Origin of the sequence: Pseudomonas sp. BF-R-24 (assembly GCF_019947335.1) — a bacterium.
Classification (GTDB): Bacteria; Pseudomonadota; Gammaproteobacteria; order Pseudomonadales; family Pseudomonadaceae; genus Aquipseudomonas; species Aquipseudomonas jessenii.
The window spans coordinates 1-55204 of sequence record NZ_JAGYGG010000028.1 but is presented as its reverse complement, the minus strand read 5'-3'; the positions used below and the strand labels follow the sequence as shown (position 1 = coordinate 55204).

At 60.0% G+C, this 55204-nt stretch carries 56 protein-coding genes and 1 pseudogene (1 of these 57 cut by a window edge); 37 read left to right on the top strand and 20 right to left on the bottom strand.

The features are described from left to right. The 7 genes from KGA98_RS20755 to KGA98_RS20725 form a co-directional block, all read left to right on the top strand. A protein-coding gene (locus tag KGA98_RS20755; RefSeq protein WP_223503511.1) for an AGE family epimerase/isomerase crosses the window boundary here: on the top strand, nt 1-1034 show its 3' portion. The gene continues 226 nt to the left of window position 1, outside the view; only the last 1034 of its 1260 coding nucleotides appear in the window; the start codon falls outside the window, past its left edge; it ends in the stop codon at nt 1032-1034. 117 nt (nt 1035-1151) lie between these two features. Next, the gene (locus KGA98_RS20750) at nt 1152-2450 is read left to right on the top strand and encodes an ABC transporter substrate-binding protein (RefSeq protein ID WP_223503509.1); all 1299 of its coding nucleotides are present in this window, start codon (nt 1152-1154) and stop codon (nt 2448-2450) included. Between the two features lie 199 nt (nt 2451-2649). Beyond that, on the top strand, nt 2650-3558 hold the full coding sequence (locus tag KGA98_RS20745) for a carbohydrate ABC transporter permease (RefSeq protein ID WP_007974433.1): 909 nt from the start codon (nt 2650-2652) through the stop codon (nt 3556-3558). Next, entirely contained in the window at nt 3551-4396 is an 846-nt protein-coding gene (locus KGA98_RS20740) for a carbohydrate ABC transporter permease (RefSeq protein ID WP_007974434.1), read from the top strand. Before KGA98_RS20745 ends, KGA98_RS20740 begins: the two co-directional genes overlap by 8 nt. 3 nt (nt 4397-4399) lie before the next feature. Next, a complete protein-coding gene (locus tag KGA98_RS20735) occupies nt 4400-5560 on the top strand; it encodes an ABC transporter ATP-binding protein (protein ID WP_057713551.1) in 1161 nt (386 codons plus the stop codon). 206 nt (nt 5561-5766) lie between these two features. Further along, nucleotides 5767-7113 (top strand): carbohydrate porin, encoded by a 1347-nt coding sequence (locus KGA98_RS20730; protein WP_090457408.1) that lies wholly within the window; start codon nt 5767-5769, stop codon nt 7111-7113. A 114-nt stretch (nt 7114-7227) separates the two neighbouring features. Continuing rightward, complete coding sequence (locus tag KGA98_RS20725; RefSeq protein ID WP_223503507.1) at nt 7228-8082, top strand: D-hexose-6-phosphate mutarotase; 855 nt, start codon at nt 7228-7230, stop codon at nt 8080-8082. A gap of 167 nt (nt 8083-8249) precedes the next feature. On the opposite strand, the gene KGA98_RS20720 is transcribed toward KGA98_RS20725, so the two are convergent. Further along, nucleotides 8250-9110 (bottom strand): MurR/RpiR family transcriptional regulator, encoded by an 861-nt coding sequence (locus KGA98_RS20720; RefSeq protein ID WP_170948639.1) that lies wholly within the window; start codon nt 9108-9110, stop codon nt 8250-8252. 226 nt (nt 9111-9336) lie between these two features. Here KGA98_RS20720 and zwf point away from each other — a divergent pair, with 226 nt between their 5' ends. The 4 genes from zwf (at nt 9337) to KGA98_RS20700 (ending at nt 13190) form a co-directional block, all read left to right on the top strand. Next, entirely contained in the window at nt 9337-10806 is a 1470-nt protein-coding gene (zwf, locus tag KGA98_RS20715; protein ID WP_057713554.1) for a glucose-6-phosphate dehydrogenase, read from the top strand. After that, nucleotides 10793-11506 (top strand): 6-phosphogluconolactonase, encoded by a 714-nt coding sequence (gene pgl / locus KGA98_RS20710; protein ID WP_090457404.1) that lies wholly within the window; start codon nt 10793-10795, stop codon nt 11504-11506. The genes zwf and pgl overlap by 14 nt, the downstream gene beginning before the upstream one ends. Nucleotides 11507-11523: 17 nt before the next feature. After that, nucleotides 11524-12189 (top strand): bifunctional 4-hydroxy-2-oxoglutarate aldolase/2-dehydro-3-deoxy-phosphogluconate aldolase, encoded by a 666-nt coding sequence (locus KGA98_RS20705; RefSeq protein WP_008050561.1) that lies wholly within the window; start codon nt 11524-11526, stop codon nt 12187-12189. 275 nt (nt 12190-12464) lie between these two features. Next, nucleotides 12465-13190, top strand: coding sequence for an intradiol ring-cleavage dioxygenase (locus tag KGA98_RS20700; RefSeq protein ID WP_223503504.1), 726 nt, complete (start codon nt 12465-12467; stop codon nt 13188-13190). 2 nt (nt 13191-13192) lie between these two features. On the opposite strand, the gene KGA98_RS20695 is transcribed toward KGA98_RS20700, so the two are convergent. Then, a complete protein-coding gene (locus KGA98_RS20695) occupies nt 13193-14374 on the bottom strand; it encodes an aminotransferase class V-fold PLP-dependent enzyme (protein WP_223503501.1) in 1182 nt (393 codons plus the stop codon). Nucleotides 14375-14393: 19 nt separating this feature from the next. Beyond that, complete coding sequence (locus KGA98_RS20690; protein WP_003227425.1) at nt 14394-14630, bottom strand: DUF3820 family protein; 237 nt, start codon at nt 14628-14630, stop codon at nt 14394-14396. Nucleotides 14631-14833: 203 nt separating this feature from the next. Between KGA98_RS20690 and KGA98_RS20685 the strand changes: the two genes are divergently transcribed. Then, nucleotides 14834-15301: a ferritin-like domain-containing protein gene (locus tag KGA98_RS20685; protein ID WP_057713558.1), complete on the top strand. Its 468-nt coding sequence runs from the start codon at nt 14834-14836 to the stop codon at nt 15299-15301. Between the two features lie 123 nt (nt 15302-15424). Here KGA98_RS20685 and KGA98_RS20680 read toward each other — a convergent pair whose 3' ends face one another. Both KGA98_RS20680 and KGA98_RS20675 read right to left on the bottom strand, forming a co-directional pair. Next, a complete protein-coding gene (locus KGA98_RS20680; protein WP_007974451.1) occupies nt 15425-15895 on the bottom strand; it encodes a MaoC family dehydratase in 471 nt (156 codons plus the stop codon). A gap of 44 nt (nt 15896-15939) precedes the next feature. Beyond that, nucleotides 15940-16884: an alpha/beta hydrolase gene (locus KGA98_RS20675; protein WP_090457399.1), complete on the bottom strand. Its 945-nt coding sequence runs from the start codon at nt 16882-16884 to the stop codon at nt 15940-15942. Nucleotides 16885-17130: 246 nt separating this feature from the next. Here KGA98_RS20675 and fadD2 point away from each other — a divergent pair, with 246 nt between their 5' ends. Both fadD2 and fadD1 read left to right on the top strand, forming a co-directional pair. Further along, on the top strand, nt 17131-18819 hold the full coding sequence (gene fadD2 / locus KGA98_RS20670) for a long-chain-fatty-acid--CoA ligase FadD2 (protein ID WP_223503498.1): 1689 nt from the start codon (nt 17131-17133) through the stop codon (nt 18817-18819). A gap of 379 nt (nt 18820-19198) precedes the next feature. Then, nucleotides 19199-20899, top strand: coding sequence for a long-chain-fatty-acid--CoA ligase FadD1 (gene fadD1 / locus KGA98_RS20665; RefSeq protein ID WP_090457395.1), 1701 nt, complete (start codon nt 19199-19201; stop codon nt 20897-20899). Nucleotides 20900-20991: 92 nt separating this feature from the next. Here fadD1 and KGA98_RS20660 read toward each other — a convergent pair whose 3' ends face one another. Then, nucleotides 20992-21369 (bottom strand): hypothetical protein, encoded by a 378-nt coding sequence (locus KGA98_RS20660; RefSeq protein ID WP_057713562.1) that lies wholly within the window; start codon nt 21367-21369, stop codon nt 20992-20994. A gap of 354 nt (nt 21370-21723) precedes the next feature. Between KGA98_RS20660 and KGA98_RS20655 the strand changes: the two genes are divergently transcribed. Then, nucleotides 21724-22683 (top strand): YihY/virulence factor BrkB family protein, encoded by a 960-nt coding sequence (locus KGA98_RS20655; protein WP_057713563.1) that lies wholly within the window; start codon nt 21724-21726, stop codon nt 22681-22683. 2 nt (nt 22684-22685) lie between these two features. Then, nucleotides 22686-23225 carry a peptide deformylase gene (gene def / locus KGA98_RS20650; protein WP_150813272.1) on the top strand — a complete coding sequence of 180 codons (540 nt, stop codon included), beginning with the start codon at nt 22686-22688 and terminating at the stop codon, nt 23223-23225. Nucleotides 23226-23343: 118 nt separating this feature from the next. Here the strand turns inward: def and KGA98_RS20645 are convergent, their stop codons facing one another. Continuing rightward, the gene (locus tag KGA98_RS20645) at nt 23344-23757 is read right to left on the bottom strand and encodes a GNAT family N-acetyltransferase (RefSeq protein ID WP_223503496.1); all 414 of its coding nucleotides are present in this window, start codon (nt 23755-23757) and stop codon (nt 23344-23346) included. Nucleotides 23758-24085: 328 nt separating this feature from the next. Here KGA98_RS20645 and KGA98_RS20640 point away from each other — a divergent pair, with 328 nt between their 5' ends. The 6 genes and pseudogenes from KGA98_RS20640 (at nt 24086) to KGA98_RS28740 (ending at nt 29607) form a co-directional block, all read left to right on the top strand. Further along, nucleotides 24086-25027, top strand: coding sequence for a fatty acid desaturase (locus KGA98_RS20640; protein WP_223503493.1), 942 nt, complete (start codon nt 24086-24088; stop codon nt 25025-25027). Between the two features lie 144 nt (nt 25028-25171). Beyond that, nucleotides 25172-25963: a phosphate/phosphite/phosphonate ABC transporter substrate-binding protein gene (locus KGA98_RS20635; RefSeq protein ID WP_223503491.1), complete on the top strand. Its 792-nt coding sequence runs from the start codon at nt 25172-25174 to the stop codon at nt 25961-25963. Nucleotides 25964-26100: 137 nt separating this feature from the next. Further along, entirely contained in the window at nt 26101-26649 is a 549-nt protein-coding gene (locus tag KGA98_RS20630; RefSeq protein ID WP_223503489.1) for a sigma-70 family RNA polymerase sigma factor, read from the top strand. Further along, a complete protein-coding gene (locus KGA98_RS20625; protein WP_154860405.1) occupies nt 26646-27659 on the top strand; it encodes an ABC transporter substrate-binding protein in 1014 nt (337 codons plus the stop codon). The genes KGA98_RS20630 and KGA98_RS20625 overlap by 4 nt, the downstream gene beginning before the upstream one ends. A gap of 628 nt (nt 27660-28287) precedes the next feature. Next, nucleotides 28288-29061 (top strand): annotated as a pseudogene (locus KGA98_RS28745) (PAS domain-containing protein); the annotation flags it as partial. 6 nt (nt 29062-29067) lie between these two features. Beyond that, the gene (locus tag KGA98_RS28740) at nt 29068-29607 is read left to right on the top strand and encodes a methyl-accepting chemotaxis protein (protein ID WP_227698141.1); all 540 of its coding nucleotides are present in this window, start codon (nt 29068-29070) and stop codon (nt 29605-29607) included. Between the two features lie 229 nt (nt 29608-29836). On the opposite strand, the gene KGA98_RS20615 is transcribed toward KGA98_RS28740, so the two are convergent. After that, a complete protein-coding gene (locus tag KGA98_RS20615) occupies nt 29837-30475 on the bottom strand; it encodes a glutathione S-transferase family protein (RefSeq protein ID WP_223503485.1) in 639 nt (212 codons plus the stop codon). Nucleotides 30476-30915: 440 nt separating this feature from the next. Between KGA98_RS20615 and KGA98_RS20610 the strand changes: the two genes are divergently transcribed. Beyond that, a complete protein-coding gene (locus tag KGA98_RS20610) occupies nt 30916-31164 on the top strand; it encodes a DUF6124 family protein (protein WP_090457380.1) in 249 nt (82 codons plus the stop codon). 189 nt (nt 31165-31353) lie between these two features. Here the strand turns inward: KGA98_RS20610 and KGA98_RS20605 are convergent, their stop codons facing one another. Next, complete coding sequence (locus KGA98_RS20605; RefSeq protein WP_057713572.1) at nt 31354-32385, bottom strand: LacI family DNA-binding transcriptional regulator; 1032 nt, start codon at nt 32383-32385, stop codon at nt 31354-31356. Between the two features lie 215 nt (nt 32386-32600). On the opposite strand from KGA98_RS20605, the gene KGA98_RS20600 reads away from it, so the two are divergent. Together KGA98_RS20600 and KGA98_RS20595 are read left to right on the top strand one after the other, a co-directional pair. Continuing rightward, entirely contained in the window at nt 32601-33134 is a 534-nt protein-coding gene (locus KGA98_RS20600) for a gluconokinase (protein ID WP_090457379.1), read from the top strand. 81 nt (nt 33135-33215) lie between these two features. After that, nucleotides 33216-34568, top strand: coding sequence for a GntP family permease (locus KGA98_RS20595; RefSeq protein WP_223503483.1), 1353 nt, complete (start codon nt 33216-33218; stop codon nt 34566-34568). A gap of 181 nt (nt 34569-34749) precedes the next feature. Here KGA98_RS20595 and alaC read toward each other — a convergent pair whose 3' ends face one another. Beyond that, nucleotides 34750-35967: an alanine transaminase gene (alaC, locus tag KGA98_RS20590; RefSeq protein WP_223503481.1), complete on the bottom strand. Its 1218-nt coding sequence runs from the start codon at nt 35965-35967 to the stop codon at nt 34750-34752. 139 nt (nt 35968-36106) lie between these two features. Between alaC and KGA98_RS20585 the strand changes: the two genes are divergently transcribed. The 3 genes from KGA98_RS20585 (at nt 36107) to KGA98_RS20575 (ending at nt 37908) form a co-directional block, all read left to right on the top strand. Beyond that, nucleotides 36107-36769: a LysE family translocator gene (locus KGA98_RS20585; RefSeq protein WP_223503479.1), complete on the top strand. Its 663-nt coding sequence runs from the start codon at nt 36107-36109 to the stop codon at nt 36767-36769. Between the two features lie 67 nt (nt 36770-36836). After that, nucleotides 36837-37322, top strand: a complete 486-nt coding sequence (locus tag KGA98_RS20580) for a GyrI-like domain-containing protein (protein ID WP_223503477.1) — start codon at nt 36837-36839, stop codon at nt 37320-37322. A gap of 97 nt (nt 37323-37419) precedes the next feature. Continuing rightward, entirely contained in the window at nt 37420-37908 is a 489-nt protein-coding gene (locus KGA98_RS20575) for a GNAT family N-acetyltransferase (protein ID WP_223503475.1), read from the top strand. A gap of 152 nt (nt 37909-38060) precedes the next feature. Here KGA98_RS20575 and KGA98_RS20570 read toward each other — a convergent pair whose 3' ends face one another. After that, nucleotides 38061-38546, bottom strand: a complete 486-nt coding sequence (locus KGA98_RS20570) for a GNAT family N-acetyltransferase (protein WP_090457375.1) — start codon at nt 38544-38546, stop codon at nt 38061-38063. A gap of 141 nt (nt 38547-38687) precedes the next feature. On the opposite strand from KGA98_RS20570, the gene KGA98_RS20565 reads away from it, so the two are divergent. The 3 genes from KGA98_RS20565 (at nt 38688) to KGA98_RS20555 (ending at nt 40761) form a co-directional block, all read left to right on the top strand. Further along, nucleotides 38688-39113 carry a YybH family protein gene (locus KGA98_RS20565; RefSeq protein ID WP_223503473.1) on the top strand — a complete coding sequence of 142 codons (426 nt, stop codon included), beginning with the start codon at nt 38688-38690 and terminating at the stop codon, nt 39111-39113. 66 nt (nt 39114-39179) lie between these two features. Beyond that, nucleotides 39180-39524 carry a YciI family protein gene (locus tag KGA98_RS20560; RefSeq protein ID WP_102670306.1) on the top strand — a complete coding sequence of 115 codons (345 nt, stop codon included), beginning with the start codon at nt 39180-39182 and terminating at the stop codon, nt 39522-39524. Between the two features lies 1 nt (nt 39525). Continuing rightward, nucleotides 39526-40761 carry an RNA polymerase sigma factor gene (locus KGA98_RS20555; protein WP_223503471.1) on the top strand — a complete coding sequence of 412 codons (1236 nt, stop codon included), beginning with the start codon at nt 39526-39528 and terminating at the stop codon, nt 40759-40761. A 111-nt stretch (nt 40762-40872) separates the two neighbouring features. On the opposite strand, the gene KGA98_RS20550 is transcribed toward KGA98_RS20555, so the two are convergent. Further along, nucleotides 40873-41727 carry a LysR family transcriptional regulator gene (locus tag KGA98_RS20550; RefSeq protein WP_057713582.1) on the bottom strand — a complete coding sequence of 285 codons (855 nt, stop codon included), beginning with the start codon at nt 41725-41727 and terminating at the stop codon, nt 40873-40875. 90 nt (nt 41728-41817) lie between these two features. Between KGA98_RS20550 and KGA98_RS20545 the strand changes: the two genes are divergently transcribed. Further along, nucleotides 41818-42252 carry a multidrug/biocide efflux PACE transporter gene (locus KGA98_RS20545; protein WP_057713583.1) on the top strand — a complete coding sequence of 145 codons (435 nt, stop codon included), beginning with the start codon at nt 41818-41820 and terminating at the stop codon, nt 42250-42252. A 174-nt stretch (nt 42253-42426) separates the two neighbouring features. Here the strand turns inward: KGA98_RS20545 and KGA98_RS20540 are convergent, their stop codons facing one another. Further along, complete coding sequence (locus tag KGA98_RS20540) at nt 42427-43449, bottom strand: transporter (protein WP_223503469.1); 1023 nt, start codon at nt 43447-43449, stop codon at nt 42427-42429. A 271-nt stretch (nt 43450-43720) separates the two neighbouring features. Here KGA98_RS20540 and KGA98_RS20535 point away from each other — a divergent pair, with 271 nt between their 5' ends. Continuing rightward, nucleotides 43721-45346, top strand: coding sequence for a methyl-accepting chemotaxis protein (locus KGA98_RS20535; protein WP_223503467.1), 1626 nt, complete (start codon nt 43721-43723; stop codon nt 45344-45346). 60 nt (nt 45347-45406) lie between these two features. Here the strand turns inward: KGA98_RS20535 and KGA98_RS20530 are convergent, their stop codons facing one another. Continuing rightward, the gene (locus KGA98_RS20530) at nt 45407-45712 is read right to left on the bottom strand and encodes a PepSY domain-containing protein (RefSeq protein ID WP_057713587.1); all 306 of its coding nucleotides are present in this window, start codon (nt 45710-45712) and stop codon (nt 45407-45409) included. Between the two features lie 253 nt (nt 45713-45965). Next, on the bottom strand, nt 45966-47090 hold the full coding sequence (locus tag KGA98_RS20525; RefSeq protein ID WP_223503465.1) for a glycerophosphodiester phosphodiesterase: 1125 nt from the start codon (nt 47088-47090) through the stop codon (nt 45966-45968). A gap of 211 nt (nt 47091-47301) precedes the next feature. Here KGA98_RS20525 and KGA98_RS20520 point away from each other — a divergent pair, with 211 nt between their 5' ends. Next, on the top strand, nt 47302-47628 hold the full coding sequence (locus tag KGA98_RS20520; RefSeq protein WP_102670370.1) for a DUF2025 family protein: 327 nt from the start codon (nt 47302-47304) through the stop codon (nt 47626-47628). Between the two features lie 145 nt (nt 47629-47773). Here KGA98_RS20520 and KGA98_RS20515 read toward each other — a convergent pair whose 3' ends face one another. Both KGA98_RS20515 and KGA98_RS20510 read right to left on the bottom strand, forming a co-directional pair. Further along, complete coding sequence (locus KGA98_RS20515; RefSeq protein ID WP_223503463.1) at nt 47774-48097, bottom strand: antibiotic biosynthesis monooxygenase family protein; 324 nt, start codon at nt 48095-48097, stop codon at nt 47774-47776. After that, on the bottom strand, nt 48094-48801 hold the full coding sequence (locus tag KGA98_RS20510) for a CTP synthase (RefSeq protein ID WP_223503461.1): 708 nt from the start codon (nt 48799-48801) through the stop codon (nt 48094-48096). The genes KGA98_RS20515 and KGA98_RS20510 overlap by 4 nt, the downstream gene beginning before the upstream one ends. 15 nt (nt 48802-48816) lie before the next feature. Here KGA98_RS20510 and KGA98_RS20505 point away from each other — a divergent pair, with 15 nt between their 5' ends. Beyond that, a complete protein-coding gene (locus KGA98_RS20505; RefSeq protein ID WP_223503459.1) occupies nt 48817-49758 on the top strand; it encodes a LysR family transcriptional regulator in 942 nt (313 codons plus the stop codon). Between the two features lie 119 nt (nt 49759-49877). On the opposite strand, the gene KGA98_RS20500 is transcribed toward KGA98_RS20505, so the two are convergent. Continuing rightward, nucleotides 49878-50489: a TetR/AcrR family transcriptional regulator gene (locus KGA98_RS20500; RefSeq protein WP_090457358.1), complete on the bottom strand. Its 612-nt coding sequence runs from the start codon at nt 50487-50489 to the stop codon at nt 49878-49880. 215 nt (nt 50490-50704) lie between these two features. Here KGA98_RS20500 and KGA98_RS20495 point away from each other — a divergent pair, with 215 nt between their 5' ends. Continuing rightward, nucleotides 50705-51763 carry an MBL fold metallo-hydrolase gene (locus KGA98_RS20495; RefSeq protein ID WP_154860386.1) on the top strand — a complete coding sequence of 353 codons (1059 nt, stop codon included), beginning with the start codon at nt 50705-50707 and terminating at the stop codon, nt 51761-51763. A gap of 144 nt (nt 51764-51907) precedes the next feature. Here the strand turns inward: KGA98_RS20495 and KGA98_RS20490 are convergent, their stop codons facing one another. Together KGA98_RS20490 and KGA98_RS20485 are read right to left on the bottom strand one after the other, a co-directional pair. Beyond that, nucleotides 51908-52225, bottom strand: coding sequence for a hypothetical protein (locus KGA98_RS20490; RefSeq protein WP_007978167.1), 318 nt, complete (start codon nt 52223-52225; stop codon nt 51908-51910). Nucleotides 52226-52345: 120 nt separating this feature from the next. Then, on the bottom strand, nt 52346-53311 hold the full coding sequence (locus tag KGA98_RS20485) for a hypothetical protein (RefSeq protein WP_223503457.1): 966 nt from the start codon (nt 53309-53311) through the stop codon (nt 52346-52348). Between the two features lie 118 nt (nt 53312-53429). Here KGA98_RS20485 and KGA98_RS20480 point away from each other — a divergent pair. Next, nucleotides 53430-55204, top strand: a 1775-nt coding sequence (locus KGA98_RS20480; RefSeq protein ID WP_223503455.1) for a SulP family inorganic anion transporter, incomplete at its 3' end; no start/stop codon positions are given.

Genomic DNA, 55204 nt, shown 5'->3' with positions numbered 1-55204 from the left:
TACCGGGCTTTGCCGAGCTGGTGGATCACGGTGTCGCGGCACTTCGCGGGCCACTGCGGGATGCGCTGCACGGCGGCTGGTTCGCGACTGCCGAACATCGCGACGGCAATACCGGCAAGAACGCCTATCTGCATGCCTTCGTCGCGCTGGCCGCCAGTTCAGCGGTAGTCGCGCAGCGCCCCGGTGCGCAAGCCTTGCTCGATGACGCGATCGATATCATCGACACTTATTTCTGGAGCGAAGAAGAAGGCGCGATGCGCGAGTCTTTCAATCGCGACTGGAGCGAAGAGGAGGCGTACCGGGGCGCCAACAGCAATATGCACGCCACCGAGGCCTTCCTCGCCCTGGCCGATGTCACCGATGACAACCGTTGGCTCAGCCGTGCCCATCGGATTGTCGAGCGCGTAATTCATGGCCACGCCGCCGCCAACGATTACCTGGTGATCGAGCATTTCGACCGCGCCTGGCAGCCACTGCGGGACTACAATCGCGACAATCCGGCCGACGGCTTCCGCCCCTACGGCACCACCCCGGGCCATGGTTTTGAGTGGGCGCGGCTGTTGCTGCACCTCGAAGCTTCGCGGGTGAAGGCCGGGATGCTCACGCCGGGCTGGCTGGTCACCGACGCGCAAAAACTGTTCGAGCACAATTGCCTCCATGGCTGGGATGTCGATGGCGCGCCGGGCATTGTCTACACCCTGGACTGGGACAACAAAGCGGTGGTCCGCCATCGCCTGCACTGGACCCATTGTGAAGCCAGTGCAGCCGCCAGTGCGCTGCTCAAACGCACCGGTGAAGAGCAATACGAACACTGGTACCGACTTTTCTGGGAGTTCTGTGACAGTCATTTCATCGACCGCGAAGACGGCAGCTGGCATCACGAACTCGACCCGCAAAACCGCCCGAGTGCCGATATCTGGCCCGGCAAGCCGGACCTTTACCACGCCTGGCAAGCCGTGCTGATTCCGCGCCTGGCGCTGGCGCCGAGCATGGCCACGGCGCTGGCGCAGCCGTCCCAGAGCGGTTCTATGTAACCATGCGGTGACATTCGCGCATCCCTTCGTTACCTGCGAGGGGATATCCCCTGTTTAGAATCTTATGCAGCGCAAGCAACAGACTTGCATGCATAACAACAAGAAAGGTGCTCCTAGATGAATGCGATTTCTCGCCTCGCTACTGTCATTTCTCTCGCTTCCCTGTCTGCGCTCCCCCTCAGTGTCGTGGCTGCCGAATCCAAAGGTTCCGTTGAAGTCGTTCACTGGTGGACTTCCGGTGGTGAAAAAGCAGCGGTCGATGTCCTGAAGGCTCAAGTCGAAAAAGACGGCTTCACCTGGAAGGACGGTGCAGTCGCCGGCGGTGGCGGTTCCACGGCCATGACCGTACTCAAAAGTCGCGCCGTAGCCGGCAACCCGCCGGGCGTTGCCCAGATCAAAGGCCCGGACATCCAGGAGTGGGGCAGCACTGGCCTGCTCAGCACCGACGCGTTGAAAGACGTTTCCAAGGCGGAAAACTGGGATGGCCTGCTGTCGAAGAAAGTCTCCGACACTGTGAAGTACGAAGGTGACTACGTCGCCGTGCCGGTGAACATCCACCGAGTCAACTGGCTGTGGATCAACCCTGAAGTGTTCAAGAAAGCCGGGATCGAAAAAGCCCCGACGACCCTCGAAGAATTCTATGCCGCCGGCGACAAGCTCAAGGCCGCCGGCTTCATTGCGCTCGCCCACGGCGGTCAGCCTTGGCAGGACAGCACCGTGTTCGAAGACGTGGTGCTCTCGGTCATGGGCGCCGACGGTTACAAGAAAGCCCTGGTCGACCTGGACCAGAAAACCCTGTCCGGCCCGGAGATGACCAAGTCGTTCGCCGAGCTGAAAAAAATCACCGGCTACATGGACCCGAACCGCGCCGGTCGTGACTGGAACATCGCCGCCGCCGACGTCATCAATGGCAAGGCCGGCATGCAGATGATGGGCGACTGGGCGAAAAGCGAGTGGACCGCCGCGAAGAAAATCGCTGGCAAGGACTACCAGTGCGTAGCGTTCCCGGGCACCGAAAAAGCCTTCACCTACAACATCGATTCGATGGCGGTGTTCAAGCTCAAGGCCGATCGCAAGGGCGACATCGCTGCCCAGCAAGACCTGGCCAAGGTCGCGTTGGGTACCGACTTCCAGAAAGTCTTCAGCATGAACAAGGGTTCGATCCCGGTGCGTAACGACATGCTGAACGAAATGGACAAGCTCGGCTTCGACGAGTGTGCCCAGAAGTCGGCCAAGGACTTCATCGCGGACGACAAGACCGGCGGCCTGCAACCGAGCATGGCGCACAACATGGCCACCTCCCTGGCCGTGCAGGGCGCGATCTTCGACGTGGTCACCAACTTCATGAACGACAAGGACGCTGACCCGGCCAAGGCCAGCGCCCAACTGGCCTCGGCTGTCAAAGCTGCCCAGTAACTCGTAATCGCCGCAGGTGATCCTGCGGCAAACCCCAGAGAGAGCTCTGCCCCATTGTAGGAGCGAGCTTGCTCGCGATGGACTACCAGACACCGCGCTCATCCAGACAGAACCCGGTGTTGTTGATTCCATCGCGAGCAAGCTCGCTCCTGCAGGGGGAACTCTGTCCGGATTTCACTTCTCCACCAGGATTATCCCGATGAGCTCTGTGGCGGTTTTCAGCAAAGCCTCACCGTTCGATGCGCTGCAACGCTGGCTACCCAAGTTGGTACTCGCGCCGAGCATGCTGATCGTGTTGGTTGGCTTCTACGGTTACATCATCTGGACGTTCATTCTGTCCTTCACCAACTCCAGCTTCATGCCGAGCTACAAGTGGGTCGGCCTGCAGCAATACATGCGTCTGATGGACAACGACCGCTGGTGGGTCGCGAGCAAGAACCTCGCGGTGTTCGGCGGCATGTTCATCGGCATCAGCCTGGTGCTGGGCGTGTTCCTCGCGGTGCTGCTGGACCAGCGCATTCGCAAGGAAGGCTTCATCCGCACCGTCTACCTGTACCCGATGGCGCTGTCGATGATCGTCACCGGTACCGCGTGGAAATGGCTGCTCAACCCGGGCCTGGGCCTGGACAAGATGCTGCGCGACTGGGGCTGGGAAGGCTTCCGTCTCGACTGGCTGGTGGATCAGGATCGCGTGGTGTACTGCCTGGTGATCGCCGCCGTGTGGCAAGCCTCCGGGTTTGTCATGGCGATGTTCCTCGCCGGCCTGCGCGGTGTCGATCAATCGATCATCCGTGCCGCGCAAGTCGATGGCGCGAGCCTGCCGACCATCTACCTGAAGATCGTCCTGCCGAGCCTGCGTCCGGTGTTTTTCAGCGCCTTCATGATCCTGGCGCACATCGCGATCAAGAGCTTCGACCTGGTCGCGGCGATGACCGCGGGCGGTCCGGGCTACTCCTCCGACCTGCCGGCGATGTTCATGTATTCCTTCACCTTCAGCCGTGGCCAGATGGGCATCGGTTCGGCCAGCGCCATGCTGATGCTCGGCGCCGTGCTGACCATCCTCGTGCCGTACCTGTACTCCGAGCTGCGAGGCAAACGCCATGACTAATCAACTCGGAAAATCGGGTATCAGTTTCAGCCGCATCGCGATCTACGCAACTCTGTTGCTGGCGGCAGCGGTGTACTTGATCCCGTTGGTGGTAATGCTGCTGACCAGCTTCAAATCCCCGGAAGACATCCGTACCGGCAACCTGCTGAGCTGGCCGACCGTGATCGACGGCATTGGCTGGATCAAGGCCTGGGACGTGGTCGGCGGCTACTTCTGGAACTCGGTGAAGATCACCGTGCCGGCGGTGCTGATCTCCACGTTCATCGGGGCCATGAACGGCTACGTGCTGTCGATGTGGCGCTTCCGTGGTTCGCAACTGTTCTTCGGCCTGTTGTTGTTCGGCTGCTTCCTGCCGTTCCAGACCGTGCTGCTGCCAGCCTCGTTCACCCTCGGCAAGTTCGGCCTGGCCAACACCACCACTGGCCTGGTGCTGGTGCACGTGGTCTACGGCCTGGCGTTCACCACGCTGTTCTTCCGCAACTACTACGTGAGCATTCCGGATGCGCTGGTCAAGGCCGCAAGGCTCGATGGCGCGGGCTTCTTCACGATCTTCCTGAAGATCCTGCTGCCGATGTCGATCCCGATCGTGATGGTCTGCCTGATCTGGCAGTTCACCCAGATCTGGAACGACTTCCTGTTCGGCGTGGTGTTCGCCAGTGGCGACGCCCAGCCAATTACCGTGGCCCTGAACAACCTGGTCAACACCAGCACCGGGGCCAAGGAATACAACGTTGATATGGCCGCCGCGATGATCGCCGGGCTGCCGACACTGCTGGTCTACATATTCGCTGGCAAGTATTTCCTGCGCGGGCTGACGTCCGGCGCGGTCAAGGGGTAGAACATGGCAACTCTCGAATTACGCAACGTCAACAAGACCTACGGCCCCGGTTTGCCGGACACCCTGAAGAACATCGAACTGAAGATCGATGACGGTGAGTTCCTGATCCTGGTCGGCCCGTCGGGCTGCGGCAAGTCGACCTTGATGAACTGCATCGCCGGCCTTGAAACCATCAGCGGTGGCGCGATCCTGGTGGACGACGCCGACATCAGCGGCATGAGTCCCAAGGATCGCGACATCGCCATGGTGTTCCAGTCCTACGCGCTGTACCCGACCATGAGCGTGCGCGACAACATCGCCTTCGGCCTGAAAATCCGCAAAATGCCGACTGCCGAAATCGACGAAGAAGTCGCTCGGGTTTCCAAGCTGTTGCAGATCGAACACCTGCTCAGCCGCAAGCCCGGCCAGCTCTCCGGCGGCCAGCAACAGCGCGTGGCGATGGGCCGTGCCCTGGCGCGGCGGCCGAAGATTTATCTGTTCGACGAACCGCTGTCCAACCTCGACGCCAAGCTGCGGGTCGAGATGCGCACCGAAATGAAACTGATGCACCAGCGCCTGAAAACCACCACGGTCTACGTGACCCACGACCAGATCGAAGCCATGACCCTGGGCGACAAAGTGGCGGTGATGAAGGACGGGATCATCCAGCAGTTCGGTACGCCTAAGGACATCTACAACAACCCGGCCAACCTGTTCGTGGCGAGCTTCATCGGTTCGCCGCCGATGAACTTCATCCCGCTGCGCTTGCAGCGCAAGGACGGTCGTCTGCTGGCGCTGCTCGACAGCGGCCAGGCCCGTTGCGAATTGCCGCTGGGCATGCAGGACGCCGGTCTTGAAGATCGCGAAGTGATCCTCGGCATCCGCCCTGAGCAGATCATCCTGGCCAACGGCGAAGCAAACGGGTTGCCGACCATTCGTGCCGAAGTCCAGGTCACCGAACCGACCGGGCCCGACACCCTGGTCTTCGTCAATCTCAATGACACCAAGGTCTGCTGCCGCCTGGCGCCGGACGTGGCGCCGGCGGTGGGCGAGACCCTGACCCTGCAATTCGATCCGGCGAAAGTGCTGCTGTTCGATGCCAAGACCGGGGAGCGTTTGGGCGTTGCCGGCGTGCCGAAAGCCGAGGCGCATGCTGACAACGTGGCCCAATTCAAAGGTCGCTGAAATGCAAATCTGTAGGAGCGAGCCTGCTCGCGATGGACGTCAACGATGACACTGGAAACCTGACACCCCGCGGTGTTCTCAAGTTTCTCGCGAGCAAGCTCGCTCCTACAGGGGGGGATTGGCAATGCGCGGCCTGTCGCGCGTTGCACCGGATGTAACCGCGTTAAAAAAAGAAAAGTTAATAACAATAAAACGAGGAAGTAGGGATGAAGATGAAGAACAAGGCCCGGTTGATCTGCCAGGTTTCAGCAGCGGCAGCACTGGTTCTGGCCGGCAATGCGATGGCCGATGAAGCGTTCAGCTCCGACTCCAGGTGGATGACGGGCGACTGGGGTGGCGAGCGTACCAAGCTGATCGAGCAAGGCATCGACATCAAGATGGACTACGTCGGTGAAGTCGGCGGCAACCTCCATGGCGGCTTCAACGATGACAAGACCGCGCGCTACGCCGACCAGTTCGGCCTGGGTGCGGCGCTGGACCTGGAGAAACTGTTCGGCTGGGATAACACCCAGGCCAAGATCCAGCTCACCAACCGTAACGGTGAGAACATCTCCAACGACCGTATCGGCGATCCGCGTGCTGGCACCTTGAGTTCCTCCCAGGAAGTCTATGGTCGCGGCCACATGGTCCGTCTGACCCAGTTGTGGATTCAGCACCAGTTCTTCGACAACAAGCTGGACGTCAAGGCCGGTTACTTCGGTGAAGGTGAAGACTTCAACACCTTCCCGTGCGAGTTCCAGAACCTGGCGTTCTGCGGGTCCCAGGTGGGTAACTGGGCCACCAACATCTGGTACAACTGGCCGGTCAGCCAGGCGGCGATCCGTGTGAAGTACAACATCAATGACGAGCTCTACGCCCAGATTGGCGCGTACAACCAGAACACGTCGCAACTGGAGCACGGTAACGGCTTCAAGCTCAGCGGCAGTGGCACCAATGGCACCGTCCTGCCGGTCGAGCTGGTCTGGTCGCCGAAGGTCAACAACCTGCCGGGTGAATACCGTGTCGGTTACTACAAAAGTACTTCTGATGCCGACGACGTTCTCAAGGACGACAACGGCCAGAACGCAGCGACCACCGGCAACCCTTATCGCGTCCACGATAGCAAGCATGGCTACTGGTTCGTCGCGCAGCAGCAACTGACCAGCCACAATGGCGATGCTTCCCGTGGTCTGAACATCGCGGCCAACGCAACGTTCCACGACAAAGACACCAACTTCATCGACAACTACCAGTCGCTGATGTTCGTGTACAAGGGCCCGTTCGACGCGCGTCCGAAGGATGACGTGGGCATCGGTTTCGCCCGTATCCATGTCAACGATGACGTGAAGAAAAACGCTGAACTGACCAACGCGGCCAACGGTGTTTCGGAATACGACAATCCGCTGTTCTCGCCCATTCGTGAAACCGAATACAACTACGAGATCAACTACGGCTTCCACGTGACCAACTGGCTGACCGTACGTCCCAACCTGCAATACGTCACTCATCCGGGTGGTGTGGATGAAGTCGACAACGCGCTGGTGGCCGGCCTGAAAATTCAGTCGGTGTTCTAACGCTGTTGCGATAAGCTCTCCTCAATGTGCGCATTTTTGCGGACAGCCTTGGCTGTCCGCTTTTTTTTGCGGGCCGCGCACCCCGGTGACAGATGATTTTCAGGACCGTGGCACATGCTTGAGCATCCGCTACAACGCTTCTTCAAATCCTTGCGCGAACGTCCGGTGTTCGCGTGGGAGCGCTATCAGACGCGCGATGTGCTGGTGATCGATCATCCGCTGTGTCAGGCGGTGTTCAGTCGTCAGGGCGCGCAGTTGTTGCACTTCCAGCCCAAGGGCCAGAAACCCTGGCTGTGGTGCGCGGCAAAGTGGCCGCAGGTCGGCGCCATTCGCGGCGGCGTGCCGGTGTGTTGGCCGTGGTATGGCCGGCATCCGAGCGAAAACGCCTGGCCGTCCCATGGCTGGGCGCGGTTGCTCGACTGGAAGCTGCTCGACAGCGACAGTGACGACGATGGCGTGCGATTGCACTGGCAACTGAAGTTGTGCGACTGGCAGGTGGACCTGCACGCGCACCTGGGTGAGCGCATGGAACTGCGTCTGAGCACCGAGCATCAGGACGACATGCCGTGCCAGTTGAGCCAGGCTTTGCACGCTTACTGGCGTATTGGCGATGTCAGTGAGATAGCGCTGTCTGGACTCGAAGGCGCGCAGGGTTACGATCAGTTGAGCCGACAGGTTTGTCAGCAGGAAGGCGAGTTACGCGTTGATGGCGGGTGTCAGCGGGTGTTCCAGCACGACGGCGAATTGCAGTTGAACGACCATGCCTGGCAGCGGGCGTTGTGCATTGATACCGGGGATACGGCAGACACGGTGGTGTGGCATCCCGGTTCACGCCCGTTGCTCGGCGTGACCTGGAACGAGATATCCGAATTCGTTTGTGTAGAGGCAGCAAGCGGCGGCACCGACAGCCTGTGCCTTGCACCTGGGGAGCGGGCGCATTTGAGTTTGCAGGCGCGGGTGGGGGCTTAGCTCTGGATTTGCGGTGCTGCGTCTGCCGCCATCGTCGGAACGCCGCCCGGAGCAAGCTCGCTCCCACAGGGGATTGGTGTTGAACACAAAAACTGTGTTCACCGAAGATCCAGTGTGGGAGCGAGCTTGCTCGCGATGAGGTCAGGACGATCAGCGCAAATGTTGGATCAGTTGAACTCATCTCCCACCGGATACCGGCTGGCATTCAAGCTTTCCTTGATCTTGCGCAAATGCGGCTGGAAGTCCACGCCACGGCGCAAGGTCATGCCGGTGGCGAGTACGTCCAGCACGGTCAGTTGGATGATCCGCGACGTCATCGGCATGTAGATGTCGGTGTCTTCCGGCAGCGGAATGTTCAGGCTCAGGGTGCTGGCCTTGGCCAGTGGCGAGTTCTCGGCGGTCAGGCCAAGCACCGAGGCGCCGTTTTCCCGGGCGATGCGCGCCACCTCCACCAGTTCGCGGGTGCGACCGGTGTAGGAAATGATCACGAACAGCTCGCCGGTATGGGCCACCGAGGCAATCATGCGCTGCATCAGCACATCCGCATGGGCCGTGACGGCGAGGTTGAAGCGGAAGAACTTGTGCTGCGCATCCAGTGCCACCGGGGCCGAGGCGCCGAGGCCGAAGAAGTGGATCTGCCGGGCCTGGATCAGCAGGTCGACGGCGCGGCTGATCAGGTTCGGGTCCAGTGCCTGGCAGGCGCTGTCCAGCGAGGCGATGGCGCTGCCGAAGATCTTCTGGGTGTAGGCCTCCGGATTGTCATCGGCCTCCACCGCACGGCTGACATAGGCGGCGCCACTGGCCAGACTCTGGGCCAGTTGCAGTTTGAGCTCGGGGTAGCCGCTGACACCGAACGAACGGCAGAAACGGTTGACCGTCGGCTCGCTGACCGAGGCGGCCTGGGCGAGGGCGGCGATGCTGAAGCGGGTGGCCTGCTGCGGGTTGAGCAGGATCACCTCGGCGACTTTGCGTTCGGCCTTGTTCAGCTCTTCAAGGCGATTCTGGATTTGCTCCAGTAAATTTCGCACGCGGTCCATATAAGTATCCTTTACACCTGCGCCAACAAGCGCGCGGCTAATGCAAAAAGGGCCTTTGGTGAGGCCCGTAACGGTGGCCTATCCTACTGATGGCTCCGACCGACCACCACTCGGAATCTGTATTTTGCGAAAATGTTGTGGTTATTACTACATTTTCCCTTGAGTGATGCCTTGAAAAAAGGTATTTGTAGCTTAACTTGATAAAAGAACAAACATCATGCTCTCGATTACGGTTGAACCGTGCACCTTTGCCTTGTTCGGCGCCCTTGGCGACCTGGCCTTGCGCAAGCTGTTTCCTGCCCTCTATCAACTCGACGGCGCCGGCCTGCTGCACGAGGACACGCGTATTATCGCGCTGGCCCGTGAGCCGGGCAGCGAGCAGGAGCACCTGGCGTTCATCACCTCCGAGCTGCGCCGCTATGTCGGTGCCAAAGAGCTGGACGAAGCCGTGGTCGAGCGTTTTCTGGCGCGCCTGAACTACCTGCACGTCGACTTCCTCAACCCCGATGATTATGTGGCCCTGGCCGAATCCGCCGGCAGTTCGCAGCGGGTCATCGCCTACTTTGCGACTCCTGCCGCCGTGTATGGCGCGATTTGCGAGAACCTGGCCAAGGTCGGCCTGGCGCAAAACACCCGTGTGGTGCTGGAAAAACCCATCGGTTCGGATCTGGAGTCCTCGCGCAAGGTCAACGACGCCGTGGCGCAGTTCTTCCCGGAGAACCGCACCTACCGCATCGACCACTATCTGGGTAAAGAGACCGTCCAGAACCTGATCGCCCTGCGTTTCGCCAACAGCCTGTTCGAAACCCAGTGGAACCAGAATTACATTTCCCACGTGGAAATCACCGTGGCCGAGAAGGTCGGTATCGAAGGCCGCTGGGGTTACTTCGACAAGGCCGGCCAGCTGCGGGACATGATCCAGAACCACCTGCTGCAACTGCTCTGCCTGATCGCCATGGACCCGCCGGCCGACCTGTCCGCCGACAGCATCCGCGACGAGAAGGTCAAAGTGCTCAAGGCCCTGGCGCCGATCAGCCCGGAAGGCCTGACCACTCAAGTGGTGCGCGGCCAGTACATCGCCGGCTACAGCGAAGGCAAGGCAGTACCGGGGTACCTGGAAGAACCCAATTCCAACACCCAGAGCGACACCGAAACCTTCGTCGCCCTGCGTGCCGACATCCGCAACTGGCGCTGGGCCGGCGTGCCGTTCTACCTGCGTACCGGCAAGCGCATGCCGCAGAAGCTGTCGCAGATCGTCATCCACTTCAAGGAACCGTCGCACTACATCTTCGCTCCCGAGCAGCGCCTGCAAATCAGCAACAAGCTGATTATCCGCCTGCAACCGGACGAAGGCATTTCCTTGCGTGTCATGACCAAAGATCAAGGCCTGGACAAGGGCATGCAGCTGCGCAGCGGTCCGTTGCAGCTGAATTTTTCCGACACCTGGAGCAGCGCACGGATTCCCGATGCCTACGAGCGGTTGTTGCTGGAAGTGATGCGTGGCAATCAGAACCTGTTTGTCCGTAAAGATGAAATCGAAGCCGCGTGGAAGTGGTGTGACCAGTTGATCGCCGGGTGGAAAAAATCCGGTGATGCGCCCAAGCCGTACGCGGCCGGGTCCTGGGGGCCGATGAGCTCCATTGCTCTGATCACGCGGGACGGGAGGTCGTGGTATGGCGATATCTGATTTGAAACTGCCGCAGGGCGTCAGCGCCCATGCATACAAGAGCCCGGTGCTGCTGGCTGAAAGCCTGGCACTGAACGTGGCGAAACAACTGAGCGACGCGATCGACGCCCAGGGCACTGCGACCCTGGTGGTTTCCGGTGGCCGCAGCCCGGTGGCGTTTTTCCAGCACCTGGCCAAGCAGACGCTGGACTGGTCGAACGTGGTGATCAGCCTGGCCGACGAGCGCTGGGTGCCGGTCGAACACGCCGACAGCAACGCCGGTCTGATCAAGCGTTACCTGCTGCAAGGCCAAGCGGCCAAGGCGCAGTTCCTGAGCCTGTACAGCGCCAGTGCCAACCTGGAACAGGCGGCCGAGCAGGCCGACCGCTTGCTGTCGGAGTTGCCGGTGATCGACGTGCTGATCCTCGGCATGGGCGATGACGGCCACACCGCATCGCTGTTTCCCAACAGCCCGAACCTTGCCGAGGCATTACAGGTCGATGGCGTTCGTCGCTGCTGGCCGATGCTGGCGCCGACCGTGCCGCATCAGCGCCTGACCATGAGCCGCGCGCTGCTGGCTTCGGCCAAACATAAAATTCTGTCGATCTCCGGTCAGTCCAAGCTGACCACCCTGAGTTTCGCGCTGGCCGGTGACGATGTCGCCGAAATGCCGGTGCGCGCGTTTCTGCAACCCACGTTAGAGATTTACTGGTGCCCATGAGCCAAGGAACAGCCGCTATGACAAACCCATCCCCGACCGTTTCCATGGCGGACAAAGTTGCCCTGATCGACAGTATTTGCGCGAAAGCGCGGATTTTGCCGGTGATCACCATTGCCCGCGAGCAGGACGTTCTGCCGTTGGCCGATGCCCTCGCGGCCGGTGGCCTGACGGCCCTGGAAGTGACCCTGCGTTCGCAATTCGGCCTCAAGGCCATCCAGATTCTGCGTGAGCAGCGTCCGGAGCTGGTGACCGGTGCCGGCACCGTGCTGGATCGCCACATGCTGGCGGCGGCGGAAGCGGCCGGCTCGCAATTCATCGTCACGCCGGGTATCACCCGCGACCTGCTGGAAGCCAGCGTCGCCAGCCCGATTCCACTGTTGCCAGGCATCAGCAATGCCTCGGGCATCATGGAAGGCTACGGCCTGGGTTATCGCCGCTTCAAGCTATTCCCGGCCGAAGTCAGCGGCGGCGTCGCGGCCATCAAGGCTCTGGGCGGCCCGTTCGGCGAAGTGAAATTCTGCCCGACCGGCGGCGTGGGACCTGCCAATATCAAGAGCTACATGGCATTGAAAAACGTCATGTGCGTGGGCGGTAGCTGGATGCTTGATCCGGAGTGGATCAAGAACGGCGACTGGGCCCGCATTCAGGAATGCACCGCCGAGGCATTGGCGCTGCTGGACTGATCGCTTCACCCTACACCTCGTTGTGTGTTCTACGGCTTTACGGTGCGCTTGGTCGGTGCACCGTTTTTTTTTGCCTGAAGAAAGTTGTCGTACCCCTGTGGGAGCGAGCTTGCTCGCGATAGCGGTGTGACAGATTGCATGGATGTTGACTGACACGACGCCATCTCGAGCAAGCCCGCTCCCACAGGGACAAGGACATCATGCGATACATAGTTACCGCATAACGAAAATCGACCGGTGCTAGCCTGCGTTCATCTTATGGAAGAGAGAACGTCATGGACGCCAATACCCCAGATGTACCCGCAGCACCGGTCTACCTGCTGTCTCCCGAACAGATTGCCGGCCCGTATTTCCGCAACCCCAAACTGATCCGCAGAAACATCAGCGAAGGCGCCGAAGGCGTTCCGTTGGTGCTGCGGCTGACCATTGTCGATGCCATGACCGGCGAGCCGGTCCCCGATGCGCTGGTGGATATCTGGCACTGCAATGCCCGCGGTGCCTATTCGGGCTGGAGCAAGATCAACCCGGACGTCGAGGTCGATACCGGTGACATCGGCGCCGTCCCGCGCACCGATGACGATACCTATCTGCGCGGCGGGCAGTTCACCGACAAGTCGGGCATCGTGCGCTTCACCACGATCTATCCCGGTTTTTACGCCGGTCGCGCATTGCACATTCACGTCGCCGTGCGCATCACGGCCGGCAACAACTATCTGCAAGAACGGCATGTCGCCTGGGTCGGGCAGCTTTATCTGCCTGAGGTGGCCTCTCGTTCGGTGCTCGGTAGCCGACCGTACAGCGGCCGAACCGTGCCGGTACTGACCAACGCCCAGGACTATTTTTATTCAACCATGGGCGGTGAAAAATCGACCTTGAGTGTGCACACCCTGGGGCGGGATTCGGCTGAAGACGGCTACTTCGGGCAGATGACCATCGGCATCGACACGTTCGCCGTGTCGACACAGATCAAGCCCGAGGACTTTGACAAGTACACCGTCTGAGGTCAGCCCAGCTCGGTCAGCGCCCTGACCAGCACATCCATGTCGGCCGCGGTGGTGGTAAGCCCCGGTGTAATGCGGATGCACGGACCGCATGCCGCGCCACTGCGGGTCACGGTGAACAGGTTGTATTCATTGAGCAGGCGCTCGACCATGGTTTGCTGGTCGGCATGCCGGGTAAAGCGCATCGAGGTGATGCCGCAATACAGGCGTGGGTCATCCGGGGTCAGGACTTCGACGCCCGGCAATTGCCGCGCCGCAGCGACCCAGCGGTTGCGCAGATAATTGAGCCGCGCGCCCTTGGCCGCGGCACCGCCCATCGCCCAATGTTCTTCGAGCACCAGCGGCAGGGTCATCAGCGCCGGGATGTTGGGGGTGCTGTACGAGGTACGGGCGCGAATGTCAGTGGGCGGAAAATGCATCTCGCCCATGTCCGGGTCGATGTCGGCCAGGAGTTCGGGTGCGATGTAGATAAAGCCGAGCGTCAGCGGTGCGCCGATCCACTTGTGCAGATTGAAGCCGGCGAAGGCGATACCGAGCTCGGTCAGGTCGAATTCAAACTGGCCGAGGGCATGGGCGCCGTCGAGGATGACGTCGATGCCCTGTTCCTTTGCAGCGGCTGCAATCGCCTGCACCGGCATCACCAGGCCCGTGCGATGGGTGACGTGGGTCAGGGCCATCAGCTTCAGCCGCGGATAGCGCGCGAAGGCTTCCCGATAGGTATTGAGCAAGCTGTCGAAGGTTGCCGGGTGTGCGTGTTCGATCTCGATCACTTCGACACCGCGATTACGAGCCAGCCAACGCATGGCGCCTTTGACCGTGTCGTATTCCAGATCGCAAACCAGTACCTGGTCGCCGGGCTGCAGCCGGTTGTAGTTGCGGATCAGCGACTGCAAACCTTCCGAGGCGTTACGGGTCAGGGCGATGCTGTCGGCGGGTACGCCAATCAACCTGGCCAGTTGCGCGCGGATCTTCAGGCTGTCGCCCTGTTCGAAACGCTGGCGCACGTACACCGAATTGCTGCGGTTGATCAGTTCGATGTTGCGCTGGTATTCCTCGACCACCGTGCGTGACATGCGTGCGAAGTAACCGTTCTCCAGGTTGAGCGGGCCGGGTTCGATATCGTAGCGGTCGGCAAAGGTTCGCCAGAAGGCTTCATCACGGGCGCGGCGGGTGTTGTCGGGCATGGGGTACTCGGTAGGTGATTCAATGGCGCGGGGCCGGCTTGCCGTGTTTGGCGCGTAGCGGTTCGAGCAAGTCCGACAAACCGTTGTGATCGATCTCCTGCATCAGGGCCAGCAGGCCGCCCAACTCGCCATGGGGGAAACCCTCCCGGGCGAACCAGTTCAGGTAAGGGCCGGGCAGGTCGGCAATGATTCGACCCTTGTATTTGCCGAAGGGCATTTCACGGGTGATCAGCAGTTCGAGCTTTTCAGGGTTCATCGATCGGTCGTCTTGATTCAGTCAGTCTGGAAAATACAGGCATTCTGCATGCAGGCCAAATGACAGATCATGCAAATAAAACGGATACAGATTTTTTGATAATGGATAACTATTTGAAAAGTAAAGAATAGTTAGACGATTCCGAGCTGGCACGCAGAGTGCAGCGTTCCTTACACCGTTCATCCGTCGTAAGGAATTGAAAAATGACCGACATCAAAAAAGAAGCGATTTCTGTACTCAACGACCTGATTGAAACCAGCAAGGACGGTCAGGCCGGGTTCAAGACATGCGCTGAAGACATCAAGCACCCTGAACTCAAAACCCTGTTCATCAATCGGGCGAGCGATTGTGGTACGGCCGCTGCGGAGTTGCAGTCTGCCGTGCGTTCACTGGGTGGCGATCCGGAAACTTCCACCAGTGTCAGCGGCGACTTGCACCGTCGCTGGGTCGACGTGAAGTCGATGTTCACCGGCAAGGGCGAGGAGGCCGTGCTCAATGAAGCCGAGCGCGGTGAAGACCATGCGTTGAAGGCTTACCGCGACGCCATGGAGAAAATCAACAAGCACAACCTGGTGGGCATTCGCGACCTGGTTGAGCGCCAGTACCACGGCGTGCAGCGTAACCACGATCAGGTCAAGGCCCTGCGTAACCAGGCGCGTGCGCGTTCGTAACGACTGGTTGAAATAACTGTGGGAGCGAGCTTGCTCGCGATAGCGCCAGATCAGTCAACATCAATGTTGAATGTCAGGCCCTCATCGCGAGCAAGCTCGCTCCCACAGTTTTTGCCCCGTCAATCAGCCAATGCTGATCGCCGGCAGCTCCGTCAACGTCACACTCTGTTGCTTGCGTGGCGCGAGGATTTCCGCCTCGCCATCCACCACCAGTTCATCGCGCTGGTTGAACACGCGAGTGGCGATGCGCACGCGAAACTTCGGCAGTTTTTCCAGGATTTCCAGGCGCACGGTCAGGGTGTCGCCGATCTTCACCGGTTTCTGAAAGCTCATTTGCTGGCCGATGTAGATGGTCCCCGGGCCAGGCAACTCGCAGGCGACCGCCGCGCTGATCAACGCGCCGCTGAACATGCCGTGGGCGATGCGCTCCTTGAACATGGTGCTGGCGGCGTATTCGGCATCCAGGTGTACCGGGTTGTGGTCGCCGGACATCGCAGCGAACAGCTGGATGTCGCGCTCTTCGACCGTCTTGCTGAAACTGGCGGTCTGCCCGACTTCGAGGGCTTCGTAAGGGGTGTTGGTAACCTGGGTCATCTGTCTCAATTCCTGTGACGAATTAAAAAATTCACAAAAAAAATCTATTCGGACCGGTGCGGCCGAGGAGCGCTCAAGGCCTGTGCGATCCAGTTCAGCACATCGGCGATGATTTCATCGCGGTTGCTCTCGTTGAACAGTTCGTGCCGCGCCTGTGGGTAAACGGTCAGTTGCAGGTGCTGGCTGCCGGCCGCTCGCAGCGCGTCGGCCAGATCCTTGAGACGTTTGCCTTCGCTCACCGGATCACATTCGCCGCCAATCACCAGCAGCGGCAGGCCCGGGTCGATCTGCGCGAGATTGGACGCTTTGCTGATTTGCTGCAAGCCGCCGAGCAAGTCGATCCACAGTTGATTGGTGCAACGGAAACCGCAGAGCGGGTCGTTGACGTACAGATCGACCTGCGCCGGATCACGGCTGAGCCAGTCGAACGGTGTGCGTGCCGGTTTGAATTTGTTGTTGAACGAGCCGAACGACAGCCATTCGATCAATGCGCTGCGTCCTGTGCGGCCCTGGCGCAGGCGTTCGAGACGGGCGATTTGCCGTGCCGCGCGATAAAGCGCCACAGGCTGGAAGTTCGAGCCGCTGAGGATTGCCCCGTGCAGGCTGGCACTGTGGTGCAGCAGATAGGCCTGGGCGATGTAACTGCCCATGCTGTGACCGAGCAGCACGATCGGGACGCCAGGGTGCTGCTGGCCGATGTGCTGGTTGAGGCTGGCCAGGTCGCTCACGACCTTGCACCAGCCATCGTCATCGGCGAAATGCCCGAGTGTCCCGTTTTCGGCAGTTTTGCCATGTCCACGCAGGTCCGGCGCGCACACGCCATAGCCCTGGTCACAGAGCTTTTGCGCAAGGGGGCCATAGCGACCGCTGTGTTCGGCCATGCCGTGGGCCAGCAGAATCATTGCCTTGAGGCTGCCGTCGGGAAGCCACTGGTTGACGAAGAGGCGGCTGTGGTCGCTCGTGGTCAGCCAGAAAGTGTCATGGATCATGGCGGTTCCTTTGCATGAGGCTGCCTGGTCGCAAACAGCTCGTTGCAGTTTATAGCGCATCCTTGGCCGGGCGTCTGATCAGCCTACGCCACGGCAAGAAGATTCATACGGTCAATGACGGCCGTGGGCATATTTGCCTGCTACGTCATAACTGCTAGTGTCCGTGAAGCTCCGCTTTTTGCATTTTTTTTGAAAAATGACAGAAAAGTGGCCCCGGATAGATTCAGGTCAAAGAGGACAAGAACAATGCAACCTGATTTCTGGAATGACAAACGCCCGGCCGGTGTACCCCTGGATATCGATCTGGGAGCCTACAAGTCGGTGATCGAGGTGTTCGAGCGTTCCTGCAAGAAGTTTGCTGACCGCCCGGCGTTCAGCAACATGGGCGTGACCCTGACCTACGCCGAGCTGGAGCGCCAGAGCGCTGCCTTCGCCGGCTACCTGCAAGCCCACACCGACCTGGTGGCGGGGGACCGCATCGCGGTGCAGATGCCCAACGTCCTGCATTACCCGATCGCCGTGTTCGGGGCCTTGCGCGCCGGGTTGATCGTGGTCAACACCAATCCGCTGTATACCGCTCGGGAAATGCGCCATCAGTTCAAGGACTCCGGTGCCCGGGCGCTGGTGTACCTGAACATGTTCGGCCAGAAAGTCCAGGAAGTACTCCCCGACACCGATATACAGTACCTGATCGAAGCGAAGATGGGCGACCTGATGCCCGCCGCCAAGGGGTGGCTGGTCAACACGGTGGTGAGCAAGGTCAAGAAGATGGTCCCGGACTATTCCTTGCCCCAGGCCGTTTCCTTCAAGAGTGCGCTGCGCATGGGCCGTGGCCTGGGTATCAAGCCACTGAAGGTCGGCCTCGACGACATCGCCGTGCTGCAATACACCGGCGGCACCACGGGCCTGGCCAAGGGCGCGATGCTGACCCACGGCAACCTGGTGGCGAACATGCAGCAGGCACGGGCCTGCCTCAGCCAGTCGGCCAGCGACGGGCAACCGCTGCTGCGCGAAGGCCAGGAGGTGATGATCGCGCCGCTGCCGCTGTACCACATCTATGCCTTCACAGCGAACTGCATGTGCATGATGGTGACGGGCAACCACAACGTGCTGATCACCAATCCGCGGGACATCGCCGGCTTCATCAAGGAACTGAAGAACTGGCGGTTCTCGGCGTTGCTGGGGCTGAACACATTGTTCGTTGCGCTGATGGATCATCCGGACTTCAAGACCCTGGACTTCTCCAGCCTCAAGCTCACCAACTCTGGCGGCACTGCGCTGGTCAAGGCCACCGCCGAGCGTTGGGAACAACTGACCGGTTGCCGCATCACCGAAGGTTACGGCCTGACCGAAACTTCGCCGGTGGCCTGCACCAACCCCTATGGCGACCAGTCGCGGATCGGCACGGTCGGCCTGCCGGTGCCGGGCACCACGCTGAAAGTCATCAATGATGACGGTGTCGAACAACCGTTGGGCGAACGCGGCGAGCTGTGCATCAAGGGCCCGCAGATCATGAAGGGCTACTGGCAGAAACCTGATGCCACGGCCGAGGTGCTGGATGCCGAGGGCTGGTTCAAGTCCGGTGACATTGCGGTGATCGACCCGGATGGTTTCGTGCGCATCGTTGACCGCAAGAAGGACATGATCATTGTCTCGGGCTTCAACGTGTACCCGAACGAAATCGAAGACGTCGTGATGGCTCACCCGAATGTCGCCAACTGTGCGGTCATCGGTGTGCCCGACGAGCGGTCGGGGGAGGCGGTGAAGCTGTTCGTGGTGGCCCGTGAAGCAGGGGTCAGCCTTGAAGAGCTGAAGGCTTACTGCAAGGAGAACTTCACGGCGTACAAGGTACCCAAGCACATCGTGCTGCGGGAGTCCCTGCCGATGACGCCGGTGGGCAAGATCCTGCGGCGGGAGTTGCGTGATATCGCCTGATCGGTGAATGGCCGATCCCTGTAGGAGCGAGCTCGCTCGCGATGGACGTCAAGATAACGCGCGCTGTCTGAATAATCGCGTTGCCCGGACGTTTTTCGCGAGCAAGCTCGCTCCTACAGGTTTAAGCGAAAGCCCCGGATTTCGGGGCTTTCAGGGGTGTATAGAATTTTTGCTCTAAAATGACCAATCGCTAGTCTTGAGTCACAAATGTGACCGTAGAGGCCGCTTTTGGCTCTAGTCGACCCTTGGCAAAGCTGCTACTCTCGGCGCGCTTTGTGACTTCTCGGCCTTCTATCAGCCAGATTCACCAATGACCAAACACCAATAATAATCGCATCAAATGCGGTGCTGAATTCGCGTTGCTGAGGAGTGGGCTTCCATGATCGAAGACTTTTGGAAGGATAAGTACCCAGCTGGGATTGCTGCCGACATCAATCCCGACGAGTATCCGAATATTCAGGCAGTGTTGAAGCAATCCTGCCAACGCTTCGCCAACAAGCCGGCATTCAGCAACCTGGGCAAGACACTCACCTACGGTGAACTGTACGAATTGTCCGGTGCGTTTGCCGCTTACCTGCAACAGCATACCGATTTGCAACCCGGCGATCGAATCGCCGTGCAACTGCCCAACGTGTTGCAGTACCCGGTAGCCGTCTTCGGTGCAATCCGCGCCGGGCTGATCGTGGTCAACACCAACCCGCTCTACACTGCGCGGGAAATGGAACACCAATTCAACGACTCCGGTGCCAAGGCCCTGGTCTGCCTGGCCAACATGGCGCACCTGGCGGAAACCGTGGTGCCGAAAACCGGCGTCAAGCACGTGATCGTCACCGAAGTCGCCGACCTGCTGCCGCCACTCAAGCGTCTGCTGATCAACAGCGTCATCAAGTACGTGAAGAAGATGGTGCCGGCCTATCACTTGCCCAAGGCCGTCAAGTTCAACGACGTGCTGAGCAAAGGCCTGGGCCAGCCAGTAGCGGAAGCCAACCCGGCCAGTGGTGACGTCGCGGTACTGCAATACACCGGCGGCACCACCGGCGTGGCCAAGGGCGCGATGCTGACCCACCGCAACCTGGTGGCGAACATGCTGCAGTGCAAGGCGCTGATGGGCTCCAACCTCAATGAAGGTTGCGAGATCCTGATCACGCCGCTGCCGCTGTACCACATCTATGCGTTCACCTTTCACTGCATGGCGATGATGTTGGCGGGCAACCACAACATCCTGATCAGCAACCCGCGCGATCTGCCGGCGATGGTCAAGGAACTGTCGAAGTGGAAGTTCAGCGGCTTCGTTGGCCTGAACACGCTGTTCGTGGCCCTGTGCAACAACGAAGGCTTCCGCAAGCTGGACTTCTCCGCGCTGAAAGTCACCTTGTCGGGCGGCATGGCCCTGCAACTGGCCGCGGCCGAACGCTGGAAAGCGGTGACCGGTTGCGCCATCTGCGAAGGCTACGGCATGACCGAAACCAGCCCGGTGGCGACGGTGAACCCGATCCAGCACATCCAGGTCGGCACCATTGGCATTCCGGTACCGTCGACCCTGTGCAAAATCATCAATGATGCCGGTGTCGAGCAGCCGCTGGGCGAAATCGGCGAGCTGTGCGTGAAGGGGCCGCAGGTCATGAAGGGCTACTGGCAGCGCCAGGAAGCCACGGATGAAATCCTCGACAGCGAAGGCTGGTTGAAGACCGGCGACATCGCGCTGATCCAGCCCGATGGCTTCATGCGCATTGTCGATCGCAAGAAAGACATGATCCTGGTTTCCGGTTTCAACGTGTACCCGAACGAGCTCGAAGACGTGCTGGCCACTCTGCCGGGCGTGCTGCAATGCGCGGCCATCGGTGTGCCGGACGAAAAGTCGGGCGAGGCGATCAAGATTTTCATCGTTGCCAAGCCGGGCGTGACCCTGACCAAGGAACAGGTGATGGAGCACATGCGCGCCAACGTCACCGGCTACAAGGTCCCGCGCTCCGTGGAGTTCCGCGATGCACTGCCGACCACCAACGTCGGCAAGATCCTGCGTCGTGAATTGCGCGATGAAGAGCTGAAGAAGATCAACGCGAAGAAAGCCACCGCGTAATCAACAAAAAGCCCCGCGAATGCGGGGCTTTTTTGTTATTGGCAGGTAAATCTTCTTTGGCTGTCAGGGCGTCTTCGCGAGCAGGCTCGCTCCTACAAGCGAAACGGTGCGAAGTTGACGTTGGTGCCCGCCGGGCGCATGTCCTGCAGGAAGGAGTCCTTGTCGGCGCTCAGTTCCAGGCTCAATGCCGCCTTGCGCTTGCCTTCATTGCGCACCACCAGGCCTTCGAGCTTCTCACGCAGGAACACGGTCGGCACTTTCAGGTGCAGCAGTTCGTCGGTGTCCGGCGTGTGCATCAGCAGGTGAATCCACTCGTACTGACCCACGGCCAGGCGCGATACCGGGATGTCGAACCACCAGATATTGCGGTTGCGGTTCAATTCGGTGAAGTGGCAGTTGTTGACGCCAAGCACAGCACCGCCGAGTTCCTGGTTTCTGCGGGCAATGGCCTGCTTTTTATCGAGTTTCATAACGTTCCTACGGGATTGGATCTTCAGCGCCAAGGCCTGAATGTGTTGCGCATTCTCAGGGGTTGGCCCGCAAACATAAAGCGTAACCTGCACTGAACGATGAAATGTCGTGATGAAATAAATGAAACTCCCTGCAAAAGCCCCCGGTCAACCTTGTGTAACGACTTTCCTGCATTGAAATGTCTTTAATGAAAAGAAGACGCGGCCATCTTCAGATGGCCGTTTTTGTGTCAGCCTGAACTTGCACGCTGAATTTGTTTCAAAGTCGCCAACTGGGCTACCTTGATGAAAGAAAACAGCCCCTGAGTCGCCACGACTTCACCCCAAATCCGTATGCGGCGAATGGAGACGCTAATGATTTTTCCGGACATGAGAGGCTTGCCCCTGCACCGTGTGATGATGCGCACGGTCACCGAGTTCATCGCCGACGAGATGTCGACCTATGCCTCGGCGTTGGCCTATCAAATGCTCTTTTCGCTGTTTCCGTTCATTCTGTTTCTGATCGCCCTGATCGGCTTCCTGCATCTGCCAGACTTTTTCTCCTGGCTGCGCCTGCAATCGGAACTCGTATTGCCGCCCCAGGCGCTGGAGCAGGTCAACCCGGTGATCGACCAGCTTCAGCAGTCCAAGGGGGGGCTGCTGTCAGTGGGTATCGTGATTGCGCTGTATACCGCCTCCGCCGGTGTGCGGCTGATGATGAGCGCGATGAACGCAGCCTACGACGTGGTTGAAGGGCGCCCGCTGTGGAAACGCTTTCCGTTGTCGATCATCTACACCGTCGGCATTGCCGGCATGCTGCTGATCGCCGCAGCGCTGATGGTGCTCGGACCGCAGGTGATGAGCTGGATCGCTGCGCAAGTCGGCCTTGAGTACTTCATCGTCACCCTCTGGACCATCGCGCGCTGGCCGGTGATCGTGATTCTGCTGATGGTCGCGGTGGCGTTGATCTACTACGTCATGCCCGACGTCAAACAGGAATTCCGCTTCATCACCCCAGGCTCGGTGCTGGCGGTGGTGGTATGGATCATCGCGTCCCTGGGATTCGGTTTGTACGTCAAGGAGTTCGCCAACTACAACGCCATGTATGGCAGTATCGGTGCGATTATCGTGCTGTTGCTGTACTTCTACATTTCCGCCGCGGTGCTGCTGCTGGGCGCGGAGATGAATGCCGTGATCGAGCACATGTCACGAGAGGGCAAGGACCCTGGCGAAAAAGTGGCTGGCGAGCATGGTCCCGTCCATGAGGAAAAGCACCACGTGTCGGGGCTGGGCCGCGATCACTCACAACCGAAACCGACCATTGACGAAACCTGATCATGATTCGTGAAATTCTGAAAATGGGCGATGAGCGCCTACTGCGCATTGCCCCGCCAGTGCCGGCCGAAATGTTTGACAGCCCCGAGCTGTGGCAGCTGATCGATGACATGTTCCAGACCATGGAAAGCGTGGGGGGCGTTGGCCTGGCTGCTCCGCAGATCGGCGTCGACCTGCAACTGGTGATCTTCGGTTTCGAGCACAGCGAGCGTTATCCGGATGCCGAGGCTGTGCCGCAGACGATCCTGATCAACCCGTTGATCACACCGCTGAGCCCGATCCTGGAAGAGGGCTTCGAAGGCTGTTTGTCCGTGCCTGGCCTGCGTGGCGCGGTGCAGCGTTACCAGCAGATTCGCTACGAAGGCGTAGACCCCAAGGGTGAGCCCATCGTGCGTTTTGCCTCGGGGTTTCATGCGCGGGTGGTGCAACATGAGTGTGATCACCTGATCGGCCGCCTGTACCCGTCGCGTATTACCGACTTCAGCAAGTTTGGCTTCACTGAGGTGATGTTCCCGGACCTGGACCCCAACGCGGACGACTAAGCACACCAAAAACCAATGTGGGAGCGAGCCTGCTCGCGAAAGCGGCTAACCGTCAGCATTAACAGTGACTGACACGCCGCCTTCGCGAGCAGGCTCGCTCCCACATTTTTGATCTCGCTTACTTCGGCGCCAACCCCATCGCAATCATCGGTTTGCTGCGGGCATAACGGCTCAACCGTTCAACCATCGCGTAAGGCATCGGCGGATCGAAAGTAAACCCGCGCCGCTCATAAAACCCCCGCAAATCCGGATGACAGAACAACCACACCGGCTGTTCGCAATCCTTCACCGCTGCCGCAATCAACCCGGCGGCAAGCCCTTGTTCGCGACAGGCCGGATCGACAAACAACCCGGTCAGCCAATGCCCGCCGGACACCGGACGCAAACACAGCGCGGCAACTATCTGGTCACGTCGGGCCACCCACAACTGCGCGTCGCGCACGGCTTTCATCGACGATTGGTGAGCGCGGTAGAACTTGTTCATCAATGGCCATAAAGGCTCGTCGAGCAGGGTGTATCGGGTCTCGGGCATGGTTTTGGACTGTCGGTATGCAAAGCGGGCGATTATAAAAGAACGCGCGCGCCGGGATAGGTGTATACCTGATCTCACATCCCCATGAGTGGAGTACGCATCATGTCCAAAGGTATGGATTCAAAGAAATCGACGAAAAAGAAACCGGTGAAAACCGCCATTGAAAAGCGCGCGGACAAGAAGGCCAAAAAAGTTGGCGTATTCGGTCACTGATCCGCGTTGATTGATCGCTCCCATGCAACATGGGAGCGATCCTCCTGAAAATAATCTGCAAGATTTCCCAAGGCCATTGCACAGAAGGGGACTGGTCCCCGATCTGAGCAACGCCATGCCCCATTACTTTGATAGCGCCCACCAAGAAGAAATCGAAACCCTGCGCCGACGTTTCACCGCGCGCACCGAATGGCCGACCTGGTTGCTGTTGATCGGTGTGTATGGCGGCTGGTTTGGCATCGTGTTGAACAGCCATCGATTGGGTTTATGGTGGAGCACGCTGTTGCTGACTCCATTGCTGGTGCTGTGGTTATCCGTGCAACACGAACTGCTGCACGGTCATCCCACGCGCTGGTCAACCCTGAACAAAATCCTTGGCTACGCGCCGTTTGCCGTCTGGTATCCGTACACCCTGTATCGCGACAGCCATTTGCAGCATCACCGCGACGAGGACCTGACGATCCCCGGTCGCGATCCGGAAAGCCGTTACTTGAGCGCCGGGCAGTGGCAGGGCAGTTCACCGCTGGTGCGCAGCCTGCATTGGCTGAACAAAACCGTACTCGGTCGTTTTTCCCTGGGGGCACCGCTGGCCTTGCTGGCATTGGCCCGTGAAGAGCTGCAACGCCTCGGGGCAGGCGAGCGCCAGGCTTGGCTGATGTGGTTGAGTCACGGCTTGATGACCGGGTTGATGCTGCTGTTCATCGCGAACTTCAGCCTGTTGCCGGTTTGGCATTACCTGTTTTTGATCAGTGTGCCGGCGCTGTCGATCGCCATGATTCGCTCCTACTATGAACATCGACCTCATGCCGCGCCAGAGCAACGCACGGTGCTCAATGAAGCGGCGTGGCCGTGGCGCTGGCTGTTCCTGAACCTCAATTTTCATCTGGTGCACCACGAGTTGCCGGGGTTGCCCTGGTACGACTTGCCCCGCGCCTACGGGGCCCGCCGCGAGCAATGGCTGGCGCGTAGCGGCGGGTTTCTGGTGCGGGGTTATGGGCAGTTGTGGCGTGAACATGGAGTCAATGCCATCGACAGCCCGAGGCATCCGTTTTACTGATTTGCTGCTACCAACTGAGTTCCCTTGTGGGAGCGAGCCTGCTCGCGAAAGCGGTGTGACAGAGTGCATGGATGTTGACTGACACGACGCCATCGCGAGCAGGCTCGCTCCCACAGGGGATTTTCGTTGCATGGGACCATATCGATGACCCAACACTTCGCCGAACTGCTGATGTACACCGCCCCCGAACCCATCCACCAGGCCAACGAACGCTGGCTGGCGCGAATCCTCGAGCACCTGGGCGACACCCGCCGGGATGCCGAAGGCCTGTCACTGCTGGACTTGTGGTTGTCGCCGCAATTGTTGCTCACCCAAACCTGCGGCTATCCGCTGATGACAGCATTGCGCGGCAAGGTCCGGGTGTTGGGGCGGCCTCGTTATGAGCTGCCGGACAGCAGTGGCGGCAATCATTGCAGTCTGCTGTTGTGCCGCGTCGATGATCGGCGACAGACCTTGGCGGATTTTCGCCACAGCCGAGGGGTGATCAACAGCCAGGACTCCAACAGCGGCATGAATTTGCTGCGCCACCGTTTGGCATCCTTGCAACGTGACGGGCGGTTTTTTGCCCAGGTCGGAATCAGCGGCAGCCATCGTGAAAGCCTGCGCTGGTTACGCGAAAACCTTGCCGATCTGGCGGCCATCGACAGCGTGACCTTTGCCTATCTGGCACGCCACGCCGCAGAGGAAGTGGCCGGTTTGCGGGTGATTGCCCGCAGTGCGCTCAGTCCTGCCTTACCGTTCATTACTGCCGCGACGGTCAGCGATGAGCAGGCTGAAGAGCTCCTGCGGGTGATGAACCTGGCGTTGCGCGAGCTGCCGGAGGTTGCCGAAACCCTCGGTTTGCCAGAGGTACTGCCCACCAACGAAAGCGACTATCAGATTGTGCTCGACTACCAGCGTGAGGCCGAGGTGCTGGGGTATGGGGATTTGCGATAGCGGCCTGTCAGGTATTTTTTAAGTCCATAAATGAATATAAAAATAAGTTTTAAATATTATTAATGAATAAGGCTCCTTGTTAGGATTCGCCTCACCGGACCACCGGACATTCAGCGACCCCTAACCCAGGAGCCCCTATGTCCGGCGCAGATATTCTTCATCGCAAACAGGTGGACGGATTGTTCCGCGCCCACTACCTCTGGCTCTGCACGCGCCTGCGTCAGTCCCTGAACGATGCCGCCGCTGTCGAAGACATTGCCTGCGAAACCTTCGTGCAACTGCTGCAGGCCCCTGGCCTGACGGCAATCCGTGAACCCCGTGCGTTGCTCACCACCATCGCCCAGCGCCTGCTCTATCAGCGTTGGCGTCGAGGTGACCTGGAGCGCCAGTACCTTCAACAACTGCAACAGGCCGAGTCGATCCACGCCCAATCGCCGGAAGAACTGGCTCAGGTGTCCCAGACCCTGACCCGTGTGGATCGCAGTCTTCAGCGGCTGCCAGGCAAAGTCCGCTCGACCTTCCTGCTGTCACGGATCGACGGCCTGACCTATCCACAAATTGCCGCTGCGCTGGGCATTTCCCTGCGTTCAGTCAGCGACTACATGACCCGTTCCCAGGCCCTGTGCGACCGACACAGCGCCAACCAATCCCTGAACCGTCACCTCCAGAACAAGAGGTCCGCATGAGATCGATCAAAACCCTGCTCGGCAGTTCGTTGCTGGTCCTGAGCCTGTTGTCCCACCCGGCATCGGCCACGGAAAAAGCGGCACCTATTCACTTTGGTGACATCACTTGGGAAAGCGGCAGCCTCATCACCGAAATCCTGCGCCTGATCGTTGAAAAAGGTTACGGCTACCCGACCGACACGCTGCCGGGCAGCACCGTCAGCCTTGAAGCGGCGCTGGCCAAAAACGACATCCAGGTCATCGGTGAAGAGTGGGCCGGACGCAGCCCTGCCTGGGTCAAGGCGGCGGCGGAGGGCAAGGTGTTCGGCCTTGGCGATACGGTCAAGGGCGCCACCGAAGGCTGGTGGGTGCCGGAGTACGTGATCAAGGGCGATCCGGAGCGCGGCATCAAGCCCTTGGCCCCGGAGTTGAAATCCGTTGCCGACCTGGCGAAGTACAAGGACGTGTTCCGTGACCCCGAAGACCCGAGCCGCGGACGCTTCCTCAACAGCCCGACCGGCTGGACTTCGGAAATCGTCAACAGCCAGAAACTCAAGGCCTATGACCTGACCGCCAGCTACGTCAACTTCCGCACGGGGTCCGGTGCCGCACTGGATGCCGAGGTGGCGTCGTCGATCCGCCGTGGCAAACCGGTGCTGTTCTACTACTGGTCGCCGACACCGCTGTTGGGGCGTTTTAAACTGGTCAAACTCGATGAACCACCATTCGATGCCGAAGCCTGGAAAACCCTGGCCGATGCCAACAACCCGAACCCCAAAGGCACGCGCTCGATGCCGGCCAGCCTGGCCATCGGCGTATCGGCACCGTTCAAGGCGCAATACCCGGACCTGGTGACGTTCTTTGAAAAGGTCGATTTGCCGATTGATCTGTTGAACCAGACCTTGGGTCAGATGAGTGAAAAACGGCAGAAACCCCGAGAAGTCGCCGAAGCGTTTTTGCGTGAGCAGCCGCAGGTATGGAAGGGTTGGGTGCCGGGAGAGGTGGCCACCAAGGTGAGTGCCAGCTTGTAGTTTGTTCTGAGAGTTCTGCAGTGTTTGAGCTGCAACCATTCGCGAGCAAGCCCGCTCCCACATTGAATCTGTGATTTCCACAAAACCTGTGGTCACCGCCGATCCCCTGTGGGAGCGGGCTTGCTCGCGAATGGTCTACAGCCTTAAGCCAATTCGGCAGCCAGCGCCGCTCTCACTACCGACCGCTGATCTGTCTTGTTCTCCGAGTATTTCCCCCCTCGACAAGCTGCTGAACCGATTTTGTCCTCAGTAGTGGCAGACTAGTGGCCTTGCAAGCCCGAGGTTGCTGTCTATGATCAGGTGTAACTAACTGTATCGACCCTCATGAGGTGGTCGATCTCTGGTCGCAGAGTGCGCAATCGAAGGCACCAACACTTGATGGCAAGGAGCTGTCCGCTAAATGGAATTTGTTGTGAATCTGTTAGGGCTGGCCCGCATGCGGGCTATCAAGAGAAGGATGTCTTGATGAGCGTGTCGCTGTAAGGACCCTCCGATTGAACATCATTTATCACCTGACTAGTCCTTCTTTTTGGAGGGATGCGTGTGCCTGTTCCACGGAGCGTAGTGGTGGATTTGAAAGACCTGCAACGTTCATCAATCAAAAAACCGCGCGGAAGGTGATACGACAATGTTCAACCTACATCACAAGGCCGACCTGCTGGAAATTGAACGGTTCAGTTGCGCGCTGACTGAGGCTAATGCCAAGTTGGCGGCGATCAGTCATTCGATGGCGATGATTGAATTCACTCCGGACGGCATCGTCATCGATGCCAACGAAAACTTTTGCAATGCCATGGGCTACAGCGCTGACGAGGTGCGCGGCAAACATCACCGGGTCTTTTGTGAGGAGCAGTATTACCGCAGCGATGAGTACACCAAGTTATGGCGTGACCTGGCGCGGGGCGAGCCGCTGGGGGGGACCTTTTTGCGCTTGCACAAGAGTGGCCGCGAGATCTGGCTCGAAGCCAGTTACATGCCGGTGCTGGGCCCCGACCGGCAGGTGAAAAGTGTGATCAAGGTAGCCACCGACATCACCGCACGGATCAACAAGGAACACGAAAACGAAAGCAGGCTCGCCGCGATCGGCCGTTCGATGGCCGTGATCGAATTCACGCCCGAAGGCAAGGTCATCACCGCCAACGAGAACTTCCTGAAAACCATGCAGTACTCGCTCAACGAAGTGGTGGGGCAGCATCACAGCCTGTTCTGCCACCGTGCCGAAGCCGAGTCCCAGGGCTACCGGAATTTCTGGGCTTCGCTCAACCGCGGCGAATATCACTCACATCGTTTCGAACGCAGGAACAAGCAAGGTCAGACGGTATTCCTGGAAGCCTCCTACAACCCGTTGTTCGACGCCAAGGGGCGGTTGTACAAGGTGGTCAAGTTCGCCAGCGATATCACCCACCAGATGACCACCCTGCAAACCGCCGCAGAGTCGGCCCACAGCACTTCGGTACAAAACGACGTCTGCGCGCGCAAGGGCTCCGAGGTGGTGCAGCAGACGGTGCAGATCATCCAGGACATTTCCCGGGACTTGAACGAGGCGGCTCTGAGCATCGACGCCGTGAGCAAACAGTCCGACATCATCGGCACCATCGTGCAGACCATTCGCGGCATTGCCGATCAGACCAACCTGCTGGCGCTCAACGCGGCGATCGAAGCGGCCCGTGCCGGAGAGCACGGGCGCGGGTTTGCGGTGGTAGCCGATGAAGTGCGCAGCCTTGCGGCGCGCACCAGTCAGGCGACGCTGGAGATTGTCGAGGTGGTGCGCAAGAACCACGATTTGTCGCTCAGCGCGGTGTCGAGCATGCAATCGAGTCTGAGTCGAACCGGCCTCGGAGTTGAATTGGCGAACGAGGCAGGGGAGGTGATTCTGGAAATCCAGCAGGGCTCGCGGCATGTGGTGGATGCGATCAGTCAGTTCAACTCGACGTTGCAACTGAACTAGTCGCGGTAACTGCGATGGTCGATAACGCGTGTTTTCTGGATATACGCGGCGCTCTTGCATCCATCGCGAGCGAGCTCGCTCCTACAAAAAACGCCGACCCATTGTAGGAGCGAGCTTGCTCGCGATGGACGATAACGATAACGCGTGTTTTCTGGTTATACGCGGTGCTCTTGCATCCATCGCGAGCAAGCTCGCTCCTACAAGAAACAGCGCGGCATTTTGCGGCTCCTCAAGGCAAGCCGTTGCAGCCGTGCTTGAGGAACCCCGGACGCTGCGCCAGACGCTGGAAGTATTCATCGACGGAGGGGTAATCCGGACGCTCGATCGGCGTCATCAGCCAGCGATTGACCGACAAACCGATGACAACGTCGGCCAGGGTAAAGTGTGGTCCGGCGACATACGCCTTGGTGGTCGCGAGTTGATGTTCGAGGATGCCCATTTTCTGGTTCCAGCCACGGATGCCGATTTCAAGGCTATGCGGGTCCTGGAACTCCGGGTCCTTGCGCACCAGTGACATGAACGGGTATCTCCAGGACGGATTGAGCTCGGTGGCTTGCCAGTCCATCCACTGCTCCACCCGGGCGCGGGCGGCCGGTTCGGTGGGCAGCAACTCGCTGTGATGGTGGTGGTGTTTGCCAGCCAGATAGCGGCAGATGGTATTGGATTCCCACAATACGCCAGCTTCATCGATGATCACCGGCACCTGTGCGTTGGGATTGAAGCGCAGGAACTCGGGGCTGTGGGTGGACGCGAAACCACTGCCCCAGTCCTCGCGTTCGTAGGCAATACCCAGCTCCTCGCAAGTCCACAGGACTTTTCGGACGTTGATGGACGAGGCTTTGCCGAGAATCTTCAGTGCATGTTCCATTTTGCTACTCCGTCAGCGAATCATGGCGTCGGGAATTCATAGTGTGCCTGCCGACGGCTGACATCAAGTCTGCAGGATCCGCAGGACCAGACGTAAACCTGTAGGAATGGTCCGTAGGCAAGGGGTATCAGAGGATTTCCGCAGGTAGTGATTTCTTGCGGAATTACCTACGACTACGCCAGAATCCGCCGACTTGTGCGCCTGGTATCCGGACTCGTATTGTTCCGTGTCGCTGCAAATTCAGCGATCGGGTTTCGCAGCCCGGGTATCTCTAGACGCATAGCGTCCACCGTTCGTGATCGAATCACGTTATGGCGGCTGTGCGTGGGAGACCTTCGGGTCTACCGGGTTCTAGAGTCCCGGTCTGCGACCCGCGTACAGCTGCCACCCCTTCGTATCGCAGCGAATCGTGGCAGCTCCATCACTCTAGGAGCATTGCCATGTTCAAACCCACGCCCAACCCCCCACGCAATCCCAGCCCCATGTTCACCATCTCTCCCGGCATCAATAACGAAACGCTGTTGGCGCACGCCTGCGAATCACTGGCCTCGGCGAGTGTCATGACCAATGACTTCGCTGCTTTTCTGGAAGGCAGCCATCGCAACACGGCACTGGCGATTGCACAGATCATCATGCTGGCCGAGTTGGCGGTGAACCGGGTGCTGGATAACCTCGATCCGCAGGATTGAACACTGAGCGGGGCGAGAGGCTTTCCCTGTGGCGAGGGGGCTTGCCCCCGTTCGGCTGCGGAGCAGTCGTAATCCAGTTCACGGGTTTGACCTGTATGACTGCGGCGTCTGTTTTTGGGGCTGCTTCGCAACCCAACGGGGGCAAGCCCCCTCGCCACAAAATCTCACTTCACTGCGGGTGTGTCGTGCTTACGTGCTTTCGCGCACCTTCAACTCAAACCCCATGTCCTGCACCGGTTTGGCCACGGTGTTGCCGGCCATCAGCGTCAGCATCTGCTCCGCCGCGCGACGGCCGATGGCTTCACGCGGGGTGTTGATGCTGCTCAGGCGCGGGACCATGTGTTCGGACATGGGCAAGTCGTTGAAGCCGAGGATCGCCACCTGTTCGGGGATCTTGATCCCGTTGCGCATGGCTTCGAGCAGGGCGCCCTGGGCCAGGTCGTCGTTGCCGAAGAAGATCGCATCGACATCCGGATGACTGGCCAGCAGTTGCAGGAACAACTCGCCGCCGAGGCCGACGGAGGAGGAGCGGGGCGTCAGCACTTCCAGGTCCGGGTCATACCGACCGGCCTTTTGCAGGGCTTTGCGGAAGCCTTCGCCGCGCAATAAAGTGCGCTGGTCCAGCTGCGCGCCGATGTAGGCCAGGCGCTTGCGGCCGCGGGACAGCAAGTGTTCGGCAGCCGTTTCGCCGGCCGCCAGTTGCGAAAAGCCAACGCAATTGAGCCCGGCGGCGCTGTCCAGTTCCATCATGTACACGCAAGGAATATTGCTGGCTTCGATCATCCGCCGCGAACTTTCGGTGCGGTCGAAACCCGTCAGCAATAAGCCGCGCGGTTGATAGGCCATGTAGTTGCGCAGCAGGTTTTCTTCTTCATCGCGCGAATAATGGAAGTTGCCGATCAGCACTTCGAAGCCCTTGGGGCGCAAAACCCGATGAATGGCTTCCAGGGTGTCGATGAACAGCAGGTTGGACAGCGACGGCACCAGCACCACGACTGACTGGCTCTGGGCCGAGGCCAAGGCGCGGGCAGCAGGGTTGACCACATAGTTGAGTTCCAGCGCCGCTTTCTGCACCTTTTCCACAAGTTCAGTGGCCACGGTGCTGACGCCACGCAAGGCGCGGGAGGCGGTGATCGGGCTGACGCCGGCCAGTCGGGCAACTTCGTTCAGGGTGGGGCGGCCAGTGGTGCGAGTATTTTTATCGTTCTTGGTTGTGTTCATCGACGGCTTGCCAAACAAAATTCAAGGCACTAAGGTAGCGCTGTCTCGATGCAGCTGCAAATGCGTGAGCGAGGGTTCGCCTGATCCTTGCTTTTTGGTGTTGGGACCTAACCTGCTGCAACCCATAAAATGACAAGAAAGGCGTCGGCAACTTCTGCTTTTGATCTAGTGTCATAACTGGCAAAGGTAGCGCTGTCTGCGCGCTGAGGTGTTACATGAATCATCCCATCACCGCCCTGGTCATCATGGGCGTTGCCGGTTGCGGCAAGACGTGCGTCAGCGAGGCCTTGTGCCATTTGAGCGGCGCCACTGCCATTGAAGGCGACTCTTTTCACCCTGCCGCCAATATCGAAAAGATGAGCGCGGGGATTCCCCTGAACGATGAAGACCGTGCCGGCTGGCTCGACAGCCTGTGCGATGAACTGCGCCGTGTCGACGCCAAGGGCCAGCGCCCGGTGCTGACCTGTTCGGCTCTCAAGCACGTCTATCGCGAACGTCTGCGCAGTGCCTTGCCGGGCCTGGGCTTCGTGTTCCTTGAGTTGACCCCCGAAGTCGCCGCCGACCGTGTCTCCCATCGGCCAGGCCACTTCATGCCGTCGACCCTGATCGACAGCCAGTTCGCCACCCTCGAATCGCCCGTCGGCGAGCCGTTGACCCTGGCGCTGGATGCTTCGACCTATAGCGTCGAGCAACTGGCGGCGCAGGCTCATGCCTGGTGGCAGGCGAACGGCCTGAAACAGGCGGTATGACTGTGCTCGCAAAGACAGCGCTGTCCTCACGACTTCTGATCAACCCGCTTTAATAACAACAACAACCAGGAGACACCCCTAATGTTTGGCATGTCCCACGAGACGTTCCTGCTGCTCGATGCAGTGGTCACGGTGATCGGGCTTATCGTCCTGATCACCAAGTTCAAGTTGCACCCATTCCTCGCACTGATCATCGCCGCAGCCTTCCTCGGGCTGACCTCCGGCATGCCGATCGGCACCATCATCAAGGCGTTCCAGGACGGCTTCGGTGGCGTGCTTGGTTTCGTCGGCATCATCCTGGCGCTGGGCACCATGCTCGGCAAAATGATGGCCGAATCAGGCGGTGCGGATCAGATTGCGCAGACGTTGATCCGCGCCTTCGGCAAGGACAAGGTGCAGTGGGCGATGATGTTCGCCGCGTTCCTGGTCGGCATTCCGCTGTTCTTCGAAATCGGCTTCGTGCTGCTGATTCCGCTGGTGTTCATCGTGGCCCGTCGCACTGGCGTGTCGATCATCAAGATCGGTATCCCGCTGCTGGCTGGTCTGTCCGCGGTACACGGCCTGGTGCCGCCGCACCCGGGTCCGCTGCTGGCCATCGGCGTGTTCGGTGCCGACATCGGTAAAACCATTCTGTACGGCCTGATCGTTGCGTTGCCAACCGCCATCATCGCTGGCCCGATCTTCGGTACGTTCATTGCCAAGCACATCCCCGGTCATCCGAACCAGGAGCTGGTGGATCAACTGTCGCGCGAAACGGATTCGGCTGAACTGCCGAGCTTCGGCATCACGCTGGTGACCGTGCTGCTGCCGGTGTTCCTGATGCTGCTCAAGACGTTTGCCGACGTGGTGCTGCCCGATGGCAACATCTTCCGCGCCTTCATAGACCTGATCGGTCACCCGATTTCGGCGTTGCTGCTGGCATTGCTGCTGTCGCTGTATACCTTCGGCTACAAGCAGGGCATCGGTTCCAGCCAAATGATGAAATGGCTGGATGCCAGCCTCGCGCCGACCGCCGCGATCATCCTGATCATCGGTGCCGGTGGTGGCTTCAAGCAGATGCTGGTGACCAGCGGCGTGGGTGACGTGATCGGCCACATGGCGGTGAACGCACAGATCTCGCCGATCCTGCTGGCCTGGCTGGTGGCGGCGGTGATTCGTATCGCGACCGGTTCAGCGACCGTGGCGACCATCACTGGCGCCGGCATCGTGGTGCCGGTGGTGGGGATGATTCCGGGTGTGAACCGTGAGCTGCTGGTGCTGGCCACCGGTGCAGGCTCCCTGATCCTGTCCCATGTCAACGACGCCGGTTTCTGGTTGGTGAAGCAGTACTTCAACATGACCGTGGCCGAAACCTTCAAGACCTGGACCGCGATGGAAACCATCCTCTCCGTGGTTGGCCTGGGCTTTATCCTGTTGTTGTCGCTGTTCGTTTAAGCGATTCGACAGACACAAAAAAACCGCAGCGATGCGGTTTTTTTGTGGGTGATCGATTTCAAGGCTGAGCATAGTACAAATGTGGGAGCGGGCTTGCTCGCGAAAGCGTCGTATCAGTAAACGAAGATGTTGTTTGATACACCGCATTCGCGAGCAAGCCCGCTCCCACAGGGGATATGTGTCAGGCGTTGGTTTTCGGTGCCAACCCATCCGCCCTGAACATCCCGCGAATCCCGCGTACGGCCTGACGAATCCGGTCCTGGTTTTCGATCAGGGCGAAGCGCACGTGATCATCACCGTACTCGCCAAACCCGACGCCCGGCGAGACACACACCTTGGCTTCGGCCAGCAGTTTCTTGGCGAACTCCAGCGAGCCCAGGTGCGCATAGGCCTCGGGAATCTTGGCCCAGACATACATCGACGCTTTCGGGTTTTCCACCATCCAGCCCAGTTCATGCAGACCCTTGACCAGCACATTGCGCCGCTGCCGATACTGCTCGGCGATGTCGCGCACGCATTGCTGATCGCCTTCAAGCGCAGCGATGGCCGCCACTTGCAGCGGAGTGAAGGTGCCGTAGTCGTGGTAGCTCTTGATCCGCGCCAGGGCATTGACCAGTTCCGGGTTGCCGACCATGAAGCCAATGCGCCAGCCGGCCATGTTGTAGCTCTTGGACAGGGTGAAAAACTCCACCGCAATGTCCTTGGCCCCGGGCACTTGCATGATCGACGGGGCTTTCCAGCCGTCGTAGACGATGTCGGCGTAGGCCAGGTCGTGTACCACAAGCACGTCGTACTGCTTGGCGAGGGCGATCACCCGTTCGAAGAAATCCAGCTCCACGCACTGGGCGGTCGGGTTGGACGGGAAACCGAGGATCATCATCTTCGGCTTCGGGATCGAACCGCGAATGGCCCGCTCCAGTTCAGCGAAGAAATCCACGCCCGGCACCAGCGGCACCGACCGCACCTGGGCGCCGGCAATCACGGCACCATAGATGTGAATCGGGTAGCTCGGGTTGGGCACGAGCACGGTGTCGCCCTGATCCAGGGTGGCCAGCATCAGGTGCGCCAGGCCTTCCTTGGAACCGATGGTGACAATGGCCTCGTTTTCCGGGTCGATGTCGACCTCGTAGCGGTCCTTGTACCAGTTGGAAATCGCCCGGCGCAGGCGCGGAATGCCCTTGGACGTCGAGTAGCCGTGGGTGTCTTCGCGCTGGGCCACCGTGACGAGTTTTTCGACGATGTGCGGCGGCGTGGCGCCGTCGGGGTTGCCCATGCTCAAGTCGATGATGTCTTCGCCACGACGACGGGCGGCCATCTTCAGCTCGGCAGTGATGTTGAAAACGTAAGGGGGGAGTCGATCTATGCGCGCAAAGCGGCGCGGCGAACCTTGTTCGGCCATTGTTGCCTCGGATAACGTAAGCGCCCGGAACCGTCCGAGCGACGCTGGTCACTGCGGTGACCTGTGGCGGAATGTAAGGGCAGCTGTGGCAGACTGTCCAGCCTCAATGTAAACAAATTTTTCCGAAGGATAGGGTTCGATGGAATTTACCAGCGGCTTCTTGCTGAGCCTCTCGCTGTGCCTGGATATCGGCGTGGCCAACATCGCGATGATCACCCTGGCCATGCAGCGCGGCTATTTCCAGGGGTTTGCGCTGGGGCTGGGGACCTGTGTCGGCGACCTGATCTACGCGGTACTGGCACTGGCCGGCATGACCGTGTTGCTGCAATACGAAACCGTGCGCTGGGTGTTGTGGATCGGTGGCTCGGCGCTGCTGGTGTACTTCGCGGCGAAGATGATCTATTCGGCGATTCACCACGAAGCGGTGCTGGCGCAATCGGCCGATGTGGGGCACAACTCCCATCGCAAGGAGTTCTTGCGCGGGATCTTCCTGGCCATGTCGTCGCCTAGCGCGATTCTCTGGTTCGCTGCGGTGGGTGGCACGCTGATCGCCCGTTCCGGCGGCGGTGGCGCCCTCAGCTCCGCGCTGTTTCTCGGCGGTTTTCTCTGTGCAGGGATTCTCTGGTGTGTCGGGCTGTGCTTTGCTGCGAGCCACGGCGGCAAGTTGCTCGGCGACAAGTTACTGCGTTACTCCTACATGGCATCGGCAGCGATCTTCTGTTATTTCGCGGTCTACGTGATCCTATCGGGTTATAACGAGTTTGTCGGTTCAGGCGCCGTCGAGCAATTGCACGCCCTGTAATTGGGCGAATCGGGTTTGGCTTCTATACTCCCAGCCGAACCCATTTTTATGCGTCAGGAGTCGAGTCATGGATGAGTTAGCACGCGTCGAACCGACGCAACCACGCTTCGAACACGGGCACTTCCTGCTGATTGCAGGGCTTGGCGGAACATTTACCCAACAAACCGTTCAAGGCATTCCCGAACTCTGGGAGAAACTCATCCCGCATCTGGGCCATATACCGGGCCAAAAAGGCGAAGTCACCTACGGTGTCTGCTGCAATTTCGACGGCAAGGGCGGCTTCGATTACATCGCCGGGGTCGAGATCAGCAAGCTCGACGACTTGCCCGAAACCTACCGCTGGGTAGAAGTTCAGCCGCAGCAGTACGTGGTGTTCGAACACAAAGGACCGCTGGACACCCTGCCGCAAACCTTTCAGTACATCCATGGCACGTGGCTGCCGCAGTCCGGCCACGAGCTATTGGCGGCTCCGGAGTTCGAGCGCTACAGCGAAGACTTCAACCCCAAGCTCAACACCGGCAAGCTGGAAATCTGGCTACCGATCAAGGCATGACACCTGCACGAGAGGCGGATCAGCCGATTCGTCTCTCGATGTCCCACGGCGGCTGATTTATCATCCTCAGTCTTTCCCATGCTGATCCCGAGCTGCCATGAACACCGTCATCCGCAACGTCACCCCCGCCAATCTGGACCGCTGCTTTGCCATCGAAACCCTTGCCTATGAAGGTGACGAAGCTGCGACCCGCGAGAAGATCGCCACCCGCATCGCCACCTGGCCCGAGGGTTTTATCGTCGCTGAGGTGGACGGGGTTGTCGCCGGATTCATCAACTCCGGTGCGGCGTTCCAGGTGGAAATGTCGGACGAGGCGTTCAAGGAACTGATCGGCCACGACCCGGCCGGGCCGCATGTGGTGATCATGTCGGTGGTGGTGCACCCGGATTATCAGGGCCAAGGCCTGGCCAAGCGCCTGATGGGCGAGTTCATCGAGCGCATGCGTGCGATGGGCAAGGTCACCATCAACCTGATGTGCAAGGAACGGCATATTCCGTTGTATGCCGGGTTCGGCTTTGCCTACGTCAAGCCATCGGCCTCGGACCATGGCGGCATGGCGTGGCATGAGATGGTGCTGGCGTTGTAAGCCACACTGAGGATCCCCTGTGGGAGCGGGCTTGCTCGCGAAGAGGCCGGTACACTCGACATCTCTATTGACTGACACACCGCTTTCGCGAGCAAGCCCGCTCCCACAGGGTCGGTGTTGTGTCAGCAATATCAGTAGTGACTATCGAACAGTCAAAACACCAACCCCATCCGCCGCTCATACCCGATCCGGCCCTTGTACGCCTCGCCGCTGTCGACAAAGCCAAACCTGGCGTACAGGGCGATGGCGGCTTCGTTGTCGGCATCCACTGACAGCTCCAGCCCCCTGATTTCCGGCCAGGCCAGGCGCGCCGCCTCGGGCAGCGCTTGCAGGCAGGCCTTGCCGTAGCCCTTGCCCTGGACGCGTTGATCGACTTGCAGCGCATGCAGCGTGGCGCTGTGCTCATCGGCCCAGGCCGGCAACACCGGCGGGCGCTTGAGCAGCAGGAACGCGACGGGCACATCCTCGGCCAGCAGGGCGAAGCCCTTGACGCCGGGGCCGGGCTTGGACAACAGCGTGTGCAAGGCACCGTGGATGTCACCCGAGAATCTGATCTGTTCCGAATGCACTTCGATGGCCTCGACCTGCTGGCGCTGCAGTGCATTCAGGCTTTCATAAGGCACGAGTCGGGCTGTCACGGGAGTGTCCTTTTTCCATCACAAATGAGCCTCGGATTCTAGCGAGTTTGCTTTCCCGGATTATTTTTATTTCACCTGTCGATTCACCGGATCGCCAGACGACTAAGGGTGTCTTCACTATAAAAACCACGGAGAACCACCATGAACTCGCAAACCCAGATCCAGAACCTCATCGAGAACTATCGTCAGGCGGTCATGACCAAGGACATTGAAAAAGTCATGGCCCTGTATGCCGATGACATCGTCTCTTTCGACGCGGTCAAGGCCCTGCAATTCAAAGGCAAGCCGGCGTATCGCGCGCATTGGCAGGCCTGCATGGAAATGTGCCCCGGCCCGCACATCTTCGAATTCCACGAAATCACCATCGAGCCGTCCCAGGAAATTGCGTTCGCTCACTGGCTGGCAAATTGTGGTGGCACCAACGACAAGGGCGAAACCCAGTCCTGCTGGATGCGCGTCACCGCCTGCTATCGGCAAGAAGCCGGGCTGTGGCAGATCGTCCACGAACATTGGTCGGCACCGTTCGACATGACCAGCGGCGCGACGCTGTTCGACCTCAAGCCCTGATCGTCGGGAAGCCGAGCCAGAATGCCAATCAGCGGCCATAGTTGATCGTTCGATAAGGAGAGCGTGATGAAGTATTTATGCCTGGTCTACAGCGATGAGCAGCTGCTGCATTCGCTACCGGAAAGCCCGAAGGACGAAGAGTGCATGGCCTATGCCGAGTCGATCCAGGGCAGTGGCCGGATGGTCGCCGCCGAGGCGCTGGAGTCGGTACAGACCGCCACCACGGTGCGCATGCGCAACGGCAAGATGTCGATCACCGACGGGCCATTCGCTGAAACCAAGGAGCAATTGGCCGGTTTTTATCTGATCGATGCCAAGGACCTCAACGAAGCCATCCAGGTCGCCGGGAACATTCCGGCGGCCCGGGTCGGCAGTGTCGAAGTGCGCCCCGTTCGGCAGTTGAATCCTTAAGATGCCGGGGCTGCCGGTTCAGGCGCAGGTCGAGCGGGTTTATCGCGAAGAGTCGCGGCGGATTCTTGCGACCCTGATTCGCTTGCTGGGTGATTTCGACCTCGCCGAAGAGGCCTTGCACGAGGCGTTTTTCATCGCGGTCGAACGCTGGCAGCGTGACGGCGTGCCGGACAATCCGCGGGCCTGGCTGGTGTCCACCGGGCGCTTCAAGGCCATCGATGCCCTGCGCCGGCGCGCACGCTTTGCCGCGTCGCAGCCCTTGCTGATCGCGCAACTGGAGGAACTGGAGCAGGCCGACTGGAGTGATGAAGACGTGGAAGACGATCGCCTGCGGCTGATCTTCACTTGCTGCCACCCGGCCCTGGCGGCCGACGCACAAGTGCCGCTGACGCTGCGGGAAGTCTGCGACCTGACCACGGAAGAAATCGCCCGGGCCTTTCTCTCGGCCCCGGCCACCATCGCCCAGCGCATCGTGCGCGCCAAGGCGAAGATCCGCGATGCGAAAATCCCTTATCAAGTGCCGACACTCGCTGAGCTACCCGAGCGCCTGGACAGTGTATTGCGGGTGATTTACCTGGTGTTCAACGAGGGGTACTCGGCGTCCATCGGGGCAGAACTGATTCGTGAGGATTTGACCCGCGAAGCGATCCGACTCGGGCGGTTGCTGGTGGAACTGCTGCCGGAACCGGAGGTAATGGGCTTGCTGGCGTTGATGCTGCTGCACGAGTCGCGCCGCCCGGCCAGGACCTCGGCGAGCGGCGAGCTGATTGTGCTGGACGAACAGGACCGTTCGCTGTGGGACGCCGGGTTGATCAGCGAAGGCTGCACGCTGGTCGAGCGGGCGCTGACCATGGGACGCTTCGGACCTTATTGCCTGCAAGCGGCGATCGCAGCGGTGCACGCCGAAGCCCCGACGGCTGGGGAAACCGATTGGCCGCAGATTGTCGGTCTGTATGACGTCCTGCTGCGGGCGGTGCCGTCGCCGGTGATCGAGTTGAATCGTGCGGCGGCGATTTCGCAACGCGATGGTCCACTGGCGGGGCTGACGCTGGTCGACGCCATTCTGGAGCGGGGAGAACTGCTCGACTACCACCTGGCGCATTCGGCGCGGGCGCAATTCTGTTGGCAACTGGGTCGCAAGCAGGAGGCACGGGCGGCATGGGAACGGGCGCTGGCGTTGACCCGACAGGAGCCGGAGCGGCGGTTTATCGAAGAGCGGCTCAAGGCGTTGGATTGAAGTGTCCTTGCTGGCCTCTTCGCGAGCAGGCTCGCTCCCACATTCAGACCTCATTCGCCTGAACACTTCGGTCACCTGTGGGAGCGAGCCTGCTCGCGAATGGCCGCGCCGCTATTCCAGCATCTTGCCCAGCAACCAGCTCCCCGCCGGCCCCGGCGGATTCAGCCGCGACCACAACGCATCCACCGACACCGTTTTCGGCCAGCCGCGCACCACCAGTTCCTGCAACGTACCAGGCCCGAATCGCTCGACCAGCCATCGGGGCAACGGCGCCCAGCCGAATCCGCCCTGGGCCATTTCCAGCAGCATCAGGTAACTCGGCGCCGACCAGACGCGGCCCTTCGCCCGGCTTTCATAGGGATTGATGATGGTGGCCAGACGCAGTTCGCGGTGTTGCTGCAGTACGTCCCGGTCGATGTGGTCCAAGGTCGCCAAAGGATGCGTCGGGGACACGAACAAGGCGATTTCCGTGCGCTCGTCCACCGTCGAACTGACCAGGTCCGGCGGGTAGCTGTCCTGCATTTCGGCGAAGGCAATCTGCGCCCGGCCGCTTTGCACCAGGGACATCAGGTCATCGCATTCGGCGATCAGACACTCGAGCTCCAGGTCCGGGTAACGCTGCTCGAAGGCACTGAGGGCGGCTTCGAAGCGGTCCGACTGATAGGTATCGGACAGCGCCACCGTCAGCTTCGCTTCCACCCCTTGGGACAGTTGGCTGGCGGCTATTTCCAGGCGACTGGTGGCGGCCAGGATGTCTTCGGCCCGTTGCAGCATGACGTGTCCGGCCGGGGTCAGGCCGGGCTTGCGGCTGCTGCGGTCGAACAGCGTCAGGTTCAGGTCGATTTCCAGGCTGGCCACCGCCGCACTGATGGTCGACTGACTGCGGCCCAATTTGCGCGCCGCGGCGGAAAACGAGCCTTGGGTCGCGGCTTCGACAAACGCCAGTAACACTTCGTGAGAGGCCATGAACTATCGCCTTGGTCGATGGTTATTGGTTAGGAAGTATCGGTGTGCTGATGGATCATGGCAACCACAGTCACCCAAGGGAGTTCGGCCATGAGCGCCAACAAATCCATTACTGAACGTATTTTTCAAGCCATCGGCTTCGAACTGCTGGCCATCCTGATCTGTACCCCATTGCTGGCCTGGATCATGAAGAAACCGATGCTGGAAATGGGCATGGTCACCATCCTCATCGCCGGCCTGGCCCTGGCCTGGAACGTGGTCTTCAACGGTATGTTCGATCGGCTGCTCAAGCGCCTCGCCATCGCACACAACGCCTGGGTCCGCGTGGTGCATGCGCTGTTGTTCGAAGGCGGACTGGTCGCCCTCGGTGTGCCGTTGATCGCCTGGTGGCTGAATGTCAGCCTGTGGCAGGCGTTCTTGCTGGATATCGGTGTGTTGCTGTTCTTCCTGCCGTACACCTATGTCTACCACTGGGTGTATGACGTGGTTCGGGAGCGGATGCTGGTGACTCGTGAGGTTTGCTGAGTGCCGTTTTTGTGGCGAGGGCGCTTGCCCCCGTTCGGCTGCGCAGCTGGCGTAAAACGATTGAGTACGGAATGTCCGAAGAAACCGGTTTGCAGGGTATGGGGCGGCTGCGCCACCCAACGGGGGCAAGCCCCCTCGCCACAGTTGATCAGTGTGTCAGGTGATGACGGGGACTCAATAATCCTGCTGCTTGCGAAACGCCCAGCGCCCGGCGATCACGGTAAAGGTCGCGACCAGCGCCACCAGGATCCAGAAACCCTGCGGGTCATCCGCCAGCGGAATGCCGCCGACGTTCATGCCGAAGAAACCGGCGATGATGTTGATCGGCAGCGCCAGCACCGTCACCACCGTCAGGGTGAACAGCGTGCGGTTGGTCTGTTCGTTGATGTTGGCGGCGATCTCTTCCTGCAACAACTTGATCCGTTCACCCAGCGCCGTGAGGTCGTTGATGATCAGCGCGAACTCCTCGGTGGATTTGCGCAGCTCCTTCACGTCTTCCTTTTGCAGCCATTGCGGTGGCCGGTTGAGCAGGCGCAGCAATGAGCCTGGCTCCAGCGCCAGCAGCCGTTGCAATCGCACCAGCACCCGGCGATTGGCGCCCAGTTCAGCGCGGTTGGTCGACAGCCGCGAGGACAGCAATTGGTCTTCGATCTGGTCCACGCTCTGACTGGTCTTGCGCACGATCTGGGTCAGCACCTCACCCTGGTCGCGCAGCAAATGCACCAGCAGCTCCAGCGGGGAGCGAAAGCACTCCCGGGCCTTCACCGACGAGCGCAATTTGTCTACCGAGTGCAGCGGTTGCAGGCGGGCGCTGATGATCAATTGACTGCGGGCGCACACCCACAGGGTCGAGACATCCGACGACACCATGTTGCTGAGGTTGAACACCACGTCGTTGACCACCGCCAGCAACGCGGAGTCGACATGCTCGATGCGCGTAGAACGTGAGCCTTCGTGCAGCGCTTCGAAAAATTCCTCGGGCAACTCCAAATGGCTTTTCATCCAGCGCTCGCACGCGGCGTGGGCGAGGTTCAGGTGCAGCCAGAGAAATTGCTCATCGCTTTGCGGCTGTTGCAGGTACTGCAAGGCCTCGGCGGAATTGATTTCCCGACCGACCTCACCGGGGCGAAAACTGAAACCGTAAAGCAGGCCGAACAGATCCGTGTCGCGATGGCTTTGATCGATGCTGTGGTTCATGAGGACTCGCAAGGGGAGGCGCCTGTCACGTGTTTTACAGGTTCACTTGAGCGGCATCATCGCAAACGGGAATGACGTTTTTGTGACAGAAAAACAACGCAAAAAATTGTTCTACCGGCGGTCGGGATTTTCTCAAGAACCGCTCTGGCTAGCCGATCACGCTTGGGTTAAGTTGCGCGCCGCAGGCCTCGGCCGGGACCGCAGACAGGGATGTCCGGACACTTTTCACGCCTTAACGGGCGTGCCCCATTCCTGTCATGAGTACCCTGCGATGCTTTTGCAAAAGTCCCTGAGAGCACAAATTCTCGCCCTGCTGAGCGGCAGCCTGCTGGCGATGCTGTTGATCGCCCTGGCGTGCTTTCACTTCCTGTCCAGCGGCGTGCAGAACTACGCCAGTCTGATCGAAGGCCCGCTGCACACCTCGCAATTGATCGATGAAGCCAACCTGCAATTCAAGGTGCAGGTGCAGGAATGGAAAAACGTTCTGCTGCGCGGCAAGCAACCGGCGGACCTGAGCAAGTACTGGGGGCAATTCGAGGAGCGTCAGCGCGATGTGCAAAACATCCTTGGCGAACTGGCTGCGCAGAAGGGCATAGAGCCGCAACTCAAGAGCCGCATCGAGCGCTTGCGTGACGAACATCGCCAGTTGGGCGCGGCCTATCAGAAGGGCCGGGACGCGTTCGTGGCCGCCGGTGGTGACCCTGCGGCGGGCGACGCGGCGGTCAAGGGTGTGGACCGCGCAACCAGCGATCAGATGAGTGAACTGGTCAGCGAGTTGCGCAAGCAGGGCGCCGAGCAATCGACACTGATCAGCGCCAGTGCCGAGCGCACGGTGTTGCTGGGGCTGGTCGTGATGCTGGTTTCGGGGGTACTGATCGGCCTGCTGAGCCTGTGGCTGGTCAACCGCAACCTGGTCGAGCCGATCCGCAAACTGATCGAATACGTGGCGCAACTCAGCCAGGGGCGTATTGCCGAGCGCGTGGCCAGCACCCGTCAGGACGAGTTGGGCAAACTGGCGATGGCCGCCAACACCCTGCGCGATTTCCTCGCCGAAACCTTCAGCCGTTTGCAGCGCAGCGCGTCGGACCTGGACAGCGCCAGCGGTGAGTTGAACTCGATCGCCACCGTGATGGCCGGCGGCACCAACGAGCAGTTCAACCGCACCGATCAGGTGGCCACGGCGATGAACGAAATGTCCGCCACCGCACAGGAGGTGGCCCGCCATGCCGCCGAAGCGGCGCGGGCCGCCGACGATGCCGACCAGTCCGCCCAGCAGGGCGAAAAAGTCATGCAGGGCACCATCCACACCATCACCCAGATGCGCGGCGAAATCGCCAACACCGCCACGGTCATCCGCCAACTGGAAACCGACAGCGGACGCATCGGCAAGGTTCTGGAGGTGATTCGCGGGATCGCCGAACAGACCAACCTGCTGGCACTCAACGCGGCCATCGAAGCGGCCCGCGCCGGTGAGGCCGGACGCGGATTCGCTGTGGTGGCCGACGAAGTGCGGAGCCTGGCCCAGCGCACGGCGGCGTCGATCATCGAGATCAACCAGATCATCCAGACCGTGCAGACCGGTGCAATCGAAGCGGCCCAGGCGATTGAAAGCGGTCAGTCGCGCAGCGAACAAAGCGTGCAGCAAGTGACGGAGGCCGGCGCCATGCTCGAACGCATCACCCTGGCCGTGGAAGCCATCCGCGACATGAACCGCCAGATCGCCACTGCCGCCGAAGAGCAGACCTCGGTGGCCGAAGACATCTCGCGCAACCTCACCGAAATCACCAGCATCGCCAGCACCAACCTGGACAACGTGCAGCGCACTGAAGCGGCCAGCACCAATCTGCACGGCTTGTCGGGGCAGTTGAACGAGGTGACGGCGCGCCTGAGCGCTTGAGTCCCGAAAACGCAAAAGCCGCACGATGTTCCCATCGTGCGGCTTTTGTCTGTTTGGGGATTACGTGTCCTGTTTGTTTTCCAGGACCTTGCCGTTGGAGGCATCGATGTCCACATCCCACTCGACGTTCTTGGCGTCACGCAGTTCAACTTCGTACTCGTAACCGTTGAAGTGGTTGTCCAGCTCGGTCTTGGTAATCGTTGCACCCGGATGCAGATCCAGCGCGATCTTGTTCAAGTCTTCCAGTGGCTTGATCTTGCCGTCCTTGACCAGTTGCGGGATCTGATCGACTCGCACATCGGCCTGGGCCAGGCCGGCGGTGAGGGTCAGGGCTGCAGCGGTAAACAAAGCAGTCAGGGTCTTCATGGGCTTCTTTCCTTGGGTGATCTGTTTAAGTGAGATCAGGTTAGCCTGTGTAACTTAATCCACCCTTAAATCCCTCTACATGTCCTGCATCAATCCCTGTGGGAATGTGTGTTCGCCGCAAATTTTGCTGGCACACGCATAACCTGTGGGAGCGGGCTTGCCCGCGAAAGCGGAGTGTCAGTCAACGTGGATGTTGAAACTGATGGCCCCTTCGCGGGCAAGCCCGCTCCCACAGGTTTTGCGCAATTCTGGATCAATACCCGTTGTTCTGTAGCACCTGCGCCACACTCGCCGCCGGGCGTTTATAGAACTTCAACAACTCACTGGCGCGATTGGTGAAAATGCCGTCGACACCGGCGTCCATGACTTTCCGGTAGTCCACCGCATCGTCGATGGTGTAGACGTGCACCAGCAGGCCCTGGTCGTGGGTGTACTGGTTCATCCAGGGTTGCACCAGATCCGAGTAACTCTGGTCGCCACCCTGGGTCAGTGCGGCGGACGGGCCGGTGCCGATGGCGCCCTGGGCCTTGGCGTAGTCGACCCAGTGCTGGAATTCGGCTTTGTCCTTCGGTTGCTGTTTGGCGTAGTAAGCGGCTTTGTCCTTTTCGCCGGACTCGGCAAATGTCACCTTGGACTTGGGCTCGATACTGCCTTCACCGACCCACAACAGCAGGATCTTCGGCACCTTCGGCATCTCTTTTTGCAGCAGTTCGAGGCTGCTCTTCTCGAAAGTCTGCAGGACCACCTTGCCTTTGCCCTGGCCGACCGCCAGCTCGTTTTTTGCCAGTTTCGAAGCGGTCGGGCTCAGCCAGCCCCGGTCCTGAAGTTTTTCCTTGAGGTCGCGTTCGATGCCGGGGAACTGCTTGGGCTCCTTGGTCTCGATGTACAGGCCGGGCTTGTGCAGGCTGTTGCCCTCGGCGATGTCGATGATTTCATCAAGGGTCAGAATTTTCAGGCCCGCGAAGGCGGGACGTGCGCGATCCGGGTACGCGGCATTGAACCAGCTGCCCGCGTCCAGGGTTTTCAGTTCGGCCATGGTGAACGCATTGGCGGGGCTGTCCTTGCGCTCGGGGAATTTGCTGGCGACGTCGGTGGTGCGTTGCAGATTGTTGTCGTGCAGGGCAAACAGCACGCCATCCTTGCTGCGCTGCAGATCCAGTTCCAGGTAGTCGGCGCCCAGGTCGCGGGCAGTCTTGTAGGCGGCGGCGGTGGATTCCGGCGCATCGAACGATGCACCACGGTGGGCGATCACCGCTGGATGCGGAATGCCCAAGCGGGTGGCCAGTGCCGAGGGGCCAGGTTCGCTGGCGGCCTGTGCGTGGCCGAGGCCGAGCAACAGGCTCAGTAACAGGGCGCTTTTAGTAAAGGTTGCGGGCATGGTCGAGATCCTTTCGCAATAAGTGAGCGGTCCCTTTTAACAACTCATCGTTGCAGGCGCTATCACCAGACCGACACAAACCTGTCGAAAGCTGATTTTCGTCAGCGCTTTTGTGCGCCCGTTTGCAGTACGCTGGGGCCCTGCAATTTCCCCGGCAGAGGGAAACGCAGGCCCTGCGTGTAAACCAATGATCACCATTGCGGGGTTTACCATGCGCATCACTTCCCAGCTCATCTGCCAGGCTGCCGACCAGCTCAAAGGCTTCGTCGGCCTCAACCGTAAGACCGGGCACTACATCGTGCGCTTCAGCGAAGACTCGTTCGGCATGGACGTGGCGGACGACGGCATCATCCCTGTCAGCGAATTCGTCTGGGTCGCGGGACCCGGGCAGGTCATGACGCTCAAGCGTGAATTGATCCAGTTGCTGCTGGACCAGAACATCGATGACCGGATCAACATCACCGAGCCGTTGCGGGTGTACATGAACCGGCGGGAAGTGCCGGAGATTTCGGCGGTTCGCAGTCTGGTTCAGGGGTGAGTTTTTGCGGTGAATTGACGGGCCCCATCGCGAGCAAGCTCGCTCCCACAGTAGATCTTTGTCGCGCACAAATGTTGTGACCGACCGGGATCAAAATGTGGGAGCGAGCTTGCTCGCGATGGCGGCCTGAAGAACTCTAAATCAGTTACTGATCGAACCCGTAGGCCCGCTCAACCCGGCACACCCGCGTATGACACCGCGCATACCAGGTCGAGCGCCCACGCTCGCGAATGGCCGCATGCTCAGGATGATGCTTCCACGCCAGGACGGCCGTCTCACTGGCCCAGTACGACACGGTAATCCCAAGCCCATCCTCACCCCGCGCCGACTCCACACCAAGAAACCCCGGCTGTTCGCGGGCCAGTTCCAGCATCCGTGCGGCCGCTTCGGCGTAACCCTGGTCACCCTCGGTGCGCAGTGAAGTGAAGATCACCGCGTAATAAGGCGCAGCTGGCGTATCGGCGATCATGACGAGCGCCCCGCACAGGCTTCGACAAAGGCGCCAACCAACGGCGGCAATACGCCCTTGAGCGCCGCCCGCTCGGGCTGGAACAAGGTCGCGACAAAGAACGGATGACCGCTGAGTTCGACCGCCCGCAGTTCGTGTTCCGAATCGTGGCCGACGGCATGTAGTTCGCGCTTGAGCAACTCCCTTTCGAACTGCGGATTCACACCAAAACGACAGCGATAGCCTTCACGGATCTCGGTGCTTTCGTAGGCCTTGGCGAGCAACGAACCCTCAAGCAAATCAATCGTATCGACCGCTTCCACCAACGCACACGACAGTGGCGTCAGCAGCGCCCGCGCAGCATCGGGATTTGTCTCGCCGTGTTCGGCATCCGACCAGCCCAGTACGTTGCGCGCATATTCCAGCACCGCGTGTTGAAAACCACCGCAGGTGCCGAGGAAAGGTCGCCGTTGTTCGCGGGCAAAGCGAATCGCCAGCAATGCACCGTCCATGCTCCGGTAAGGGCTGGCCGGCACACACCAGAACCCGTCGAATGTGTGCAGCGGTGTCTCGACGTGGATTTCATCGGTGCCCAGCCATTGCCATTGCACGTTCGGGCCACTGTGTTCAGCGGCCATTTCGAGGGCGACGGGAATGGCCTGGTGGGCGGTGACTTGCGGGTCGTAGTCGCCGATCAGGGCGATGCGAATCGGGCGGGTTTCCATGTGGGGCCTCTGCACTTGTTGATTGCTGGTGCCCACTATAGATTGGCGCTCACGCACTCAATATTGGCGTTTTCCCAAGTGATCAATGCAGCGACGCACTATCGGCTGGACTACCCGGACCTGGCCCTGATCCTCGCGCTGGTACGCGGCGGCTCTCTGGCTCGCGCTGCGCAACTGCTGAAGGTGGATGTTTCGACGGTGTTTCGAGCGGTGCGCCGGCTGGAGGGTGCACTGGGTCAGCAACTGTTCGAAAAAAGCCGCGCCGGGTACCTGCCCACCACTCTGGCGCAGTCCCTTGCTGAACAGGCCGAGCGCGCTGAACAGGCTCTGGAGGCGGCGCGCATCGGTGTGGAGCAGGGCGGAGAAGTGATCAGCGGCATCGTGCGCCTGACCTGTACCGATTCGGTCCTGCAAGGTTTGCTGTTGCCGGCGCTGGCGCAGTTCATGCCGAACTATCCGGCGCTGACGCTCGAGCTCAGCACATCCAATGATTTTGCCAACCTCAGCCGTCGGGATGCCGATATCGCCCTGCGCCTGACCCGCACGCCACCGGAGCATCTGGTGGGACGGCGGCTGGCGGACATTTCCTATCGCGTGTGTGCCAGCGAGCGATACCTGCAATCGGTCATTACCCCTGGCCTGGCCTCATTGACCTGGATAGCCCCGGATGACTTCCTGCCTGATCACCCGACCGTTACCTGGCGTCGCCGGGCCTTGCCGGGGGTAACGCCGGGCTATCGCTGCAACAGCATGCTGTCGGTGACCGAGCTGGTCAGGGCCGGCCTGGGTGTAGCGGCGTTGCCGGATTTTTTGATCGGCGACGGATTACAGCCGCTGAGCGAACCCCTGCACGGATACGACACCGCGCTGTGGCTGCTGACCCGTCCCGACTGCCGTGCCTTGCGCTCAGTGGTTACCTTGTTCGATGAGTTGGGGCGGGCGCTGAAACTGCCGTGAAACCGTTCAGGTTCCTGGCTGAAGCTCACTAAAGCCTCAGTGCCGGTTTCATTCTGAAACACATCGCGTCATTCAAATCAGAGCCATCGATCCTTCGACGCCGCCGTCGAACTTGTCATTTATTGCAACTGATAGCAGGCCAGAAACATGTCCAGCGCGGAGTCTGCCACCTGGTGTTGTTCTTCGGGTGACAAGCCTGGTTTGCCCATGGAAATCTGCGGCCAGAAGGCAAACGACTTGAGCAGCCCCTGCACCTGTTGTGCGGCAAAATCAGGGGCAATAACTTTCAACCGACCATCGGCCTGAGCGGCACGAATCCAGACCGTCAGCCCTTCTTCGCGTTCGCCCATTCGCGCCACCATATCCTGCGCCCGCTCCGGCGAATGAATCGTCGCCGCTATCGCCACCCGCGCCAGGTCGAGAAAATTGTCATCGCCCAACATTTGCAGCTTGGCCATCAGCAATCCGCGCAATTGCTCACGCAACGGCAGGTCGGGACGGTAGGCCGTTTCCTGTTCGGCCGTCACCCGGGTCCATAATTGATTGAGGATCTCGGCGAACAACTCTTCCTTGCTGGGGAAGTGGTTGTACACCGTGCGCTTCGACACACCGGCAGTGGCAGCAATCTTGTCCATGCTGGTGATCTCGAAACCGTTGTCACGGAATTCATTGATCGCGGCATGAATGATCGCTTGGCGTTTTCGGTCGGTCAGGCGCTGTGGAGCTGTCATAAGTACGCTTCGGCAGGAAGAAGGGAAGAATTACACTCGGTAGTTTACTTGTCATCGACTTTGATGCAACCTAGAAACTACACTGTGCAGTGTAATGTTTTGTTAACCCTGCCCAGCAAAAATAGAAAGTCCGGCTGATGCGTGCGTGCTTTGGCCATTTATCGTCCCAAAACGGAAAGTCGCGTGATGCGCGGTTTTTCTGGAGTCATTCAGTCATGGCCAATTCAAACTCCCCGGCGGACAACGCCTCCACACCTGAAGCATCCCGACAGGCTCAAGGGCAGTATCAAAACTTTACGCCGGTTCAACGTTTAAGCTTTGGCAAAACCATGGGTGTCCTTTGGAACGTGCTGTTCCACAAACCGCAAAACACCCGCCCGAGTGCGCCCGTCCCGGTGCAAGCCCTGACTCAAGCCGCGCTGATCGCAGCGCCGAACCACAGCGTCTATCGCCTGGGCCACTCCACGGTGTTGCTCAAGTTGCGCGATAAATTCTGGATCACCGACCCGGTCTTCGCCGAGCGTGCCTCGCCCGTACAATGGGCTGGCCCCAAGCGTTTCCACCAGCCACCGATCAGCCTGGAAGAATTGCCACCGATCGAAGCGGTGATCCTGTCCCACGACCACTACGATCACCTGGATCATCAGGCCGTGCTCAAGCTCGCGGACAAGACCAAACACTTCCTTACCCCGCTGGGCGTAGGCGACACCCTGATCAAGTGGGGCATCGACGCGAGCAAAGTCCGCCAGCTGGATTGGTGGCAAGGCACGGAAGTCGATGGCATCCAGTTCATCGCTACCCCGTCGCAGCACTTTTCCGGCCGTGGCCTGTTCGACAGCAACAGTACCCTCTGGGCCTCGTGGGTGATGATCGACGGCGACACACGCCTCTTCTTCAGCGGAGACAGCGGCTACTTCGACGGCTTCAAACGCATCGGCGAACAGTACGGTCCATTCGACCTGACCCTGATGGAAACCGGTGCCTACAACGTCGACTGGCCACACGTGCACATGCAACCCGAACAAACCCTGCAAGCCCACCTCGACCTCAAGGGCCGCTGGCTACTGCCAATCCACAACGGTACGTTCGACCTGTCGATGCACGCCTGGTACGAACCCTTCGACCGTATCCTGGCCCTGGCCTGGGAACGCAACGTATCGATCACCACGCCGCAGATGGGCGAGGCGTTCAACCTGATGCATCCGCAGCGTGGTAGGGCGTGGTGGCTGGCGGTGGAAGGGGAGAGTGATCGGGTGGTCGCTCATAACGCGTAGAGTGATGGGCCCTGTAGGAGCGAGCTTGCTCGCGATGGACGTTAACGATAACGCGTGCTGTCTGAATGATCGCGTTGTCCAGATGTTTTTCGCGAGCAAGCTCGCTCCTACAAGGGGCCATTTATCGTCAGTCAGTGAGTTGGCTCACTCCACCATCGCAAAATCCGCCCGCCCAACCGGATTCGGCGTAGAGCCTTTGACGTTCATCCCTCGACCCGGCGCAAATCCCGGGAAGAACACCAACCCCTCCGATTCGAACCGATAGGCCAGCGCCAGGCGCGTGACATCCAGCACCTCCTGGCGTGCCTCGAAGCGTTGAATGGCCTCCACCGAGACTCGGGACTCCCGCGACAGCTCTTCCACACTCCAGCCCAGCATCGCTCGGGCCTGGGCGCAGTGGGCCGGGGTGAATTGGAAGAGGGCGATACGTTCCAGGGTGATTTTCATCGCTTGAGAGGCCATGGTGTTCTCCGGGCTCGAGAGTGTCGGTTCAAAATATACTGTGTTTTTGTACAGTTGTTTTGAGCCCGGATCAAACGCATTTTTTGATTTGTCTTTTCAGACAGACGAACGGTGCTGCGCTTACTTGCCCGCCAACCCCGGCGCTTCCCGCACGATAAAGTGATCCAGATTCTCGATGTTGGCGCTGAACACCCCGAACGTCTGCTCGGGGTTCTTTTTGCTCGGCACCTGCTTCAGCTCGGGCGTTACGCCATAAAAGAAGCAATACAACTCCCGCCCGCTCTCGATGGCGTGCTTGATCTCCTCCAGGAACGCCTTGCGCTTGCGGTAGCTGTCGATCAGCTTCTTGCTCAGGTAGACATTGACCGAGTAAGGCTTTTTCTCGAACCAGACCTTCTTCTCGAAATCGATGCGAAAGCTCTGGGTGTAGTCCTTGATCTCCTTGACCTTGCCCCAGTAAATCAGCCCCTTGTTGTCCTGCAGGTATTCGATTTTCTTGAAAAACGACCCGTAGGGCGCGGTGTGCTCGCCAATCTTCAGCGGCACGCGCTTGAGCAAATCCTTGTCGTCGAAGTTCGACACAAAACACTCCACCGGATGGGCGAAGACGCTGGTCTTGTCCGGGGCCGATTCCCTGCCCGGTTGCTCGACATTGCTTGCCACCGAAGGCGTCAGCGACTCATCCCGCACCCCGTCCGCCGCGACCTTCGGGCTGGACGGCTTACGCACATATTCACGCCGAGTCAGTAACAATTCCGACGGGAAATTTTCCTCGCGGCGGTCATCCGTTTCCGCCTCATCCACACCCGACGCAGGCGTCTTCAAGCTGACATAAGGGCAGCCCTCGACATGCCGCGTACTCGGCAGGTTCTTGAAGTGCGGCGTACGCACGTAATTCACATTCTTGGCGTTGAACGTGCCCAGCTCATTGGTCGCATCGAACGCCAAACGACAGGCATCGTTGGGGCACTGGAAGTGTTCCTTGGCGGAGTCGAAATCCATCGTCTCGTCGAAATTCAGATCCCGAACGTCGTAGATCGACAACTTGTCGTTGAGGCCGAGGCAATAGGCGAGGTCGAATTTCATGTCGGGTTCCAAATCCTTTAGGTGAACAGCTTCCAGTGATGGCGCATTCGAAGCAATAGCTACACTCAGATCACTTCGATATCGCCGAGCCTGCACAGTCCATCAAAGAGGGCGGTTCATGAGCCATTCAGATGCTTCGCCCCCTCTCCCGGAGCCAGGCCGGATAGCCCGCCGGGATGAACAGACCGGCTGGCGCCGTTGGGTACCGGGGCTGAGCATGCTGCGCGAATACCAACCGGCATGGTTGCGTTACGACATCGTGGCCGGCCTGGTGCTGACCACGATGCTGGTGCCCGTCGGTATCGCCTATGCGGTGGCTTCGGGCGTGCCCGGCATATATGGCCTCTACGCGACCATCGTTCCGCTGCTGTTCTATGCCTTGTTCGGCCCCAGCCGAATTCTGGTGATGGGGCCGGATTCCTCCCTGGTGGCCGTCATCCTTGCGGTCATCATTCCACTCTCCGGCGGCGACCCGCAGCGAGCCGTCGCCCTGGCGGGCATGATGGCGGTCGTCTCAGGCGCGGTGTGCATCCTGGCCGGTATCGCGCGCCTGGGTTTTATCACCGAGCTGCTGTCCAAACCGATCCGCTACGGCTACATGAACGGCATCGCACTGACCGTTTTGATCAGCCAGTTGCCCAAGCTGTTCGGTTTTACGATTGAGTCCGACGGCCCATTGAACAACATAGGGGCCATCGCCTCAGCGGTGATGGAGGGAAAGGTCAACTGGACCACCTTCACTGTGGGCGGGCTCACCCTGGCGATGATCCTGCTACTCAAACGATGGCCGCGACTGCCGGGCATCCTGATCGCCGTGGTTGGCGCGACAGTCGCCGTGGGCGTACTCGACCTTGCGACACGCGCCGGAGTGTCGGTCCTCGGTTCGCTCCCCCAAGGCTTGCCCGGCTTCGCCATCCCCTGGATCACCAGCGCCGATATCGTCCCGGTGTTGATCGGCGGTTGCGCCGTCGCACTCGTCTCGTTCGCCGACACCAGCGTGCTCTCCCGTGTCTATGCGGCGCGGACCCGAACCTATGTCAACCCGAACCAGGAAATGGTGGGCCTCGGCATCGCCAACCTGGCGGCCGGTTTTTTCCAGGGCTTCCCGATTAGCAGCAGCTCGTCACGCACGCCCGTGGCCGAAGCCGCCGGAGCCAAAACCCAAATGACCGGCGTCGTCGGCGCACTGGCGGTTGCGTTGCTGCTGTTGGTGGCACCGGACCTGCTGCAACATCTACCGTCCAGCGCCCTGGCGGCAGTCGTGATCGCCTCGGCCATCGGCCTGATCGAAATCGCCGACCTGCGGCGGATCTATCGTATCCAGCGCTGGGAATGCTGGCTGTCGATCGTCTGTACGGTCGGCGTGGCCGTGTTCGGGGCGATCGAGGGCATCGGCCTGGCCATCGTGATTGCCGTCATTGAATTCCTCTGGGACGGCTGGCGCCCGTACTCCGCAGTATTGGGCCGCGCCGATGGGGTCAAGGGCTACCACGACATCAAACGCTACCCCGACGCACGCCTGATCCCTGGCCTGGTCCTGTTTCGCTGGGATGCCCCCTTGTTTTTCGCCAACGCCGAACTGTTCAGCGACCGAGTGCTGGACGCCGTAGCGGCATCGCCCACGCCCGTGCGCTGGCTGGTGGTCGCCGCAGAACCGGTCACCAGTGTCGATGTGACGTCTGCCGACATGCTGGCTGAGCTGGACGACACCTTGCATGCGGCGGGTATTGAGTTGTGCATTGCCGAGATGAAGGATCCGGTGAAGGACAAGCTGAAGCGGTTCGGGTTGTTTGCGCGGCTGGGGGAGACGGCGTTTTTTCCTACGATTGGGACGGCTGTGGATAGTTATGTGGCGAATTATCGGGTGGATTATGTGGAGGGGGATGAAGGAGG

What these genes read in the sequence shown, in the direction of transcription:
- KGA98_RS20750 (WP_223503509.1), top strand. Translation starts at nt 1,152, where the DNA reads ATGAATGCGATTTCTCGCCTCGCTACTGTCATTTCTCTCGCTTCCCTG.
- KGA98_RS20745 (WP_007974433.1), top strand. Translation starts at nt 2,650, where the DNA reads ATGAGCTCTGTGGCGGTTTTCAGCAAAGCCTCACCGTTCGATGCGCTG.
- KGA98_RS20740 (WP_007974434.1), top strand. Translation starts at nt 3,551, where the DNA reads ATGACTAATCAACTCGGAAAATCGGGTATCAGTTTCAGCCGCATCGCG.
- KGA98_RS20735 (WP_057713551.1), top strand. Translation starts at nt 4,400, where the DNA reads ATGGCAACTCTCGAATTACGCAACGTCAACAAGACCTACGGCCCCGGT.
- KGA98_RS20730 (WP_090457408.1), top strand. Translation starts at nt 5,767, where the DNA reads ATGAAGATGAAGAACAAGGCCCGGTTGATCTGCCAGGTTTCAGCAGCG.
- KGA98_RS20725 (WP_223503507.1), top strand. Translation starts at nt 7,228, where the DNA reads ATGCTTGAGCATCCGCTACAACGCTTCTTCAAATCCTTGCGCGAACGT.
- zwf (WP_057713554.1), top strand. Translation starts at nt 9,337, where the DNA reads ATGCTCTCGATTACGGTTGAACCGTGCACCTTTGCCTTGTTCGGCGCC.
- pgl (WP_090457404.1), top strand. Translation starts at nt 10,793, where the DNA reads ATGGCGATATCTGATTTGAAACTGCCGCAGGGCGTCAGCGCCCATGCA.
- KGA98_RS20705 (WP_008050561.1), top strand. Translation starts at nt 11,524, where the DNA reads ATGACAAACCCATCCCCGACCGTTTCCATGGCGGACAAAGTTGCCCTG.
- KGA98_RS20700 (WP_223503504.1), top strand. Translation starts at nt 12,465, where the DNA reads ATGGACGCCAATACCCCAGATGTACCCGCAGCACCGGTCTACCTGCTG.
- KGA98_RS20695 (WP_223503501.1), bottom strand. Translation starts at nt 14,374, where the DNA reads ATGCCCGACAACACCCGCCGCGCCCGTGATGAAGCCTTCTGGCGAACC.
- KGA98_RS20690 (WP_003227425.1), bottom strand. Translation starts at nt 14,630, where the DNA reads ATGAACCCTGAAAAGCTCGAACTGCTGATCACCCGTGAAATGCCCTTC.
- KGA98_RS20685 (WP_057713558.1), top strand. Translation starts at nt 14,834, where the DNA reads ATGACCGACATCAAAAAAGAAGCGATTTCTGTACTCAACGACCTGATT.
- KGA98_RS20680 (WP_007974451.1), bottom strand. Translation starts at nt 15,895, where the DNA reads ATGACCCAGGTTACCAACACCCCTTACGAAGCCCTCGAAGTCGGGCAG.
- KGA98_RS20675 (WP_090457399.1), bottom strand. Translation starts at nt 16,884, where the DNA reads ATGATCCATGACACTTTCTGGCTGACCACGAGCGACCACAGCCGCCTC.
- fadD2 (WP_223503498.1), top strand. Translation starts at nt 17,131, where the DNA reads ATGCAACCTGATTTCTGGAATGACAAACGCCCGGCCGGTGTACCCCTG.
- fadD1 (WP_090457395.1), top strand. Translation starts at nt 19,199, where the DNA reads ATGATCGAAGACTTTTGGAAGGATAAGTACCCAGCTGGGATTGCTGCC.
- KGA98_RS20660 (WP_057713562.1), bottom strand. Translation starts at nt 21,369, where the DNA reads ATGAAACTCGATAAAAAGCAGGCCATTGCCCGCAGAAACCAGGAACTC.
- KGA98_RS20655 (WP_057713563.1), top strand. Translation starts at nt 21,724, where the DNA reads ATGATTTTTCCGGACATGAGAGGCTTGCCCCTGCACCGTGTGATGATG.
- def (WP_150813272.1), top strand. Translation starts at nt 22,686, where the DNA reads ATGATTCGTGAAATTCTGAAAATGGGCGATGAGCGCCTACTGCGCATT.
- KGA98_RS20645 (WP_223503496.1), bottom strand. Translation starts at nt 23,757, where the DNA reads ATGCCCGAGACCCGATACACCCTGCTCGACGAGCCTTTATGGCCATTG.
- KGA98_RS20640 (WP_223503493.1), top strand. Translation starts at nt 24,086, where the DNA reads ATGCCCCATTACTTTGATAGCGCCCACCAAGAAGAAATCGAAACCCTG.
- KGA98_RS20635 (WP_223503491.1), top strand. Translation starts at nt 25,172, where the DNA reads ATGACCCAACACTTCGCCGAACTGCTGATGTACACCGCCCCCGAACCC.
- KGA98_RS20630 (WP_223503489.1), top strand. Translation starts at nt 26,101, where the DNA reads ATGTCCGGCGCAGATATTCTTCATCGCAAACAGGTGGACGGATTGTTC.
- KGA98_RS20625 (WP_154860405.1), top strand. Translation starts at nt 26,646, where the DNA reads ATGAGATCGATCAAAACCCTGCTCGGCAGTTCGTTGCTGGTCCTGAGC.
- KGA98_RS28740 (WP_227698141.1), top strand. Translation starts at nt 29,068, where the DNA reads ATGACCACCCTGCAAACCGCCGCAGAGTCGGCCCACAGCACTTCGGTA.
- KGA98_RS20615 (WP_223503485.1), bottom strand. Translation starts at nt 30,475, where the DNA reads ATGGAACATGCACTGAAGATTCTCGGCAAAGCCTCGTCCATCAACGTC.
- KGA98_RS20610 (WP_090457380.1), top strand. Translation starts at nt 30,916, where the DNA reads ATGTTCAAACCCACGCCCAACCCCCCACGCAATCCCAGCCCCATGTTC.
- KGA98_RS20605 (WP_057713572.1), bottom strand. Translation starts at nt 32,385, where the DNA reads ATGAACACAACCAAGAACGATAAAAATACTCGCACCACTGGCCGCCCC.
- KGA98_RS20600 (WP_090457379.1), top strand. Translation starts at nt 32,601, where the DNA reads ATGAATCATCCCATCACCGCCCTGGTCATCATGGGCGTTGCCGGTTGC.
- KGA98_RS20595 (WP_223503483.1), top strand. Translation starts at nt 33,216, where the DNA reads ATGTTTGGCATGTCCCACGAGACGTTCCTGCTGCTCGATGCAGTGGTC.
- alaC (WP_223503481.1), bottom strand. Translation starts at nt 35,967, where the DNA reads ATGGCCGAACAAGGTTCGCCGCGCCGCTTTGCGCGCATAGATCGACTC.
- KGA98_RS20585 (WP_223503479.1), top strand. Translation starts at nt 36,107, where the DNA reads ATGGAATTTACCAGCGGCTTCTTGCTGAGCCTCTCGCTGTGCCTGGAT.
- KGA98_RS20580 (WP_223503477.1), top strand. Translation starts at nt 36,837, where the DNA reads ATGGATGAGTTAGCACGCGTCGAACCGACGCAACCACGCTTCGAACAC.
- KGA98_RS20575 (WP_223503475.1), top strand. Translation starts at nt 37,420, where the DNA reads ATGAACACCGTCATCCGCAACGTCACCCCCGCCAATCTGGACCGCTGC.
- KGA98_RS20565 (WP_223503473.1), top strand. Translation starts at nt 38,688, where the DNA reads ATGAACTCGCAAACCCAGATCCAGAACCTCATCGAGAACTATCGTCAG.
- KGA98_RS20560 (WP_102670306.1), top strand. Translation starts at nt 39,180, where the DNA reads ATGAAGTATTTATGCCTGGTCTACAGCGATGAGCAGCTGCTGCATTCG.
- KGA98_RS20555 (WP_223503471.1), top strand. Translation starts at nt 39,526, where the DNA reads ATGCCGGGGCTGCCGGTTCAGGCGCAGGTCGAGCGGGTTTATCGCGAA.
- KGA98_RS20550 (WP_057713582.1), bottom strand. Translation starts at nt 41,727, where the DNA reads ATGGCCTCTCACGAAGTGTTACTGGCGTTTGTCGAAGCCGCGACCCAA.
- KGA98_RS20545 (WP_057713583.1), top strand. Translation starts at nt 41,818, where the DNA reads ATGAGCGCCAACAAATCCATTACTGAACGTATTTTTCAAGCCATCGGC.
- KGA98_RS20540 (WP_223503469.1), bottom strand. Translation starts at nt 43,449, where the DNA reads ATGAACCACAGCATCGATCAAAGCCATCGCGACACGGATCTGTTCGGC.
- KGA98_RS20535 (WP_223503467.1), top strand. Translation starts at nt 43,721, where the DNA reads ATGCTTTTGCAAAAGTCCCTGAGAGCACAAATTCTCGCCCTGCTGAGC.
- KGA98_RS20530 (WP_057713587.1), bottom strand. Translation starts at nt 45,712, where the DNA reads ATGAAGACCCTGACTGCTTTGTTTACCGCTGCAGCCCTGACCCTCACC.
- KGA98_RS20525 (WP_223503465.1), bottom strand. Translation starts at nt 47,090, where the DNA reads ATGCCCGCAACCTTTACTAAAAGCGCCCTGTTACTGAGCCTGTTGCTC.
- KGA98_RS20520 (WP_102670370.1), top strand. Translation starts at nt 47,302, where the DNA reads ATGCGCATCACTTCCCAGCTCATCTGCCAGGCTGCCGACCAGCTCAAA.
- KGA98_RS20515 (WP_223503463.1), bottom strand. Translation starts at nt 48,097, where the DNA reads ATGATCGCCGATACGCCAGCTGCGCCTTATTACGCGGTGATCTTCACT.
- KGA98_RS20510 (WP_223503461.1), bottom strand. Translation starts at nt 48,801, where the DNA reads ATGGAAACCCGCCCGATTCGCATCGCCCTGATCGGCGACTACGACCCG.
- KGA98_RS20500 (WP_090457358.1), bottom strand. Translation starts at nt 50,489, where the DNA reads ATGACAGCTCCACAGCGCCTGACCGACCGAAAACGCCAAGCGATCATT.
- KGA98_RS20495 (WP_154860386.1), top strand. Translation starts at nt 50,705, where the DNA reads ATGGCCAATTCAAACTCCCCGGCGGACAACGCCTCCACACCTGAAGCA.
- KGA98_RS20490 (WP_007978167.1), bottom strand. Translation starts at nt 52,225, where the DNA reads ATGGCCTCTCAAGCGATGAAAATCACCCTGGAACGTATCGCCCTCTTC.
- KGA98_RS20485 (WP_223503457.1), bottom strand. Translation starts at nt 53,311, where the DNA reads ATGAAATTCGACCTCGCCTATTGCCTCGGCCTCAACGACAAGTTGTCG.